This is a genomic window from Streptomyces sp. NPDC004667 (genome assembly GCF_040609475.1).
Classification (GTDB): Bacteria; Actinomycetota; Actinomycetes; order Streptomycetales; family Streptomycetaceae; genus Streptomyces.
On the sequence record NZ_JBEXKC010000002.1, the window covers coordinates 113,569 to 171,239 of the forward strand.

Annotated in this window: 47 protein-coding genes and 1 riboswitch (2 of these 48 only partly in view); of the genes, 27 read left to right on the forward strand and 20 right to left on the reverse strand. The window is 71.7% G+C overall.

Annotated elements, in window-relative coordinates; genetic code table 11:
* Positions 1-1,131: the 3' portion of an MFS transporter gene (locus ABZW32_RS01610; protein WP_356209744.1), read on the forward strand. The gene continues 384 nt to the left of window position 1, outside the view; only the last 1,131 of its 1,515 coding nucleotides appear in the window; the start codon falls outside the window, past its left edge; its stop codon occupies positions 1,129-1,131.
* 150 nt (positions 1,132-1,281) lie between these two features.
* On the forward strand, positions 1,282-1,764 hold the full coding sequence (locus ABZW32_RS01615) for a hypothetical protein (protein ID WP_356209746.1): 483 nt from the start codon (positions 1,282-1,284) through the stop codon (positions 1,762-1,764).
* Between the two features lie 141 nt (positions 1,765-1,905).
* On the opposite strand, the gene ABZW32_RS01620 is transcribed toward ABZW32_RS01615, so the two are convergent.
* Entirely contained in the window at positions 1,906-4,176 is a 2,271-nt protein-coding gene (locus tag ABZW32_RS01620) for a M4 family metallopeptidase (RefSeq protein WP_356209748.1), read from the reverse strand.
* Positions 4,177-4,558: 382 nt separating this feature from the next.
* Between ABZW32_RS01620 and ABZW32_RS01625 the strand changes: the two genes are divergently transcribed.
* Complete coding sequence (locus ABZW32_RS01625; protein ID WP_356209750.1) at positions 4,559-6,046, forward strand: sugar transferase; 1,488 nt, start codon at positions 4,559-4,561, stop codon at positions 6,044-6,046.
* A 15-nt stretch (positions 6,047-6,061) separates the two neighbouring features.
* Here ABZW32_RS01625 and ABZW32_RS01630 read toward each other — a convergent pair whose 3' ends face one another.
* Positions 6,062-7,012, reverse strand: a complete 951-nt coding sequence (locus ABZW32_RS01630; RefSeq protein ID WP_356209752.1) for a GDP-L-fucose synthase — start codon at positions 7,010-7,012, stop codon at positions 6,062-6,064.
* A gap of 427 nt (positions 7,013-7,439) precedes the next feature.
* Here ABZW32_RS01630 and gmd point away from each other — a divergent pair, with 427 nt between their 5' ends.
* From gmd to ABZW32_RS01645, 3 genes are all read left to right on the forward strand, one after another.
* The gene (gene gmd / locus ABZW32_RS01635; RefSeq protein WP_030235965.1) at positions 7,440-8,453 is read left to right on the forward strand and encodes a GDP-mannose 4,6-dehydratase; all 1,014 of its coding nucleotides are present in this window, start codon (positions 7,440-7,442) and stop codon (positions 8,451-8,453) included.
* A gap of 246 nt (positions 8,454-8,699) precedes the next feature.
* Positions 8,700-11,474 carry a LamG-like jellyroll fold domain-containing protein gene (locus tag ABZW32_RS01640; RefSeq protein ID WP_356209754.1) on the forward strand — a complete coding sequence of 925 codons (2,775 nt, stop codon included), beginning with the start codon at positions 8,700-8,702 and terminating at the stop codon, positions 11,472-11,474.
* Between the two features lie 78 nt (positions 11,475-11,552).
* Positions 11,553-12,242: a hypothetical protein gene (locus ABZW32_RS01645; RefSeq protein ID WP_356209757.1), complete on the forward strand. Its 690-nt coding sequence runs from the start codon at positions 11,553-11,555 to the stop codon at positions 12,240-12,242.
* A 76-nt stretch (positions 12,243-12,318) separates the two neighbouring features.
* Here ABZW32_RS01645 and ABZW32_RS01650 read toward each other — a convergent pair whose 3' ends face one another.
* The gene (locus ABZW32_RS01650; RefSeq protein WP_356209760.1) at positions 12,319-13,443 is read right to left on the reverse strand and encodes a glycosyltransferase; all 1,125 of its coding nucleotides are present in this window, start codon (positions 13,441-13,443) and stop codon (positions 12,319-12,321) included.
* Positions 13,440-13,979, reverse strand: coding sequence for a WcaF family extracellular polysaccharide biosynthesis acetyltransferase (locus ABZW32_RS01655; RefSeq protein WP_356209762.1), 540 nt, complete (start codon positions 13,977-13,979; stop codon positions 13,440-13,442). The genes ABZW32_RS01650 and ABZW32_RS01655 overlap by 4 nt, the downstream gene beginning before the upstream one ends.
* A 95-nt stretch (positions 13,980-14,074) precedes the next feature.
* On the opposite strand from ABZW32_RS01655, the gene ABZW32_RS01660 reads away from it, so the two are divergent.
* Positions 14,075-15,589 (forward strand): hypothetical protein, encoded by a 1,515-nt coding sequence (locus ABZW32_RS01660; RefSeq protein WP_356209765.1) that lies wholly within the window; start codon positions 14,075-14,077, stop codon positions 15,587-15,589.
* 45 nt (positions 15,590-15,634) lie between these two features.
* On the opposite strand, the gene ABZW32_RS01665 is transcribed toward ABZW32_RS01660, so the two are convergent.
* Entirely contained in the window at positions 15,635-16,615 is a 981-nt protein-coding gene (locus ABZW32_RS01665) for an Lrp/AsnC family transcriptional regulator (RefSeq protein ID WP_356209766.1), read from the reverse strand.
* Positions 16,616-16,915: 300 nt separating this feature from the next.
* On the opposite strand from ABZW32_RS01665, the gene ABZW32_RS01670 reads away from it, so the two are divergent.
* A complete protein-coding gene (locus tag ABZW32_RS01670; RefSeq protein WP_356209768.1) occupies positions 16,916-18,376 on the forward strand; it encodes an MFS transporter in 1,461 nt (486 codons plus the stop codon).
* Positions 18,373-19,572 carry an amidohydrolase gene (locus ABZW32_RS01675; RefSeq protein ID WP_356209771.1) on the forward strand — a complete coding sequence of 400 codons (1,200 nt, stop codon included), beginning with the start codon at positions 18,373-18,375 and terminating at the stop codon, positions 19,570-19,572. Before ABZW32_RS01670 ends, ABZW32_RS01675 begins: the two co-directional genes overlap by 4 nt.
* A 37-nt stretch (positions 19,573-19,609) precedes the next feature.
* On the opposite strand, the gene ABZW32_RS01680 is transcribed toward ABZW32_RS01675, so the two are convergent.
* From ABZW32_RS01680 to ABZW32_RS01690, 3 genes are read right to left on the reverse strand one after another with little or no spacing between them, the layout of a single operon-like run.
* Complete coding sequence (locus ABZW32_RS01680; protein WP_356209772.1) at positions 19,610-20,824, reverse strand: hypothetical protein; 1,215 nt, start codon at positions 20,822-20,824, stop codon at positions 19,610-19,612.
* A complete protein-coding gene (locus tag ABZW32_RS01685; protein ID WP_356209775.1) occupies positions 20,821-22,539 on the reverse strand; it encodes a lipopolysaccharide biosynthesis protein in 1,719 nt (572 codons plus the stop codon). The genes ABZW32_RS01680 and ABZW32_RS01685 overlap by 4 nt, the downstream gene beginning before the upstream one ends.
* The gene (locus ABZW32_RS01690) at positions 22,536-23,741 is read right to left on the reverse strand and encodes a glycosyltransferase family 4 protein (RefSeq protein ID WP_051841261.1); all 1,206 of its coding nucleotides are present in this window, start codon (positions 23,739-23,741) and stop codon (positions 22,536-22,538) included. The genes ABZW32_RS01685 and ABZW32_RS01690 overlap by 4 nt, the downstream gene beginning before the upstream one ends.
* Positions 23,742-23,898: 157 nt before the next feature.
* Here ABZW32_RS01690 and ABZW32_RS01695 point away from each other — a divergent pair, with 157 nt between their 5' ends.
* The gene (locus ABZW32_RS01695; protein WP_356209777.1) at positions 23,899-24,396 is read left to right on the forward strand and encodes an adenylyltransferase/cytidyltransferase family protein; all 498 of its coding nucleotides are present in this window, start codon (positions 23,899-23,901) and stop codon (positions 24,394-24,396) included.
* Here the strand turns inward: ABZW32_RS01695 and ABZW32_RS01700 are convergent.
* The gene (locus tag ABZW32_RS01700) at positions 24,377-25,099 is read right to left on the reverse strand and encodes a CDP-alcohol phosphatidyltransferase family protein (RefSeq protein ID WP_356209780.1); all 723 of its coding nucleotides are present in this window, start codon (positions 25,097-25,099) and stop codon (positions 24,377-24,379) included. The two genes, ABZW32_RS01695 and ABZW32_RS01700, sit on opposite strands and share 20 nt — an antisense overlap.
* A gap of 148 nt (positions 25,100-25,247) precedes the next feature.
* Positions 25,248-27,539: a glycogen debranching protein GlgX gene (gene glgX / locus ABZW32_RS01705; RefSeq protein WP_356209783.1), complete on the reverse strand. Its 2,292-nt coding sequence runs from the start codon at positions 27,537-27,539 to the stop codon at positions 25,248-25,250.
* Between the two features lie 196 nt (positions 27,540-27,735).
* Between glgX and ABZW32_RS01710 the strand changes: the two genes are divergently transcribed.
* The 8 genes from ABZW32_RS01710 (at position 27,736) to ABZW32_RS01745 (ending at position 37,528) form a co-directional block, all read left to right on the forward strand.
* Positions 27,736-28,932 carry an Ig-like domain-containing protein gene (locus ABZW32_RS01710; protein WP_356209786.1) on the forward strand — a complete coding sequence of 399 codons (1,197 nt, stop codon included), beginning with the start codon at positions 27,736-27,738 and terminating at the stop codon, positions 28,930-28,932.
* A gap of 151 nt (positions 28,933-29,083) precedes the next feature.
* On the forward strand, positions 29,084-31,348 hold the full coding sequence (locus tag ABZW32_RS01715) for a choice-of-anchor A family protein (protein WP_356209788.1): 2,265 nt from the start codon (positions 29,084-29,086) through the stop codon (positions 31,346-31,348).
* Between the two features lie 143 nt (positions 31,349-31,491).
* The gene (locus tag ABZW32_RS01720) at positions 31,492-32,190 is read left to right on the forward strand and encodes a L,D-transpeptidase family protein (protein WP_356209791.1); all 699 of its coding nucleotides are present in this window, start codon (positions 31,492-31,494) and stop codon (positions 32,188-32,190) included.
* A 133-nt stretch (positions 32,191-32,323) separates the two neighbouring features.
* Positions 32,324-33,553 carry an Ig-like domain-containing protein gene (locus ABZW32_RS01725; protein ID WP_356209968.1) on the forward strand — a complete coding sequence of 410 codons (1,230 nt, stop codon included), beginning with the start codon at positions 32,324-32,326 and terminating at the stop codon, positions 33,551-33,553.
* Between the two features lie 87 nt (positions 33,554-33,640).
* Positions 33,641-34,408, forward strand: a complete 768-nt coding sequence (locus tag ABZW32_RS01730; protein WP_356209793.1) for an enoyl-CoA hydratase-related protein — start codon at positions 33,641-33,643, stop codon at positions 34,406-34,408.
* A 255-nt stretch (positions 34,409-34,663) separates the two neighbouring features.
* Entirely contained in the window at positions 34,664-35,167 is a 504-nt protein-coding gene (locus ABZW32_RS01735; RefSeq protein ID WP_356209796.1) for an ATP-binding protein, read from the forward strand.
* A 397-nt stretch (positions 35,168-35,564) separates the two neighbouring features.
* On the forward strand, positions 35,565-36,344 hold the full coding sequence (locus ABZW32_RS01740; RefSeq protein WP_356209798.1) for a polysaccharide deacetylase family protein: 780 nt from the start codon (positions 35,565-35,567) through the stop codon (positions 36,342-36,344).
* Positions 36,341-37,528 (forward strand): YncE family protein, encoded by a 1,188-nt coding sequence (locus ABZW32_RS01745; RefSeq protein WP_356209801.1) that lies wholly within the window; start codon positions 36,341-36,343, stop codon positions 37,526-37,528. The genes ABZW32_RS01740 and ABZW32_RS01745 overlap by 4 nt, the downstream gene beginning before the upstream one ends.
* An 83-nt stretch (positions 37,529-37,611) precedes the next feature.
* Here ABZW32_RS01745 and ABZW32_RS01750 read toward each other — a convergent pair whose 3' ends face one another.
* Together ABZW32_RS01750 and ABZW32_RS01755 are read right to left on the reverse strand one after the other, a co-directional pair.
* Positions 37,612-38,850, reverse strand: coding sequence for a cytochrome P450 (locus ABZW32_RS01750; RefSeq protein ID WP_356209803.1), 1,239 nt, complete (start codon positions 38,848-38,850; stop codon positions 37,612-37,614).
* Positions 38,831-39,631 carry a tRNA-dependent cyclodipeptide synthase gene (locus tag ABZW32_RS01755; protein ID WP_356209806.1) on the reverse strand — a complete coding sequence of 267 codons (801 nt, stop codon included), beginning with the start codon at positions 39,629-39,631 and terminating at the stop codon, positions 38,831-38,833. The genes ABZW32_RS01750 and ABZW32_RS01755 overlap by 20 nt, the downstream gene beginning before the upstream one ends.
* A gap of 254 nt (positions 39,632-39,885) precedes the next feature.
* Between ABZW32_RS01755 and ABZW32_RS01760 the strand changes: the two genes are divergently transcribed.
* Positions 39,886-40,098, forward strand: a complete 213-nt coding sequence (locus ABZW32_RS01760; RefSeq protein ID WP_356209970.1) for an EF-hand domain-containing protein — start codon at positions 39,886-39,888, stop codon at positions 40,096-40,098.
* An 84-nt stretch (positions 40,099-40,182) separates the two neighbouring features.
* On the opposite strand, the gene ABZW32_RS01765 is transcribed toward ABZW32_RS01760, so the two are convergent.
* Complete coding sequence (locus tag ABZW32_RS01765) at positions 40,183-40,734, reverse strand: PadR family transcriptional regulator (protein ID WP_356209809.1); 552 nt, start codon at positions 40,732-40,734, stop codon at positions 40,183-40,185.
* A 108-nt stretch (positions 40,735-40,842) separates the two neighbouring features.
* Between ABZW32_RS01765 and ABZW32_RS01770 the strand changes: the two genes are divergently transcribed.
* Positions 40,843-41,565 (forward strand): flavodoxin family protein, encoded by a 723-nt coding sequence (locus ABZW32_RS01770; RefSeq protein ID WP_356209812.1) that lies wholly within the window; start codon positions 40,843-40,845, stop codon positions 41,563-41,565.
* 31 nt (positions 41,566-41,596) lie between these two features.
* Here ABZW32_RS01770 and ABZW32_RS01775 read toward each other — a convergent pair whose 3' ends face one another.
* From ABZW32_RS01775 to gcvT, 7 genes are all read right to left on the reverse strand, one after another.
* Positions 41,597-42,118: a hypothetical protein gene (locus ABZW32_RS01775; RefSeq protein ID WP_356209814.1), complete on the reverse strand. Its 522-nt coding sequence runs from the start codon at positions 42,116-42,118 to the stop codon at positions 41,597-41,599.
* Positions 42,119-42,193: 75 nt separating this feature from the next.
* Positions 42,194-42,601: an SsgA family sporulation/cell division regulator gene (locus tag ABZW32_RS01780; protein WP_356209816.1), complete on the reverse strand. Its 408-nt coding sequence runs from the start codon at positions 42,599-42,601 to the stop codon at positions 42,194-42,196.
* Between the two features lie 344 nt (positions 42,602-42,945).
* The gene (locus ABZW32_RS01785; RefSeq protein WP_356209818.1) at positions 42,946-44,328 is read right to left on the reverse strand and encodes an L-serine ammonia-lyase; all 1,383 of its coding nucleotides are present in this window, start codon (positions 44,326-44,328) and stop codon (positions 42,946-42,948) included.
* 156 nt (positions 44,329-44,484) lie between these two features.
* Positions 44,485-46,140, reverse strand: coding sequence for an APC family permease (locus ABZW32_RS01790; RefSeq protein WP_356209821.1), 1,656 nt, complete (start codon positions 46,138-46,140; stop codon positions 44,485-44,487).
* A gap of 152 nt (positions 46,141-46,292) precedes the next feature.
* Positions 46,293-47,549, reverse strand: coding sequence for a serine hydroxymethyltransferase (glyA, locus tag ABZW32_RS01795; RefSeq protein WP_356209823.1), 1,257 nt, complete (start codon positions 47,547-47,549; stop codon positions 46,293-46,295).
* A 17-nt stretch (positions 47,550-47,566) separates the two neighbouring features.
* On the reverse strand, positions 47,567-47,950 hold the full coding sequence (gene gcvH, locus ABZW32_RS01800; protein ID WP_030236063.1) for a glycine cleavage system protein GcvH: 384 nt from the start codon (positions 47,948-47,950) through the stop codon (positions 47,567-47,569).
* Between the two features lie 112 nt (positions 47,951-48,062).
* Positions 48,063-49,178 carry a glycine cleavage system aminomethyltransferase GcvT gene (gene gcvT, locus ABZW32_RS01805; RefSeq protein WP_356209825.1) on the reverse strand — a complete coding sequence of 372 codons (1,116 nt, stop codon included), beginning with the start codon at positions 49,176-49,178 and terminating at the stop codon, positions 48,063-48,065.
* A gap of 183 nt (positions 49,179-49,361) precedes the next feature.
* Positions 49,362-49,465, reverse strand: a riboswitch (glycine riboswitch).
* Positions 49,466-49,679: 214 nt separating this feature from the next.
* On the opposite strand from gcvT, the gene ABZW32_RS01810 reads away from it, so the two are divergent.
* The 7 genes from ABZW32_RS01810 to ABZW32_RS01840 form a co-directional block, all read left to right on the forward strand.
* Complete coding sequence (locus ABZW32_RS01810; RefSeq protein ID WP_356209972.1) at positions 49,680-50,294, forward strand: AAA family ATPase; 615 nt, start codon at positions 49,680-49,682, stop codon at positions 50,292-50,294.
* A gap of 151 nt (positions 50,295-50,445) precedes the next feature.
* Complete coding sequence (locus ABZW32_RS01815; protein WP_356209827.1) at positions 50,446-51,180, forward strand: enhanced serine sensitivity protein SseB; 735 nt, start codon at positions 50,446-50,448, stop codon at positions 51,178-51,180.
* Between the two features lie 56 nt (positions 51,181-51,236).
* Positions 51,237-51,977 (forward strand): enhanced serine sensitivity protein SseB C-terminal domain-containing protein, encoded by a 741-nt coding sequence (locus tag ABZW32_RS01820; protein ID WP_356209829.1) that lies wholly within the window; start codon positions 51,237-51,239, stop codon positions 51,975-51,977.
* 694 nt (positions 51,978-52,671) lie between these two features.
* Positions 52,672-53,664, forward strand: coding sequence for an ABC transporter permease (locus tag ABZW32_RS01825; protein WP_266842425.1), 993 nt, complete (start codon positions 52,672-52,674; stop codon positions 53,662-53,664).
* Positions 53,665-53,705: 41 nt separating this feature from the next.
* Positions 53,706-55,466: an ABC transporter substrate-binding protein gene (locus ABZW32_RS01830; protein WP_356209832.1), complete on the forward strand. Its 1,761-nt coding sequence runs from the start codon at positions 53,706-53,708 to the stop codon at positions 55,464-55,466.
* Positions 55,467-55,639: 173 nt separating this feature from the next.
* A complete protein-coding gene (locus tag ABZW32_RS01835) occupies positions 55,640-56,641 on the forward strand; it encodes an ABC transporter permease (RefSeq protein ID WP_030236081.1) in 1,002 nt (333 codons plus the stop codon).
* Positions 56,638-57,671 carry the 5' portion of an ABC transporter ATP-binding protein gene (locus ABZW32_RS01840; RefSeq protein ID WP_030236084.1) on the forward strand. It continues 61 nt past the right edge of the window, so 1,034 of the gene's 1,095 nt are visible here — the first part of the coding sequence; it begins with the start codon at positions 56,638-56,640; the stop codon falls past the right edge of the window. The genes ABZW32_RS01835 and ABZW32_RS01840 overlap by 4 nt, the downstream gene beginning before the upstream one ends.

Sequence of the window (57,671 nt, forward strand, 5' to 3'; positions counted from 1 at the left end):
ATCGCCTTCGGCGTCTGGGGAGCGGTCAACGGCGCGGCCGCCGCGGCCGGACCGATCGTCGGCGGGCTGCTGACCGAGCACTTCGGCTGGCGCTGGATCTTCTTCATCAACCTGCCCTTCTGCGCCCTGGCCGTCTACGTGACCCTCAAGGCGGTGGCCGAGTCCCGCAACCCGCGGGCCACGGGCCTGGACCTGCCGGGCATGGCCGCCTTCACCGCGGGCGCCGGGGCCCTGACCTACGCGCTGATCCGGGTCGGCGAGAACGGCTGGACCTCCGCCGCCACCCTCGGCCTGCTGGCGCTGGCCGCCCTCGCCTTCACCGCGTTCGTCCTCGTCGAACTGCGCAGCACCAAGCCGATGCTGGACCTCTCGCTCTTCCGCAGCCCGAACTTCGTCGCCGTCATGGCGGGCGGCCTGCTGCTGTCCGGCGCGGCCTTCTCGTACCTGATGTACGTCTCCCTGTGGCTCCAGTCCGCCGAGGGCATGGGGCCGGTCCAGGCGGGTCTGGTGCTCGTGCCGATGAGCCTGGCCGCCTTCGTGGTCTCGGCGCTGGCCGGGCGGCTGCTGCACGCGGCCCCGCCGCGGCTGACCATCGCCGGCGGACTGCTGCTGATCGGCGCGGGGGCGCTGCTCCAGGCCTGGATGACGGAGGCCGGCGACGGCTGGACGGTGCTGGTGCCGGGGCTGGTGCTGACCGGCGTCGGCGTCGGCATGGCCACCCCGCAGCTCGCGGCCGTCGCGATGGCCTCGGTGGCACCGGCCCGCGCGGGCATGGCGGGCGGCGCCCTGAACACCTCCCGGCAGCTCGGCAACGCCCTCGGGATCGCGGTGCTGGGCGCGGTGTTCCACGCCGGGCTGGTCTCCGGGCTCGACGGCCGGCCGCGCGGTACGGCCGACGTACTGGCCTCCGGCGGGGCCGGGCGGCTGCTCGCCGAGGCCCCGGACGCGGCGCGGTGGGTGGAGGCCGCCTTCGCGAGCGGGCTGCGGGAGACGTTCCTGGCCTCGGGGGTGATGGGTCTGGCGGGCGCGCTGGCGGTGGCGCTGCTGATCCGCCGCCCGGCCGCGGACGCCCGGGTCCCGGCCCAGGCCTCCGCCGCGGCGGACGCCGCCCCGGAGCGGGCCTCGGCCTGAGGGAGGCGGATGGCTCAGGGGCGTTCCGTGAGGGTGAACCTTCGAACGCACTGAGCACGCCGCGCCGGTTCCGGCCTCGGGTCCGCTCCTACGCTGCCCGCGGTGCCCACCCGACCCGGGCACCGCCGGAACCCGAGAAACGGAACGATCATGCGTCTTCGCACCACCGGGGCGGGGCTGCTCGCGGCCCTCGCCCTCGTCCTGCCCACCGCCGGCCAGTCCCTGGCCGTCGGCCACGACCCCCACCACGACAGCCTCGGCACCTTCTTCTACCGCTTCACCGACGGGGACGGCGAATCCCGCACCGGCCAGATCCACCCCGGGGACAACGACACCTGCTACCAGCTCACCCACGCCCAGCGCCACCCGGCGTACGCCGTGAAGAACGAGACGGACTCCCTGGCGCTGGTCTACCGCAACGGCAACTGCGGCGGCGAGGCCGAGGAGACGTTGTTCCCGGGCGACCGGGCCAACAACCTCAACGCCCGGTCGGTCTACTTCAAGCCGGTCGACGGGCACCACGGCCGCCACGACGGCGACGACTGGGGCGACGAGGACCGCAGCGCCGGCCCGCGCACCGTGCGGGACCGCGCGGGCGACCTCTTCGGCCGGGTCATCGGCCCGCGGGGCTGATCCGGCCCGGCGAGACACGGCCCGGCATCCCCACGGGGGGTGCCGGGCCGCATGGAACAGGGCCGCCCGGGGAGGTCTCTCTCCCGGGCGGCCCCGTGATCTAGCGGTTCAGCTCTGGTTCACCGGTGCCCCTCGTGGGGGTCAGAAGGTGAGCTTCCAGCTGTCGATCTTGCCGGTGTCGGCGGAGGCGAGGTCCGCGACACGGAGCTTCCAGACACCCTGGGCGACCTCGGAGGAGGCGTTCACGGTGAAGCTCTGGAGGATGTTGTCCGCGCTGCCGCCGGTGCGGTTGCGCAGGTTGTAGACGGTGCCGTCGGGGGCGACCAGGTCGACCCGCAGGTCACCGACGTAGGTGTGCTTGATGTCCACGTCCACCTTGAGGGTGCTCGGGGCGTTGCCCGTGCGGGTCACGGTGATCGGGGACTCGACCGTCGCGTTGTCGTTGATCGCGTAGTCGTTGGTGTTCTCGAAGACGTTCTGCTGGGAGGTGCCGACCGTCCAGGTGAAGGACGCCGTACCGGTCTTGGCCGCGGAGTCGGTCACGGTGACGGTCACGTTGGACGTGGCCGCGGTGGTGGCCGTGCCCGAGATCAGGCCGGTGGAGGAGTTGATCGACAGGCCGGCCGGCAGGCCGGTCGCCGAGTAGCTCAGCGCACCCGGGTTGGTGCTGGTGGCCTGGACCTGCAGGCTCACGGCGGTGTTGATCTGGGTGGTCTGGTTGGCGATCGGGGTGACCGAGACGCCCGAGACGATGCGCGCACCGACGTTGATGCCGGCCCAGGCGTTGGCCACGTTGTTGTACGTGGTCGAGCCCTGGCCGTACAGGTCGGCGGCGGCCTGGAGGGTCGCCGTACGGGCGGCCGCGTAGTTGGTGTTGGACTTGAAGTAGCCCACCGTCAGCGCGCGGAACCAGATCTTCGCGGCGGCGTCGCGGCCGATCGCGGTGACCGGGAGGCCGTCCGAGGTCGGCGAGTCGTAGCTGACCCCGTTGATGACCTTGGCGCCGGAGCCCTCGGACATCAGGTAGTAGACGTGGTTGGCCGGGCCCGACGAGTAGTGGACGTCGATGGAGCCGATGCCCGAGTACCACGCGTCCTTGGAGCCGCCGTCCTTGCTCGGCTTGTCCATGTAGCGCAGCGGGGTGCCGTCGCCGTTGATGTCGATCTTCTCGCCGACGAGGTAGTCACCGGCGTCGTTGGGGTTGTTCGCGGCGAACTCGACGTTCGCCGCCATGATGTCGGAGGTCGCCTCGTTCAGGCCGCCGGGCTCACCGCTGTAGGTCATGTTGCCGGTGACCGAGGTGAGGCCGTGGGTCATCTCGTGCGCGGCCACGTCGATGGAGGTCAGCGGGTGGTTGTTGCCCGTGCCGTCGCCGTAGGTCATGCAGAAGCAGCCGTCGTCCCAGAACGCGTTGACGTACGCGTTGCCGTAGTGGACCCGGCTGTACGGGGCCACGCCGTCGTTGCGCAGGCCGTTGCGGCCGTGGACGTTCTTGTAGTAGTCCCACGTCAGCTGCGCACCGTACGCGGCGTCGGCGCCGGCGGTCTGACGGTTGGAGGGAAGACCGTTGCCCCAGGTGTCGGACGTGCTCGTGAAGAGCGTGCCGGTGCCGGAGCTGCCCCCGTTGAGGTCGTACGTCTTGTGGCCGCCGCGGCCCGCGTCGGTCAGCGTGTAGTTGCTGCCCGACTGCGAGGTGCCCAGGGTGACCTGGCCGCTGTACTCGGTGTTGCCGATGCCCTTTTCGATGGCCTGCCACTCGGTGATCTTCGCGCCGGTCTTGGCGTTGGTGATCACGTGCAGCTTGCTCGGGGTGACGCCGTCGCTCTGGAAGCCGCCGACGACGGTCTCGTAGGCGAGGACCGGGGCGCCTTCGGCGGCCCAGATCACCTTGCGGGCACCCTGCTCGGCCTTGGCGTCCTTGCCGCCGGCGGCCGACAGCGCGGCGAAGGCGGTGCCCTCGGCGGCCGACGGGGTCACGGTGGCGGAGGTGTCCGCGACCTTGATCTCGTGGTTGGTGGCCTTGGTGACGCTCTTGGTGACACCACCCTTGGCGTGGACCGTCAGGTCGCCGCCGAGGACGGGCAGGCCGTTGTAGGTCCGCTCGTAGGTGGTGTGCGTGGTGCCGTCCGCGTCCTTGACCACATCGCGGACGACGAGCTTCTCGCCGCTGCCGAGACCGAGGGCCTTGGCGGCCTGCACGGTGGTCGAGTTGGCGTCTGCCAGGAGCGTCGCACGCTCCGAAGCGCTGAGTACGAGATTGGTCGCGCCCGGGTTGGGCTGGGCGACCTTGGCGGCCTGCGACGCGGTGGCGTCGGCGGTGGCGGTACCGGCCTGTATACCTACGGCGAGCAGGGCTGCCGCGGCTATGAACGCTCCGGCCGCAGTGGCACGCCTCTGGGGGGTGGAACTCAACGCAGACTCCTTCTGCAAGGGGGGTTCCGGATGGCTGGGTGGGCCTCCGGGCAGATCAGGGCTGATGCGATGAACGGATCGAAGAGTGCCATCAGTTGGCTGTGATGTCAGGGCCGCGTCAAAAGGTTGGCCGGAAACAGTCCGTTGTCCGAAGAGACGTATCCGGTATCCGAACCATTCACCTTCGTGTGGGAAGAAGGGCTCCGGGATCCGGAATAGTTGATACCGGTATTTAACGCTTGGGCAACGAGAGGCCTCGTTCACCCGAACGGCATTAAACGTACGGGTGTTTGTCGTACTGTTTCCCGGTGCGACAGACGCCCGTTGCCAGGGGAAGCCACGGGCAGGCGCCACCGACATAGACCACGTGCCAGGGGGGCCCATGAGGCATGTCCGTTTTCCTGCGCAAAGAGTGGCCGCAGCGGCCGCGGGTGTGGAGGGGACGACAACCGCCCCTGCACGGCGCCTCGGTGACAAGGCCCGCTGGTACCTGCCGGCCGCGGTGACCGCCGACTTCGTCGGGGCCGCGATGCCCGTCGGCCTGGTCTTCGACGCCGCCCAGCAGGCCAGGCCGGTCACCTGCGCGCTCGCCGCCGCCCTCGCGTGGACCGGCGTGCAGGGCCTGAGACGACGTTACTCCTCCCGGGCGCTCGGAGAATCCCGCGGAGTGCTGCCCGTCGTCCACGACTGGCTGATTCTGATCGGCATCCTGGCCGTCGCCCGGGTGATGACGGGGGAGAGCACCCCCCGACTGGCCGCCCTCGGGGCGCTGTTGCCCGCCCTCCTCGTCACCGTCGCCTGCCACAAGCTCACCTACCGGCACCTGACGGCCGCCCGCCGCGAGGCCCAGGCCGTCAGTCGGGTCCTGGTCGTCGGCGAGCCCGAGGCCGCCGAGCACGTCATCGCGCACCTCGCCGCCCGCACCGACCACCCGTACGTCGTCGTCGGCGTGGTCGCCGTCGGCGACGGCTCCCTGGCCAGCGGCGTCCCGGTCGCGGCCCGGTTGGACCGCGGGATGCCCGAGGCCCCGAACGGCGACGGGGCCCCGGTGCTGGGCGCGGTCCGCAGCCACCACGCCGACCTGGTGCTGGTGGCGCCGGGCGCGCGGATCGCGGGGGAGCGGCTGCGCCGGGTGGCCTGGGCACTGCACGACGAGGGCCTCGAACTCGCCGTGTTCCCCGGGCTGGTGGAGATATCCGTGAAGCGGCTGGAAACCCGGTCGGCCGGCGGACTCGCCGTGCTGCGGGTCGCACCGCCCGTGCGCCGCGGGGTGCAGACCCTGCTCAAGTCGGTGCTGGACCGTCTCGGCGCCGGCGTCGGACTGCTCCTGCTGTCGCCGCTGTTCCTGACCGTCGTGCTGGCCATCCGGCTCGGCTCGCGCGGCCCGGCCTTCTACAGCCAGCGCCGGATCGGCCGCGACGGCGAGCCCTTCGTCATGTGGAAGTTCCGCACGATGGTGGTGGACGCCGACCGGCTGAAGGCCGAGCTGGCGGGGGCCAACGAGAACGACGGCCTGATGTTCAAGATGCGCCGCGACCCCCGGGTGACCCGGGTGGGCCGCCTGCTGCGCCGCACCTCGCTGGACGAACTGCCCCAGCTGGTCAACGTGCTGACGGGCAGCATGTCCCTGGTCGGACCGCGCCCGCCGCTGCCGGAGGAGGTGGCGGAGTACGACGAGGTCGAGCTGCGCCGGCTCACCGTACGGCCCGGGATGACCGGCCTGTGGCAGATCAGCGGGCGGTCGGACCTCTCCTGGGACGAAACGATTCAGCTTGATCTCCAGTACGTCGACAACTGGTCGTTCACCAGCGATGTCGACGTGATGGGCCGTACGCTCCGCGCCGTCGTCGACGGTCGCGGAGCGTACTGAGGGGCCGTGGTGGAGTCAGCCCTGCCGGCTCTGGTCGAGCCACCAGCGGTAGGTGGCGGCGATGCCGTCCCGCAGCGGGACGCCCGGCTTCCAGCCCAGCGCGGTCAGGCGGGAGACGTCGAGCAGCTTGCGCGGGGTCCCGTCCGGCTTGGACGTGTCCCAGGCGAGCCGGCCCTCGAAGCCGGTCACCTCGGCGACCGTCTCGGCCAGCGCCCTGATGGTCAGGTCGTCGCCGCAGCCGACGTTGACGGGCTCGTCCCCGTCGTAGCGCTCCAGCAGCACCGCGCACGCGGCCGCCAGGTCGTCGACGTGGAGGAACTCCCGGCGCGGGGTGCCGCTGCCCCACAGCGTGACCTCGTCGCGGCCCTCGGTGGCGGCCTCGTGGAAGCGGCGGATGAGGGCGGGCAGGACGTGCGAGGACTCCAGGTCGAAGTTGTCCCCCGGACCGTAGAGGTTCGTGGGCATGGCCGAGATGTACGAGGCCCCGTACTGCTTGCGGTAGGACTGGACCTGCACGATGCCGGCGATCTTCGCGAGGGCGTACGCCTCGTTGGTGGGCTCCAACGGGCCCGTCAGCAGGGCGTCCTCGTGGATCGGCTGCGGGGCGAGCTTCGGGTAGATGCAGGAGGATCCGAGGAAGAGCAGGCGGTTCACCCCGGCGGCGTGCGAGCCGGCGATGACGCTGAGCTGGATCCGGAGGTTGTCCTCCAGGAACTGCACCGGGTACGTGCTGTTGGCCATGATCCCGCCGACCTTGGCGGCGGCCAGCACGACCGCGTCCGGACGCACGTCGCGCAGGTGGGCCTCCGTGGCGGCGGCGTCGCGCAGGTCGAGGTCGGCCCGGCCGCGGGTGAGCACCTCGTGGCCGTCGGCGGTGAGCCGGCGGGCCACCGCGGACCCCACGAGGCCACGGTGTCCGGCGACGAAGACGCGGGCGTGCGGGGGCAGGAGCGGCGAACTTGTCATACCGCCGATGATGCCAGTCCGCTGCCGCGGTGTTCCCCGCAACCCACACCCCGGCCCCGTCCCGGGGTGCGGGCCCGGTCCGGCTCCGGTCCCGGGCTCCGGGACCGGTCCGCTCGCGGATCCGCCGGGCCGTCAACTCCGACGGCTGCCGGGCGCGCTGCCCGGTCCGCGGACCCGGCGGGCCGACAACGCCGGTGCGCGTCACCGTCGTTGTGCCGTCCGGTTCGCCGACGCGGCTCCGTGCGTCGCCGTGCCGGCGGGACCGCCCGGGTCTCGGCCCCGGCCGCCGCCGGGCCCGGCTCCGGCGGCCCGGAGGCGGAGGGGCTCCGAACGAAGCAGTACGGTGCGTTCCCGCACCTCACACCCGGCCGGCCGGGCCGGACACAGCCTGAACACGAACGACAGCAACGACAACCTGGGGGACCCCATGGGCAAGACCGCACTGATCACCGGCGTCACCGGACAGGACGGCTCGTACCTCGCCGAACTCCTGCTCTCCAAGGGCTACACGGTGCACGGGCTCGTGCGGCGGTCCTCCAGCTTCAACACCGAGCGGATCGACCACGTCTACCAGGACCCGCAGACCGCGAACCGGTCCTTCGTCCTGCACCACGCCGACCTCTCCGACGGCGTGGCCCTGGTGAACCTGCTCCGTGACATACGCCCCGACGAGGTCTACAACCTCGGCGCCCAGTCCCACGTCCGGGTCTCCTTCGACGCCCCCCTCTACACGGGCGACGTGACCGGCCTCGGCGCGCTGCGGCTGCTGGAGGCCATCCGGGCCAGTGGTGTGGACACCCGGATCTACCAGGCCTCGTCCTCCGAGATGTACGGTGCGACCCCGCCCCCGCAGAACGAGGGCACCCCCTTCCACCCGCGCAGCCCGTACGGCGCCGCGAAGGTGTTCGCGTACTGGACCACGGTCAACTACCGCGAGGCGTACGACATGTTCGCGGTCAACGGGATCCTCTTCAACCACGAGTCCCCGCGCCGCGGCGAGACCTTCGTGACCCGCAAGATCACCCGGGCGGTCGCCCGCATCAAGGCCGGACTCCAGGACCACCTCTACCTCGGCAACCTCGACGCCGTCCGCGACTGGGGCTACGCCCCCGAGTACGTCGACGCGATGTGGCGGATGCTCCAGCAGGACGAGCCGACCGACTACGTGGTGGCCACCGGAGTCGCGGCGACCGTCCGCGAGTTCGTCGAGTCCTCCTTCACGCACGCGGGCCTCGACTGGAACGAGCACGTGCGCTACGACCCCAAGTACGAGCGCCCGAGCGAGGTCGACGCGCTCATCGGCGACGCCTCCAAGGCGCAGGAGCTCCTTGGCTGGAAGCCGTCGGTCCTGGTGCCGGAACTGGCGCGGATCATGGTGGACGCCGACATCCGTCAGGTCGAGGACCAACTGGCGGGCGCGAGCGTGCGTATCGACCGCTGAGGCCCTGCGCTTCGCCTACGATTTGCCGTGTCCCGGTCATCACCGCGACCTTCCGCGGTCTTGGCCGGGACAAACCTGCCGTATGTCCGAAGTGCGTTCTCCGCGTTGCACCCTGTTGGTTCCAATTTGGTATGCAAGGGGTCAACTGAGGTGACCAGGGCGGCGCGTGAGCCCTAGTCTGCGCCAGTACATATGGCTGTTCGGATAGTTCCAGCCATCAATCCGGGCGATTGCCCTGGGGGGCTCATGCGTAGATCCAGAGGGCTGACTGCTGCCCTCGCCCTGTCACTGGCCGGCGCCGGTACCGGAATAGGCCTGGTGTTGATGCCCGAGGCGTCCGCCATCACGCCGCCCGTGGCGTTCACCGCCGACGAACTGCCCACGTGGCAGCCGAACGGCGTCGTCTTCGCCATGGAGCAGGCGAACGGCACCGTCTTCGCAGGCGGCACCTTCTCGGCGGTCCGCCCGCCCGACGCCGCGGCCGGCGCGGAGCAGGAAGCCGTGAACTTCGTGGCGCTCGACGCCGCCACCGGCAACCCCACATCCTGCAAGCTGGCCTTCACCGTCGGCGACGGCACCGCGACGGTGCGGGCGCTGGCCGTCTCGAAGGACAAGAGGACCCTGTACGCGGGCGGCTACTTCGGCGCCGTCAACGGAACTCCGGTCTCCAGCCTCGCGGCGATCGACATCGAGACCTGCGCCCCCAAGGCCTCGTTCCACCCGAGCGTCCCCGCCACCGTCCGGGCGCTCGCCGTCACCGACGACACCCTCTACATCGGCGGCGACTTCGGTACCGTCGAGGGGCAGACCCGCGAGCGGTTCGCCGCGGTCGAGGCCGGCTCGGGCGCGCTCAAGCCCTTCACCGCCAACGCGGACGAGCCGGGCCGTGCGATCCAGGTCAGCAACGACGGCAAGAACGTCCTGCTCGGCGGCGACTTCTTCTCGGTCAACGGCTCCAACACGCACGCGCTGGCCGTGGTCGACGCCACCACCGGAGCGGTCGCCAAGACCTACTCCAACATCCCCTCCAACTCGGTGGTCAAGCACATCGCGGCCGACGCGACGGGCTACTACACCGGCAACGAGGGCTCGGGCGGCGGCGTCTTCGACGGCCGCATCGGCCTCGACACCAACTTCAACGAGAAGTGGCGCGACCGCTGCCTGGGCGCCACCCAGTACGTGCTGCCGTACGACGGGGTGCTCTACAGCTCCTCGCACGCGCACGACTGCTCGCTGGAGGGCCAGTTCCCCGACGGCAAGCGCAACTTCCTGCTGGCCCAGCAGACCGACTACAAGGGTGCCGCCCCCGCGCCCGTGGACGGTTTCGTGCAGAGCCCGCCCAAGCTCGGATGGCACCCCACCGCGAACGACGGCATCGGCGAGGGCATCGGCCCGCGCGTCATGTCGATCGCGGAGAAGGGCGACGTCAAGTACATGTGGGTCGGCGGTGAGTTCACCCTCATCAACGGCCGCGCGCAGCAGGGCCTGACCCGCTTCGCCTCCACCGGTGACGTCGGTGCCCCGACCACTCCGATCGCCAGCGCCGGCAGCGTCAAGCCCGGTGAGGTCCAGGTCCGCTGGCGCACCAGCTACGACCAGGACGACAGCAAGCTGACGTACCGGATCTACCGCAACGGCTCGGGCACCCCGATCGCCACGGTCTCGGCCGACTCCCTGGAGTGGGAGCGCCCGCAGGCCTCCTGGACCGACACCACCGTCAAGGCGGGCCAGGCCTACAGCTACCGGGTGACCGCCACCGACGGCGCGGGCAACACCAGCGCCCTGTCGGCGAACGTCTCCGTGACCGTCCCGGCCTCGGTCCAGGCCTACCCGGACAAGGTCCGCGCGGACGGCGCCAACCTCTACTGGCGCTACGACGACACCGTCAGCCCGTACGTGGCCGACTCCTCGGTGTCCGGCAACACCAGCGGCATCCAGGTCGGCGCCCCCGCCCTGGGCCAGAGCCCCGGCGCCCTCACCGGCACCAGCACGGCGATGGGCTTCAACGGCACCAGCCAGCAGGTGTACAGCGACCACCGCCAGACGGTCGGCGCCGCGTACTCCATCGAGACCTGGTTCAAGACCGGCACCACGCGCGGCGGCAAGCTGATCGGCTTCGGCAACAACACGGTCAACAGCAGCGGCTCGTACGACAAGCAGATCTACATGACCAACACCGGTCGTCTGATCTTCGGCGTCTACAACGGCTCCACCCGCACCATCTCCACAGGGCTGTTCGAGACGTACAACGACAACAAGTGGCACCACGTCGTCGGTACGCAGGGCCCCGGCGGCATGACGCTGTACGTCGACGGCCAGAACAAGGGCACGAACAGCGCCACGAACTCCACCTCGTACGCCGGTTTCTGGCACGTGGGCGGCGACAACCTCAGCAGCTGGCCGACCCGTCCGACCAGCAACTTCTTCGCCGGCTCCATCGACGAGACGGCCGTCTACCCGTCGGCGCTGACCCAGGCGCAGGTCAAGTCCCACTTCGACCTGGCCAAGGCCGCCGTCGACACGGTCTCCAAGGTCGTCGCGACCGAGGACACCTACATCAACCAGGGCGCCCCGAGCACCGCCTACGGCACCTCCACCCAGCTCGCGGTGCGCGGTACCTCGGCGTACGAGTCGTACCTGCGCTTCACCCTCCCGGCGGCTCCGTCCGGGCAGGTCCTCAAGAGCGCCTCCCTCCAGTTCAAGACCTCCACGCAGGCCGGGGCCGGCACCGCCGACACCGTCTCCGTGGTCCCGGTCACCGGTACCTGGAGCGGCACGGGCACGACGTTCAACACCAAGCCCACCCTCGGCACCACCCCGCTCGGTTCCATCTCGGGCGTGCCGGACGGTTCGGCCGTGCAGAACGTCGAGCTGGACACCACCGCCGTCTCCGCCGTGCTGGGCAGCAGCTACAGCCTCGGCCTGACGAGCACGGGCACCGACGCGATGTGGCTGTGGTCCGCGGAGTCGACGGCCGCGGACGCCGCTCCGCAGCTGATCCTCACCTTCGGCCCGAAGTAACCGCCTGACGGCGTACGGGGCCCGGCCGGCACACGGCGGGCCCCGTACGCCTTTCCGACCCCGTAGGGGAGCCACCTGATGTACCGACGCTCCGCCGCGGCCGCCGTCCTCCTGGCCGCCGCCCTGACGCTGACCGCCTGCAGTTCCGACGGCGACGGCAAGGCCTCCGCCGACGCGGCGGGCAAGCCGAAGCCGCCGGCCTCCAGCCCGGTCCCGGACCCGGCGGACGCCACCGCGGCGCCCACCACGGCCGCGTCGCCCGACGCGAAGCCCACGGGACCGGTCCTGCCGGACGCGAAGCTGACCCCGAAGACGGGCACCTTCAAGGAGAACGAGAAGCAGTACCTCAGCGGACGCGTCCCGGAGAAGATGGACCCGGCGGCCGTCCTGCAGACCGGTCAGGAGACCTGCCAGCGGGTGGAGCGCACCGCGAAGCGGGACAAGGACGCGGCGGCCGCGGCCATCATCTCCGGGGACGTCACCGGGGCGAAGGACGCCATCAACATCCTGTGCCCGGAGCAGAAGCCGGTGCTGGCGGTGGCGGAGAAGGGCTTCGGGGACTCCCCCCGGACCACCCCGGCCCCCGGTACCTACCGGGCGCTGACCCAGAGCACCACCTGCACCTGGGAGGCGAAGGGCAAGGACGGCGCGGTCCTGGCCTCGGGCCCCGAAACCCCGCCCAAGGCCGGTGACCGGATCACGGCCACCGTCCCGTCCGGCACCTCCGAGTTCCGCTCGACGGGCTGCTACGCCTGGGTGCCCGCGTAACACCGCCCCCCGCGGGCCCGTACGCGAGAACGCCGCCGCCGCACCGTGGTCCGGTGCGGCGGCGGCGTTCTCGCGCTCAGCGGGTGATGCCCCCGTAGATCCCGAGGAGGGTGTCGAGGACCGAGTCCATCGAGAAGGAGGCCGCGGCCAGTTCGCGGGCCGCCTTCGAGGCCGCCGCGTTCGCGGCCGGCTCCAGCAGGTCGAGGACCGCCCCGGCGACGCCCTCCGGTCCCGGTTCCACCGCCCGGCCCGCGCCCGCCGCCGCGATCTCGCGGGCCAGGCCGTTGGAGTGGGTCACCACCGGGGGCACCCCGACCGCGAGGGCCTCCAGCACCGACATCGGGAACGGCTCGTCCACCGACGGCAGTACGTAGACGTGGGCCCGGCGCAGCTCCGCGAGCACCTCGGCGCCGGACAGGGCCCCGGGCACCGTGAACCGGTCCGACAGCCCCAGGGCGGTGATCCGGGCGCGGACCGCCGCCAGCTCCCCCTCGTCCGGGCCCGCCACCACGAAGTGGGCGTCCGGGTGGGAGGCGAGCACCGTCGGCGCCGCGTCCACGAAGTCGACGGGCCGTTTGCGGGCCTGGAGCCGGGCGGAGTACAGCACGCGCGGCGGACCCGACAGGGCCGGCCGCTCCTCCTGCGCCGGTGTGCCGTTGACCAGGCGGACGGTGCGCAGCGACGGCGCCCCCACCACCGCCTCCAGCCCCGCCCGCTCGTGCGGGGTCAGGTACAGCACGGCGTCGGCTCCGCGCAGCAGGCGGCGTACCGCCACCGCGTCGAGCACCTTGGCCAGCAGTTTCGCGCTCGGGTCCACCATCCCGTGGGTCTGCAGCACCAGCGGCTTGCCGGCCCGCAGCGCGGCGAGCGCCACGGGCAGGGTCACCAGGTCCCGGGCGAGGTGGACGTGGACCAGGTCGGCCTCCCGCACCAGCCGGCCCGCCGACGCCAGCAGGGCCGGCGAGGTCATCCCGCTGAAGCCGAGCGGCAGGATCCGCCGGGCCGGGAACAGCGTGGCGGGCACCCCCTCCACGGAGTCCGGCCACGGGTCGAAGCCCTCGCCCAGCGCGAGCAGCCGGGCCTCGTGGCCGTGCGCCCGCAGCCCCTTGGCCAGGTTCAGCGCCACCCGCACCGGCCCGCCGAAGGCGTGCGAGGGGGAGTGCAGGGTGACGGCGTGCAGGACCTTGCGCGCGGCGCTCACTTGGGCTCCTCCACCGGGCGGCGACGCCCGTCCTGGGTCTGCAGGGTCAGCTCCGGCAGGTCCTTGTGGACCACGGCCCCGGCGCCCGCCACCGCGCACCGCCCGACGGTCACGCCCGCCAGCACGGTCGCCCGTACGGCCACCCAGGCGCCGTCCTCGACCACGATCGGGGCGTTGCGGTAACGGAAGTCGGCGGCGCGGTGGTCGTGGGAGCCGGTGCACAGCATCGACTCCTGTGAGAGGCACACGTTCGCGCCTATGGTCACCGGCTCCAGGTTCAACAGCCAGGTGCCCTCGCCGATCCAGGTGTGGTCCCCGACGGTCAGCTTCCACGGCCACAGCACGCGCACCCGGTGGCGGATCAGCACCCCCTCCCCGATCCGCGCCCCGAACGCCCGCAGCAGCGCGACCCGCAGCCGGGCCGGGCAGAACCACGCCATGAACAGCGTGTTCATCACCGCGAACCACAGGGCCTGGGTCAGCAGACCGCGCCCCTTGTCGTAGCCGGCCAGCGTGAAGGCAGGAAGATCACGCAACAGTCGCCCCTCGTCGTCCACCCCGACGCGCCTCCCCGGGCGCGGAACGCTCAGACTAGACTGCGCGCGGATCACGCACAGGGGTGGGGGCAACAGTGGTGACGGACGTTCGCAAGCCCTCGGCCGCCCCCGAACGGCCCCCCGTTCTCGACGAGTCGGCGTGGGGCCGGGTGACCACCCCGCGCACCCTGCTCTCCCGTGCGCTCTCGGTCCCCCTCGCCCTCGGGTTCACCGTCTTCCTGCCGTTCTTCGTCGCCGCCCAGTCCGGCGACGGCCAGCGCGACGCCGCCTTCTGGCTGCAACTGCTGCTGGCCATGTACGCGGGTGCGCGGCTCTCGGCCATGGTGCTGACCAGCCGCCGCAAGCTGCTCCAGGGCTCCTTCTGGCTCTTCGTCTACATGGCCATGGGCGTGGCCCCCCTCGCCCAGGCCGTCCTCGGCCGGGTCCCCACGCCCGTCGTCGGCCCCCGCTCCGACCTCACCATCGCCATCGGCCTGGTGCTGCTGGGCTGCACGGCCTTCGACGTCGGCGTACTGCTGGCCCGTCACCGGCCGGCGGCACGCCGCACGGGTGGCTCCCGCAAGGAGCCGAGACCGGTGATGGTCCACCGACGGCGCCTCCAACTCCTCACCCTGTTCGCCTTCCTGGGCAGCGCGGCCTTCATCGTGAAGCTGGGGGGACCGGCGGTCTTCTTCTCCAGCCGCCAGGAGATCATCGCGGGCATCCAGGAGGCGGGCGTCTCCAACGGCGACGGCCAGGCCGGCCAGGCGCTGCTGCGCGGCTTCGGCACCGTGCCGGCCCTGCTCGCCCTGCTCCTGTACACGCGCTGGCTGATCACCTCGCGGTACGCCCGCCGCAAGGTCTCGGTCATCGCCACGACGGCCGCCCTCGCCGCCTTGAACCTGGTCGTCAACAACCCCGTCTCGAACCCGCGCTACTGGTTCCTCACCGTCCTGTTCGCGCTGCTCTTCACGGTCTTCCCGGTGAGCGCCGCGATGTACCGGGTGGCCCTGTCGATGGCCGTGGTGATCGCGCTGCTCGTCTTCCCCTTCGCGGACCGCTTCCGCTACGACGAGAAGAACTACAAGCCCGTCGAGACGACCTCGTTCCTGGAGCCGATGGCGCTCAAGGACTACGACCAGATCGGCATGTTCGCCAACACCATCACCTTCTCCAACTCCGGCCCCGGCCACTTCTACGGACGCCAGCTCGCCGGGTCCGTCTTCTTCGCGGTGCCCCGCTCGGTGTGGCCGGGCAAGCCGCGCGACACGGGCGTGATGGTCGGCCAGTGGATGGGCACGGTCAACACCAACCTCTCCTCCCCGATCTGGGCGGAGCTGTGGCTCGACTTCGGGCCGCTGGGCATGGGCGCCGGGCTCCTCGCGATGGGCTACGCCGCCGCCCGCGTCGACCGCCGGTACGCCAAGCGCGCCACGCGCCGCTCACCGCCGGGCAGCCTGATCTCCACGGTGGTCCCGCTGGTCGCCGGGTACTCCTTCATCCTGCTGCGCGGCCCGCTCCTGCAGGCGTCCGGACGCGTGGCCATCGCCGGGATGTGCCTCGCGCTCGTGGCGACGTACCGCCACGACAAGGGCACGACCCTGCGCTGAGCGGGCGCCCCGCGGTCAGCGGCCCTGCGGCCAGGGGCCCTGCGCTCAGCGGCCCTGCGGCTCCACGATGCCCGCGCGCTTGTACGTCCGCATCAGCAGCGCGGTCTCGGCGGACGTGACCCCTTCCAGCCCGGCGAAGACCCGGGTGGTGAAGGCGTGCAGGCCGGCGATGTCGCGGTGGCTGGAGTAGCCGAGGAGGGCGGCGCCGCCCGTGGTGACCACGAGGTGGCGCACGGCGGGCTCCCGGGCCAGCTGCCGGATCGTACGGTCCAGCCGGCTGTGGGCGATCCCGAGCCGGAACCGGGCCTCCACCGGGTAGCCGAGCACCGCCGGATCCGCGTGCAGCCGCAGGTGCAGGACGTGCGAGGTCATCAGGCGGGCGAGGCGGCGGCGCGCCGTGCTCTCCCCGACCCGCAGCTCGCGGGCCAGCCGGGTCGTCGACATCCGGGCGTCCCGGTGCAGCAGCGCCACCAGGGCGCGGTCGAGGTCGTCCACGGGGATCGGCGACGGAAGCGGGGCACCGGCCGCCACGAGGCGGCGCACCTCCGTCGGCTCGTCGTCGTACGGGGCCCAGTCCGCGGCGGTGAGCAGCAGCCGCAGCACCACGGCGGAGTGGATGTCCACCACCCCGTCGAGGCGCCCGACCACCGTGTCCACCAGGGCCAGCAGCGCCTCGTGCCCCGGGGCGTTCAGCTCGGCGAAGACCTCCAGCGCGCCGGTGGCCACCTCCACCGAGCGGGTCTCGGGACGCCGTGCCAGTGCGAGGGCGGTCTCGTGGACCCGGCCCGGGGCGCAGCGCACGGCGAGTTCGGCGGTGATCCCCTCCCCCTGGTACTCGGGGATCAGGGCGGCGGTGAAGCGGACGTGGCCCGCGGCGGTCATCCGGTCCAGGCGCCGGGCGACCGTCCGCTCGTGCACCCCGACGGAGGCGGCGACCTCGGCGAAACCGGCGCGCGGGTCACGGTGCAGGGCGCGCAGCACCCCGTGGTCGACACCGTCGAGCAGCGGCGGGGCTTCGGGGCTCATCAGCGCCTCCGGGCGGGGATCGGCGGGGACCGGTGCGCGACCGTACGCCATCGCGGACGGGCCGGCCGGGAGGCTGTCCGAGACGGGCCGGCAACGCCCCCCGAGTGCCGGAATCCGCCGCGTGACGGGGGTGGAATGCCGCGTCCACCCGATTGTGCGGGCCCCTCTTGCCGGGGGCGCGACCCGCACCGGACATTGTGTTGCGGATGCCGCCCCGCCCCCCGGCCGACGACGGGGGCCGGCGGATCCCCCTTCCTTCCCGCCCCGGCCGCACAGCCGATCCCCGAACAGGTGGTACGTATGACGCCCACGGATGTCCGTGACACCAGACCCGCCGTGCGCGCGACGCCCGCCACCGCGGTGATCGCCTCGGTCGCCCTCGTGGAACTCACCAGCGGCATCACCCAGGGCTTCCTGTCCCCGCTGCTGCGGGGCCTGACGGACACCCTGCGCGTCACCGCCGCCGACCTGAACTGGATCAGCATCGCCAACCTGCTGGCCAGCGTCGTCTTCACCCCGGTGCTCTCGCGGGCGGGCGACCTGTACGGCCACCGCAGGGTGCTGCGCTGGAACCTGGCCATCGTGCTGCTCGGCTCGGTGCTCGTCGGATTCAGCCGCTCCTTCTCCACCCTGCTCGCGGGGCAGATCCTCCAGGGCGCCTTCGCGGGCTTCTTCCCGCTCCTCGTGGGCATCCTGCGCAACCGCTCCCGGGACGCCGGCGGCGGCGACGGGGAGAGCCGCCGCGGCATCAGCCTCATGGTGGCCGCCCTCGTCGCGGGCATGGCCTTCGGCCTGGTCGCGAGCGGTTTCGTCGCCAGGTCCGTGGACAGCCCGACGGCAGCCCTGTGGGTGCCCGCCGTCGCCGTCGGCCTCGCCCTGGCCGTCACCTGGCCGCTGCTGCCCGAGTCCGCCCACCGCCCCGGCGGCCGGATCGACTGGGCGGGAGGCGTCCTGCTCTGCCTCGGCCTGGTCGCCGTCATGCTGGGCCTGGGCCTCGGCGGCACCCCCGGCTGGGAGTGGACCTCGGCCCGCACCCTGGGCTGCCTCGTCGGCGGGGCGCTGACCTGCGCCGTGTGGGCCGTGGTGGAACTGCGCGTTCCAGAGCCGATGATCGACGTACGGATGTTCCGCCACCGCAACGTGGTGGTCGTCTCCCTGGTCACCCTCACCTTCACCTTCGGCATGATCGGCCTGCAGGTCGCCAACCCGGTGTTCATGGGGACCAGCCCCGCCGAGAACGGCTACGGCCTGGGCCTGGACCCCTTCGCCATCGCCCTCGCCATGCTGCCCAACCTGCTCGCCCTCGCCCTCGGAGCGCTCCTCGCGCCCGCCGTCGCCGCCGCCGTCTCCGACCGGCTCACCCTGGTCGCCGGTTCGCTGCTGATGGCCGCCGGCTACCTCCTCTCCCTCACCTGCCACACGGACCAGCTCCTGTTCCTCGCGGGCACCGCGGTCGCGGGCCTGGGAACCGGCTTCCTCCAGCACTCGACGCGCACCCTCGCGGTGGAATCCGTACCGCACGACCGCACCTCCGTCGGCTCCGGCATCAACGAGCTGCTCATCAACGTCGGCGGCTCCATCGGCGCCGCCGCCGTGCTCGCCGTCTTCGCCGCCCGCACCCCGGCCGGCCGGACCCTGCCCGAACTCGGCGCCTACACCACCTCCTGGACGCTGTGCACGGTGATCTCCGTGGCTGGCGCGGCCCTCGCCCTGCTCTACCGCACACCGCGCGCCGCCGGCGCGGGGAAGGATGCCCGATGACCGCACCGTCCGCACCGTCCGCCCCGACCGCGCTGCGCGAACGCACCCGGGCCGTCCTGACCGCCCGGCAGGACGAGGTGCTCGGCCTGAGCCACGCCCTGCACGCCGACCCGGAGCTCGCCTACGAGGAGCACCGCGCGGCCCGCCGGATCGGCGACCTCCTGGAAGGCGCCGGACTCGCCGTGACCCGGGGGGCGTACGGACTGCCCACGGCCCTGTCGGCCACCGCCGGCAGCGGGGACCTCGTCATCGGGATCTGCGCCGAGTACGACGCCCTGCCCGGCATCGGCCACGCCTGCGGGCACAACGTCAACGGGGCCGCCGCGGTCTCCGCCGCCCTGGCCCTGGCCCCGCTGGCCGACGAGCTCGGCATCACCGTCAAGCTCCTCGGCACCCCGGCCGAGGAGTCCGGCGGGGGCAAGGTGGACATGCTGCGCGCGGGCGCCTTCGACGACGTGGCCGCGGCGATGATGGTGCACGCCGCGCCCTCGGACTCGGTCGGCATGAGCTCGCTCGCCATCAGCAGCTGGAAGGTCGCCTACACCGGCCGGTCCGCCCACGCCGCCGCCATGCCCGAACGCGGGATCAACGCCGCCGACGCCATGATGATCGCGCAGGTCGCCATCGCCGCCCACCGGCAGCAGATGCGGCCCGGCTCGGTCGTCTCGGGGGTGGTCACCGGGGGCGGGGAGGCCGCCAACGTCATCCCCGCGCACACGAGCGCCGACTATGACTGCCGGGCTGTCACCAGCGGGGAACTCGCCGAGCTCCAGGCCCGGGTGCGGGCCTGCTTCGAGGCCGGGGCGCTGGCCACCGGCGCGGAGCTCGCCCTGGAGACCGTCGGCAACGACTACGCCGACCTGCGCCAGGACTTTGCGATGGCCCGCAGATATCTGGGGGCCGCCCGCGACCTCGGGCGGCGGGTCCAGGACTGTGACCCGACCCTGCGCGGCGGCTCCACCGACATGGGCAACGTCTCGCACCTCGTGCCCACCATCCACCCGATGATCGGCTACGACTGCGGCGACGCGATCATGCACAACCCGGAGTTCACCCGCTACGGCGTCGGCGACGGCGCGGACCGTGCCGTCCTGGACGGCGGCCTGGCCATGGCCTGGACCGCGCTCGACCTGGCCCTCGACCCGTCGCACCGGTCGGGTTTGCTCGCCCGCCTCGCCGACCGCACCACCGCCTGACCCGACGCCCGGCGCCGGGCTCCGCGCCGGGCGGGGTTCAGGCGGCGGTGGCGACCTCGGGGGCGGGGGCCTCCAGCCGGGCCACCCGCAGCCAGCCCGCGCCGGCCTTGGCCGCCGAACCCACGGCCAGGCCCCAGGCGGCTCCCGCCACGCCCCACGCGGCGTACCCGCCCAGCAGCAGGGCCACCGACAGCAGGGAGAAGACGATCTGCAGGGAGAGGGTGGCCCTGGGGTTCAGCACCCGCAGCGTCAGCAGGGCGCACGTCCCCAGTCCCATCACCGCGTACTGCGCCCCCGTCGCCGGGAGCAGCGCGGAGGCCGCCGCCCAGGTGTCGCCGAGCAGGTGGGCGCCCAGCCGGTCGGGCAGCGCGTACAGGACGGCCGCCCAGCCGGCGCCGAGCGCGGCGAGGGCGGCGCCCATCAGGGCGGTCAGCCGGACCACGCCCCGCTTGCCGGAGGCCCGGCCGACCACCGGCGGCCCGAAGGCGTTCGCCGAGTTGAACAGCACGTTCAGCGGGCCGAAGAGGGTGGTCGCACCGCGCAGCGCGCCGACGGCCAGCGGGGTCGCGAACGCCCCGAGCCCGAGCACCGCGAGCTGGCTGGAGCCGTTGCCGACGGCGAACTCGACCACGAACCGCTGCCCCAGGTGCCCGCGCCGCAGGTACGGGCGCAGCTCGGCCCGCGCCCCCCGCACGTGGGGCCGCAGCAGCCACAGGCCCAGCCCCAGTGCGGGCAGCGCCGAGAGCCCCCACACCAGCACCAGCCGGCCGGCCGACGCCCCGGCAGGCTGCGCCGCCAGCGCCGCGACCACGCACAGCAGCCGCAGCGAGTCCGCGGCCAGCGCCCGCTGGGGCACCCGCAGCGCGGAGAAGCAGTAGCGCAGTCCGTCCTGGACGAGGACCAGCGGCAGGACCAGGCCCAGGGCGAGGAAGGCCCGCCCGGCGGCCCCGGTCAGGGCCAGCCCCACCACCGCCAGCAGCAGCCCGGCCACCGCCGACGCGGCCGCGGTGAACAGCACGGAGGAACGGCACACCGCCGCGAGCCCCTCGCCCTTCTCCAGGACCACGGTCTGGCCGACGTAGGCCATGTTCAGGCCGAGGAGCACGCTGAAGGTCACGTACACCATCGAGAAGTCCGCGAAGCCGGAGGCCGAGGACAGCCGGGCCGCCAGCACCAGCACCAGGATGTTGGTGGCGCTGGAGGCGGCCTGGTCGAGGACGGAGGCGACGGCGCCGAAGCCCCGCCGGCTCACCGCCGGCCCGTGCGGACCGTGCGCAGGGCGACGGTGTCGCCGCCGTCGCCCGTGATCTGCGGTCCGGGGTCGGCGGGCTGCCGCGTCAGCGGCTGCGGGTCCGGGGCGGGTCCGGTGGAGTTGCCGGCCTTCTTCGACGTGCCCCGCCCGCCGCGCTTCTCGGTGACCAGGGGCGTGTGCAGGACGGCGCCGAGCACGGTGCCGCCGGCGCCGCCGATGAGCTCGCGGATCCGGGACAGGTCGCTGCGGTGCACCGCGCGCGGGTCGCAGACGACCAGGACGCCGTCGACGCGGTCGACGAGGGCGAGGGCGTCGGCGTAGGAGAGCACCGGCGGAGCGAGCACCACGACGGTGGAGTTGGGGGAGTCGGCCTCGGAGATCAGCCGGGTGGCGCGCGGAGAGGTCAGCGCGCGGGCGACGTTGCGCACCCGATCGCCGGGGATCAGGTCGAAGGAGCCCGACTCGGCCGCGTCCACGACGAGCTGCCGGCCGTCGGGCCAGTCCGCGTCCCCGCCCGTGCCGGCGCCGCCCGGCTGGCTCCAGCGGGGCCGCCCGGACGCGTCGGTGGGCAGCTGGCTGGCCAGTACGGGGGTGCGCAGGTCGGCCTCGATGAGCAGGACGTCCTTGCCGGTCTCCGCGAAGGAGGCGGCGAGGTTCACGGCCACGGCGGCGGCGGTCTCGCTGCTGCCGCGCGGGGCGACCACCAGCAGGCGGCGCCGGTCGGCGAAGCGGGAGTCGTAGGCGAGGCGGAACGCCACCGAACGGTACTCCTCGGCGAGCCGGGGATCGGCCTCGCCGGCCGCGAGCAGCGGCCCGCCGCCGGTCTTGTCCCGGGGCAGCGAGCCCAGGACGGGTGCGCGCAGCGCCCTGGCCACATCGCCCTCGGAGCGCGGCGCCGGGTCGAAGACGAGCCGCACCCAGGCGGCGAGCAGACCGAGCGCCAGACCCACGGCGGCGCCGAGCGCGAGCGACATGGGGATGCCCGGACCGTCGGGCGCGGTGGGCACCGTCGCCGGGCTGGTGACCCGGCCCGGGGTCATGTCCAGGGCCGCGAGCTTGGCGATGTTGCTGTTGAGGGTGTTGACCTTGCTCTGCAGGTCGGTCTTGGAGGACAGCGCCGAATCGCGGGCCGTCCCGGCGGGCAGGTTGTTGGCCTGCCGGGCCGTCTCGTCGAGCTGCTTGGCGACCGGGTCGCGTTGGTCCTCGTAGCCCTTGACCATCTTGTCGCGCGTGGCGTCGAGGGCCTCCTGCCGCTTGAGCAGGTAGGCGGCGGTCATCGCGTTCGCCCGCTTGGCGGCCTCCTTGGGGGAGGCCGAGGTGTAGGTGAAGCGGAGCACCATCGTCTGCGGCGGGTTGGTCACCTGGAGGCCGCCGCGCAGCGCGGCGAAGTCCTTGTCGGCGATGCCCAGTTTCTTCGCCGCCTGCTCGGCCGTGGAGCTGGAGAGCGCGACCTGGCGCTCCGAGCCGATGTTGATGGCCTTGTCGGGGGCCAGGCTCGGGTTGAACGGGTCGTCGGTGGGGGCGCGCAGCACGACGTCGGCGGTCGCGACGTAGGTGTCGGCGGTGGAGATGCCGAGGTAGACGCCGCCCAGCAGGCCGATGCCCACGCCCGCGCCGATGAGCCGGCGGTAGCGCAGGAGCTGCTTGAACTGGTCCCGCAGGAGGTCCGGCTCGTCATCGGCCGGGGCCGCTGCCGGGCGGTTCGTCTCGGTCACGGCTGGAGACCCCCAAGTGCTTCGTCGATCAGTGCGTCGATGCGGGCCAGGCCCGCCTCACGGCTCAGGTGGGCCGCCACGTGGACGGGCCCGGCGGCGCCCAGCGCGTCCGCGCCCTCGGGGTCCTCGGCCAGGGCCCGTACGGCCTTCAGCAGGGCCGCGGGATCCTCCGGGGGTACGAGCACCCCCGCGCCGGAACGTTCCACCTCCTGGGCGGTCCCGCCCTCGGCCGCGACGGACGCGACGACGGGCCGGCCGGCCTGGAAGTAGGAGGTCAGCTTGGACGGGACGCTCATGTCGAGCACGGCCGCGTGCTGGGTGACCGCGAGGACGTCCGCCGCCGCGAGGATATCGGGGAACTCCCCGTCGGCGGCAGGGGGGATGATGTCCAGGTTCGGCACGTCGGCGGAGAGGTCGGCGAGGGCCGCGCGCTGGCTGCCGTCGCCCATGAGGACGAAACGGACCTGCGGGTCGAGCCGGGCCGCGCCCACGAGGACGTCGAGGCCCTGCTTGAGGCCCATGTTCCCGGAGTGCAGCACCACGGTCTGGCCGGGCGCCCAGCCCAGGTGACGGCGGGTCTCCCCGCGGGGCTTGGTGGGCTGGGGCACGTGGGACCAGTTGGGGACCAGCCGGATCCGCTTCGGGTCCACTCCCATGCCGACGACCCGGTCCACGAAGGTCTCGTGGATGACGCCGACCAGGGTGGCGCGCCCCAGGGCGTACGCCTCCGCGCGCCCGGCGAAGGCGGCGGCCTTGTCGCCGCCGCTGATCCCGCTCTGCGCGGCCGCGGCCCCCATCAGGTCCTGGACGACCGGGACGTAGGGGACCTTCCACTTCGCCGCGAGCCGGGCGGCGAGGACCCCGCCGGCCAGGCTGGGCATCTGGGCCAGGATCGCGTCGGGCTTCGGCATCCGGGGCGGGGCCACCGCGCCGTGCAGAAGAATCGATCCTTCAAAAAGGGCGCGCCTGACGGCGGTCTGACGCGGCGGCACCGTGTGCGCACGCCGGTGCACGGTGACCCCCGCGCGCTGCTCCGTCCGCCGGAGCGCCCCCTTGTACTCCGGCTCGACGGACCAGGCCGGATAGTGCGGCATCCCCGCCAACACGTGCGTCTCGTGGCCGATTTCGGCCCAGTGCTCCGCGATCTGGGTGGCGTACGGGCCTATGCCCGCGTGCTCGGGGGCGTAGTTGGTGGAAACCAGCAACAGGCGCCGGTGACCGGATGTGGACACTGAACGTCCCCTTCTCCCCTGGATGATGCGCACGTCACCCTATTCGTTCACCCGCAGGGTGGGGAACGTGCGCGCTATTGTCTGCTAATCCGCCGCACCGGGGGGTGCGGCCGCTGGGGGGTAACTGATGACGGAGTACGACATGTCCGAGCGCGGTTCGGCGGCGCGCAGGCCGTACCGGGTGGGATACGCGCCCGGAGCCTACGACCTCTTCCACATCGGACACCTCAACATCCTGCGCCACGCCCGCAGCCGGTGCGACTACCTCGTCGCCGGCGTGGTCTCGGACGAGATGGCCGAACTGGCCAAGGGCCGCCGCCCGATGATCCCGCTCGTCGAACGGCTGGAGATCGTCCGCAGCGTCAAGTACGTCGACGCCGCCTTCGTCGAGACGGTCCCCGACAAGGTCGAGACCTGGAAGCAGGTCCGCTTCGACGTGATCTTCAAGGGCGACGACTGGCGGGGCACCCCCAAGGGCGACCGGCTGGAGCGGGACTTCGCCGCCCACGGGGTCGACGTCGTCTACTTCCCCTACACCGTCCACACGTCCAGCACCCAGCTGCGCCGGGCCCTGGACGCGCTCGCGCAGCCCCAGGCCGAACCCCTCACCGCCGAACGGCGCTGAGCTCCCGGAACCACTTCGCCAGGAACGCCAGCAGGAAGAGCGCGGCGACGGCGCCCAGGCCCGCGTACGCCCATCGGAACAGCGACCCGCCGCCGAGCAGCAGGAACACCAGGCAGAACACCCCGTAGTCCACGGGCAGCAGGGCCACCGCGCGCAGGGTCGACGGCGCGGCGGCGGGGCTGCCGGGAGCCGGCTTCGGCTTGAGCTTCTCGGTCAGCAGACCGCCGAAGAAGGTGACGACCGCGGCGAACTGGAAGCCCAGCGGCACCAGCAGCCAGCCGTCGGAGCCGGTCCCGTACTCCTCGGGGAAGCGGAAGAAGGCGATCAGCACGCACGCGTGCAGGGCGGTCAGCTTGGCGGCGTCCACGACGTGGTCGAGCCACTCGCCCGCCGCGCTGCCGCCCCCGCGCAGCCGGGCCAACTGCCCGTCGGCGGAGTCGAAGGCGAAGCCGACGGCGAGCGCGGCCCACACGGCGACGCCGAGCCCCCAGGAGGGCGCGGCCAGCGCGACGGCCGCCACGGCGGCGAAGCTGAAGGCGGCGCTGACCAGCGTCACCTGGTTCGGCGTGAGCCCGAGCGCGTACGATCCGGCGGCCAGGTACCGCCCGGCGGGCCGATTGACGAACCGTGAGTAGAGCGACACCCCCTTGGCCGACTTCTGCGCCCCGCGCAGTTCCAGCAGCGCGGTCCCGACTCTCGCCATGCGTTCCCCTGATCCCCGGCGATGGCACACGTGCACGAGTGCACGGGTGTTCGTATGAGGGGCACATCATCGCAGGACGGCCGCGGACCGCGGCTCCGGACGGGCCGATCCGTCCGGAACCGGCGCGGCGGCCGGGCGCGCGGCGGCCCTACGACACCACCCGCAGCAGCAGCACCGACCGCGCCGGGACCGTCAGCCGCTCCCCGCCCCGGTGCCGGCCCGCCGGCGCCTCGGCCTGCGCCTCCCGGGAGGTGTCGAGGACGAGTTCGTACGTCCCCGCCCACGGCGGGCCCGGCAGGATCCACTCCACCGGCCGGTCCCCGGCGTGCAGCAGCGCCAGGAAGCTGTCGTCCGTCACCTGCAGACCCCGCTCGTCCCGGCCCGGGATGTCCCGCCCCGACAGGTACAGCCCCAGCGCGGCGGCCGGCGCGTACCAGTCCCGCTCCGTCATCTCCTTGCCCGCCGGGGTGAACCAGGCCAGGTCCCGCAGCCCGTCCGCGCCCTGCGCCCGCCCCGAGAAGAACGCCCGCCGCCGCAGCACGGGATGCGCCTGGCGCAGCGCGATCAGCCGCCGGGTCAGCGCGAACAGCTCCTTCCAGGCGGGGTCCTCCAGCAGCGACCAGTCCACCCAGCCCGTCTCGTTGTCCTGGCAGTACGCGTTGTTGTTGCCGCCCTGTGTGCGCCCGAACTCGTCGCCCGCCACCAGCATCGGCACCCCGGTCGACAGCAGCAGCGTGGTCAGCAGGTTGCGCAGCTGGCGCCGGCGCAGCGCCCCGATCCCCGGGTCCGCGCTCTCGCCCTCCGTCCCGCAGTTCCACGACCGGTTGTCGTTCGTCCCGTCGCGGCCCTCCTCGCCGTTCGCGTCGTTGTGCTTGCGCTCGTAGGTCACCAGGTCCCGCAGGGTGAACCCGTCGTGCGCCGTCACGAAGTTCACCGAGGCGTACGGCCGCCGCCCGCCCCACGCGTACAGGTCGCTGGAGCCGGACAGCCGGTAGCCGAGGTCCCGTACGTCGGGCAGCGCGCCCCGCCAGAAGTCGCGCACGGCATCGCGGTAGCGGTCGTTCCACTCCGTCCACAGCGGCGGGAACGCCCCCACCTGATAGCCGCCCGACCCCACGTCCCAGGGCTCCGCGATCAGCTTGACCCGTCGCAGCACCGGATCCTGGGCGATCACCGCGAGGAACGGCGACAGCATGTCCACGTCGTGCATCGAGCGGGCCAGCGCCGCCGCCAGGTCGAACCGGAAGCCGTCCACCCCCATCTCCGTCACCCAGTAGCGCAGGGAGTCGGTGATCAGGCGCAGCACGTGCGGCCGCCCGGCGTGCAGGGTGTTCCCGCAGCCCGTGTAGTCGGCGTAGCGGCGCTGGTCGGACTGGAGCCGGTAGTAGCCCCGGTTGTCGATCCCGCGCAGCGACAGCGTCGGTCCCAGCTCCCCGGCCTCCGCCGTGTGGTTGTAGACCACGTCGAGGATGACCTCGATCCCGGCCGCGTGCAGGGCCTTCACCATCCGCTTGAACTCGCCGACCTGCTGCCCGGCGGTCCCGCTGGCGGAGTACCCGGCGTGCGGGGCGAAGTAGCCGACCGAGTTGTAGCCCCAGTAGTTGCGCAGGCCCCGGCGCAGCAGGTGGTCCTCGTGCGCGAACTGGTGCACCGGCAGCAGCTCCACCGCCGTCACGCCGAGGTCCTTCAGGTGCTCGACCGCCGCCGGATGGGCCAGCCCCGCGTAGGTGCCGCGCAGCTCCTCGGGAACACCCGGATGGCCCATCGTGAAGCCGCGCACGTGCAGTTCGTAGATCACCGAATCGGCCCAGGGGGTCTTCGGCCGGACGTCGTCCGCCCAGTCGTCGTCATCGTGGACGACCACCCCCTTCGGGACGAACGGGGCCGAGTCCCTGTCGTCGCGCACGGTGTCGGCGATGTACTGCTGGGGCCAGTCCCGGACGTGCCCGTAGACCTCCGGCGGCAGGGCGAAGTCCCCGTCCACGGCGCGCGCGTACGGGTCCAGGAGCAGCTTCGCCGGGTTGTACCGGGCGCCCGTCCAGGGGTCCCAGCGGCCGTGCACCCGGAAGCCGTACCGCTGTCCGGGGCGGACCCCCGGTACGAAGCCGTGCCAGATCTCGTGCGTGAGTTCGGTGAGGGTGCAGCGGGTCTCGACCCCGTCCCCGTCGAAGAGGCACAGCTCCACGGCCTCCGCGCCCTGGGCCCAGAGTGCGAAATTGGTGCCCGCGACCCCGCCGGGGCCCGGGTGGAAGCGGGCTCCCAGGGGATGCGCGGACCCGGGCCACACGGGTGGCGCCGGGTGCGCGGCGGCCCGTAACACCTGCGCCTGGACCCGCTGGCGCACGGAGTCCATGGCGTCCATGGTGCCCCTGGCCTCGGGGCCGCTCACGGCATTGCTGGCGGCGGCATCCACCGCCTCTTGCTCGGCTGCGCTCGACACTGCCCGCCTCCACGGCTCCTGGTACCGGCGGGGGAGTGCGGCCCGGCGTCCCGGCCTGGCCCGCCCCCGTCTGGTCCTTCCCACTGTTCTGCCCGAACAGTTCTGCCCGGAACGTGCCCGGCCCTCACGTTTCCCCCGGAGGGGGCCGGTCGTTGGACGGTGCGTGACTCTTCTGACGAGGCGGGCAGGGGCGGGCTTGGCCGCCGTGGCGGCATGGGCGGGCCTGCTGGGCGGGCTGACCGGCTGCACCAAGGACGGCGGATCCCCGGTGGAGATCGCCCTGCCCGGCAAACCCCGCCTGCCGGACGAGGCCATCCGGATCACCCCCGCGGACAACGCCAAGGGGGTCCCCGCCGAGGGGCCGCTGCGGGTGAACGTGCCCGAGGGCCGGCTGGAGAGGGTCGTCGTCACCAAGGTGGAGGACGCCCAGGAGGAGCAGGTCCCCGGGTCCATCGCCCCCGACGGGCTCAGCTGGAGCCCCGCGCCGTCGGCCGGGCGGCTCTCGCTCGCCGCCAAGTACACCGTCGACGCCGTCGCCCGGGACGGGCACGACCGCCGCCAGGCCCGGCACACCACCTTCACCACCTACGTTCCCGAGGAGAGGTTCATCGGCTACTTCAAGCCCGAGAACCGCTCCACCGTCGGCACCGGGATGATCGTCTCCTTCAAATTCAGCCGCGCCATCAAGCAGCGGGCCGACGTGGAACGGGCCATCACCGTCACCTCGGACCCGGCCGTGCCGGTCGTCGGCCACTGGTTCGGCGACGAGCGCCTCGACTTCCGGCCCAAGGAGTACTGGAAGCCCGGTACCCAGGTCACCGTCAAGATGGACCTGCGCGACGTCGAGGGCGCGTCCGGCTCGTACGGGATCCAGGACAAGACCGTCCGCTTCACCGTCGGCCGCTCCCAGGTCTCCCTCGTCGACGCCGCCGCGCACACCATGGAGGTCCGCCGGGACGGGCAGCTGGTGTCGACGATCCCGATCAGCGCCGGGGCGCCCAAGAACACCACCTACAACGGGAAGATGGTGGTGATGGAGATGTTCGACGTCACCCGGATGAACGGGCAGACCGTCGGCTTCGGCGGCGAGTACGACATCCCCGACGTGCCCCACGCCATGCGGCTCACCAACTCCGGCACCTTCCTGCACGGCAACTACTGGGCCAGCCCGGACACCTTCGGCTCCAGCAACACCAGCCACGGCTGCGTGGGCCTGCGCGACGACAAGGGCGGCGGCTCGGACACCCCGGCGGGCTGGTTCTTCGACCGGACGCTGGTCGGGGACGTGGTGGAGGTCGTGAACTCGCAGGACCGCGTCGTGGCCGCCAGCAACGGACTGGGCGGCTGGAACATGTCCTGGGCCGACTGGGTCGCCGGATCCGCCGTCAGCTGACCCCGCAATCGAGTGATTGTCGGACCGTAATGCCACGGCGCGAGGGTGTCCTCCGTCCGCCGCGCCGACGCCCTGCCCTAGAACTGGGTGCGCCCGGAACCGGCGCCCCAGGGCCTGGCAGGGCGATCAGCGCGGATACGGACGGAGCGTCATGTCAGCAAGGAACTGGACCCTGGGACTCGCGATCGGGGCCGTACTGGCCGCCGGGTCCCCCACGGCCCTGGCGGCGGCTCCCGCCCCCGGCCCCCCGGCAGCCCGCGCCCTGCGGGCACCGCTGCCCGGCGGACTCGGCCCGTGCGTCCCGGGCGACTGCCCCCGCCCCTTCCCGCCGATCGGCAGCGACGGCAGCGTCAAGGGCCGCGACAACGCCGTCAACATCTTCGCCGGCGGGCAGTTCCGGGTCCGGGGGCGCGCCTCCGAGGCCGAGGGCCGGCTGGTCGTCCTCGGCGGCTTCGACCAGGACAAGGTGGCCGGCGGGGACTCCCGCTACAACGTCGGCATCGTCGGCGCCGGCTCGCTGGTCCCGCCCCCCGACGGCGCGGACTTCCTCACCACCGGCGCCGACGTGACCGTCGCCACCGGCGAGACCCTGATCGCCGACCGGGGCGTGGTCCGCTACGGGGGCACGCTCAGCGGCACCGTGACCGGCACCCGCACCCCCGACGCGAACGCCGTCGCCCCGTACGCGGGCCTGCGTGCCGGGCTCAGCGCCGCCAGCCAGTGCTATGCGAAGGTCGACGGCAGCCCGCGCCCGCCGACCGGCACCGTCGTCAACAACGGCTTCGAGACCCTCTTCACCGGCAACGACCGCGACCTGCTCCAGGTCTTCAACGTGAACGCGGACCTGGTCAACCCCAACGGCGGCGGCGCACAGGGCATCCGCTTCGCCCGGATCCCGCCGACGGCGACCATCCTCGTCAACGTCCTGGGCGCCGGCACCCGCACCCTCAACACCTACAGCGGCACGCTCGTCGACCAGGGCGGCGACCCGCTCAACGCCTACCGCGAGCGGCTGCTGTGGAACTTCCCGGACGCCTCGGCCGTCAACCTGAACGGCAGCGGCCAGTTCCAGGGCAGCTTCCTGATCGGCAACCAGGCCTCCGAGACCCTGGTCACCCTGCCAGGGATCAACGGCCGCTTCTTCAGCACGGGCTCCGTCACCCACGGCAGCGAGACCATCGGGGGCGGCGGCCAGGAGTTCCACGCCTACCCCTTCACCGGCGACCTCCCCGACTGCGGCCCCACCCCCGACCCGACGGGCACGGTGGCGGTGGCGAAGGTGGACGGCGAGGGCCGGCCCCTGGGCGGCGCCCGCTTCGAGGTGTGGCACGAGACGAACGGGGTGCCGGGTCTCCAGACGGACACCGCGTCCCCCGACACCAAGGTGGCCGACTGCACCACCCCGGCCACCGGCCGCTGCGAGCACACCGGCGCCGCGCTCGGTACGTACTACTGGCGCGAGACGGCCCCGCCGACGGGCCACGACCTGCCCCCGAACCCGGTCTTCGAGCTGACGCTGACCCGCGAGAACGCCGCGGCCGGGGTCGAGGTGCGGGCCGTGAACACCCGCACCGAGACGCAGGGCGCCAGGGTCGTGCTGCGCAAGACCGACCGGGACACCGGGGCCGGACTGCCCGGCGTCCGCTTCGCACTGTGGCACGAGACCAACGACCGTACCGGCCTCCAGACCACCGGCGACGACGCCGACGAGCGGCTGGACGGGCTCTGCGTGACCGACGCCCAGGGCACCTGCACGGTCGAGCTGCCGGTCGGCGAGAGGTACTACTGGCAGGAGACCGGCTTCCCGGCCGGCTACGAGAGGCCCGCCGACCCCGTCACCCCGTTCGAGCTGACACGGGGAGACCTCGTCCAGGGCGTCGTCGTCACCGTCGCGAACCGCAAGGAGAACGTGGAGGACCCCGGTTCCCTGCACCTCGTGAAGAAGGACGCCAAGACGAAGCGGCCGCTGCGCGGCGCGGTGTTCGAGCTCTGGAAGGAGACCAACCGCACCGACGGCCTCCAGACCCGCGGCATCAACGCCGACCAGAAGGTCAAGGACGGCTGCGCGACCGACCGCAACGGCGTCTGCGACTTCGACGGGCTCTCCGAAGGCCTGTACTACCTGGTCGAGACGGACGTCCCCGAGGGTTACGTGCTGCCCCGCGACCGGGTGACCGGCCCGGTGCGCGTCACGGCGGCGGCCCCCGGCAACCACGTCGTGGTCACGCTCCGGAACAAGCGCGACGAACACGGCAAGGAGCACGGCAAGGACCCGGGCAAGGAGCACGGCAAGCACGAGGGCAAGGACCCGGGCAAGCACGAGGGCAAGGACCCGGGCAAGCACGAGGGCAAGGACCCGGGCAAGCACGACGGCAAGGAGCCCGGCAAGGAGCACGGCAAGCGCCCCGGCGCCTGAGCGCCCCGCGCACGGCCGTCCGGCCTCCCGCTGCGCCGGTGGAGTGGACCCCTCACCCCACCGGCGCAGCCGCGCGGGCGGCTCCCCGCCCGCGCGGGTTGGCTGGGGCGCGGAGGTCCGGCGGGCGGACCGGAGGAGGGCCGATGACCGCACGTCAGGCGACGGGATCCGCGGCCGTCCTGGCCGCCCTCCTCGCCGTCCTCGTCCTGCCGGGCCCGGCGCTCGCCGCCGCCCCCGACCCCGAGACGGCCTGCACCGCCGGGACCGGCCCCTACCAGCGGGAGCTGGAGGCCCACCTGCACCGGAAGGCCGACGGGGTGCAGTCGCCGGGCGACTGCGCCGCCGTCCGCGCCTTCCAGCGCGCGAACCGCCTCACCCCCGCCGACGGCTACGCCGGCCTCGCCACGTTCCGCACGATGACGGCCGTCGCCGCCCGCGCGAACCCCAACGCCGCGGGCCGCTGCCCCGCCGACGAGGACCGCGTGACCTGCGTGGACCTGGACCGCCAACTCCTCTGGGTCCAGGAGGGCCGCCGCGTGGTCTTCGCGCCCGTGCCCGTCCGCACCGGCGGCGACGACCAGGAGACCCGTACCGGCCGCCACGAGATCTACTGGCGGCACGAGGACCACGTCTCCACCCTCTACCCCGACTCCCCGATGCCGTACGCCCAGTTCTTCGACGGCGGCCAGGCCCTGCACGGGCGCGCCGGCGACCTGTACGCGCACGGCGGCTCGGCCGGCTGCGTCAACCTCTCGCTCGCGAACGCCGAACGTCTGTGGCACCTGCTGACGGAAGGGGACGTGGTCTACGTCTGGGGTACCAAGCCCGGGACCGAAGGCTGACACACCGCCGTACGTCCCACTTGGGACGGAACGGTGACATCACCGTGCCTTTTCGTGGTCCACCCATGTGATTTCCTGTCGACATGCGCGCGACTGCCCGCGCGCGGGGGACATGGGGAGAACACGAGTGAACCTGCAGCCGATACGCGGCCGCGCCCGCACCGGCCTGCCGGCCCTTCTGCTGGGAGCGGCCCTGCTGCTCACCAGCGCCTGCAGCGGCGGCGGCGGAAGCAACAGCGGGGGCAGCGGCGGGAGCGACGCCAAGGGGACGGTCGCCGGCGCCAAGACCGGCACCGAGGCGTCCAAGGCCGTGGTGAGCGTCAAGCCGGACGACGGGGCCAAGGAGGTCGCGACGAGCGGCATCCTGAAGATCTCCAGCACCGGTGGCAAGCTGACCACGGTGACGGTCGCCGACACCAAGGGCAACGCGGTGGAGGGCAAGCTGGCCGGTGACGGCGCGAGCTGGGAGCCCGCCCGCAACCTGGCCGCCGCCACCGAGTACAAGGTGCACGCGGTCGCCAAGGACGAGGCCGGCCGGGAGTCCGCCAAGGACACCACCTTCACCACCCTCACCCCCCAGAACACCTTCGTCGGCCACTACACGCCGGAGGACGGTTCGACCGTCGGCGTGGGCATGCCGGTCTCCATCAACTTCACGCGCGGCATCACCAACACGGAGGCCGTCGAGAAGGCCATCACCGTGACGGCGGAGCCGTCCGTGAAGGTCGAGGGCCACTGGTTCGGCAACGACCGGCTCGACTTCCGTCCCGAGAAGTACTGGGCCGCGGGCACCAAGGTCACCGTGAAGCTCGCCCTCGACGGCGTCGAGGGCCGCCCCGGGGTCTACGGCAAGCAGACCCGTACGGTCACCTTCACCGTCGGCCGCTCGCAGGTCACCACCGTCGACGCGAGCGCGCACACGATGCAGGTCGTCCGCGACGGCCAGGTCCTCAAGGACATCCCGATCACCGCGGGCGCCCCGGCGACGACCACCTACAACGGGCAGATGGTCATCAGCGAGAAGTACAAGGTGACCCGGATGAACGGCGCCACCGTCGGCTTCGGCGGCGAGTACGACATCTCCGACGTCCCGCACGCGATGCGGCTGTCGAACTCCGGCACTTTCGTCCACGGCAACTACTGGGCCCCCTCCAGCACCTTCGGCTCGGAGAACGTCAGCCACGGCTGCGTCGGCCTGGAGGACGAGCGCGGAGCCGGTGACGACAGCACCCCCGCGGCCTGGTTCTACAACGAGTCCCTGATCGGCGACGTGGTCGTCGTGAAGAACTCCAAGGACAAGCAGATCGCCCCGGACAACGGCCTCAACGGCTGGAACATGGACTGGGCGGAGTGGACCAAGTAGTACCCCTCCCCACGTAGTCGAGGTGGCCCGGTGCTGTGACCCACAGCACCGGGCCACCTGGCGTTAACCGGCGCTAACCTTCCCCGTATGACCATCTCTCTCGAAGTCTCCGAAGGCGTCGGCACCATCCTGCTGGACCGCCCGCCCATGAACGCCCTGGACATCGCCACCCAGGACCGGCTGCGCGAGCTCGCGGTGGAGGCCACCGACCGCGCCGACGTGCGCGCGGTGATCCTCTACGGCGGGGAGAAGGTGTTCGCGGCCGGCGCGGACATCAAGGAGATGCAGACGATGGACCACGCGGCGATGGTCGTCCGGTCCCGCGCCCTCCAGGACGCCTTCACGGCCGTGGCCCGGATCCCCAAGCCCGTCGTCGCCGCGATCACCGGCTACGCGCTGGGCGGCGGCTGCGAGCTCGCGCTCTGCGCCGACTACCGGATCGCCGCGGACAACGCCAAGCTCGGCCAGCCCGAGATCCTGCTGGGTCTGATCCCGGGCGCGGGCGGCACCCAGCGGCTGTCGCGGCTGGTCGGCCCGTCCAAGGCCAAGGACCTCATCTTCACCGGCCGCATGGTCAAGGCCGACGAGGCCCTCGCGCTCGGTCTGGTGGACCGGATCGTGCCCGCCGCCGAGGTGTACGAGCAGGCGCACGCGTGGGCCGCGAAGCTCGCCCAGGGCCCGGCGATCGCCCTGCGCGCCGCGAAGGAGTGCGTGGACGCGGGCCTGGAGGCCGACATCGACACCGGCCTGACCATCGAACGCAACTGGTTCGCGGGGCTGTTCGCCACCGAGGACCGCGAGCGCGGCATGCGCAGCTTCGTCGAAGAGGGCCCGGGCAAGGCCAAGTTCGTCTAGTCGGCGCCATCGGGGCGCGGTGGCGGAGAACCCCTGCGGGTGGATTAGCCAGGCCTTAAGGAAACCTTAAGCAGAGCTCCGGGTCCACTGACGGTGATCACGGCGCAGCGCACCGTCATCGCAGGTCAAGTCGAGTACACGGGCCTCCGATTGCCCGGCGCATATGCCGTGGCGACCCTCCGGGAGCGCTGATCCCGGAGGGTGTTTTCCCGTGGAACGGCCCGGACGGGCGCGTCGGCCGTCCATGATGGGTCCATGGCGGGCCTGGAGGGTGTGGAACAACCGCGGCAGCGCGTCGGCGCGCCGGCCGTGCGGCTCACGGCGGCGGTCGAGGAGGAACTGGGCCTCAAAGCGCTGGAGAGGTACGGGAATCCGGCCGAGGGTGAAGTGACGCTGCCGTCCATGCCGGAGTCGGCGAGCACGGCCCGCCGGCTCACGCAGAGCGTGGTGATCCGCTTCTGGGGCCTCTCGCCGCAGATCGCCGAGCACACCGTCCTGCTGGTCTCGGAACTCGTCGGCAACGCCGTGCGCCACACCGGGGCGCGGACCTTCGGCTTACGGATGCTGCGCCGGCGCGGCTGGATCCGCGTGGAGGTGCGCGACCCCTCGCGCGGGCTGCCCTGCCTGATGCCGGTCCACGAGCTGGACGTGACGGGCCGCGGTCTCTTCCTCGTCGACAAGCTGTCCGACCGCTGGGGCGCCGACCTGCTGCCGCGGGGCAAGATCACCTGGTTCGAGATGCGCGTCGCCGACCGCTAGGCGGCAGGGCGCGGGGACCCCTGAAACGCCAGAAACCCCCTGTCGCCGTGATGGGGCGCTGCGGGGGTTCCATGGGTGCGCCGAGGATCGATGGGGTGTGTGATCCTCGGCGGAAGACTTCGCTCGGGTCAAAGGGAAGCCGTGCTTCCGACTATGGCAGACGAGGGTCCAAACGCCAAAAGTCCCTACTCGGACATAAGTGTGCATATCCTATTGATTTTCATCTAAATCTTAGGTGAGGTGAGCCACCCGCCTCACATTCAATGAATAAATATCGACCACTCTGCGTAAATCGTTGATCAGGTAGCGGACAGTCGCACCCTCGACACGCGGGCCGCACGGGTCGCGAATTGGGTCAATCGTTATCTTCTCGCCCATTCACCCCTTAAATGGGCAGGTGTTCTCACTTCCAGGCCGCCGCGCGGCCCTGCGCGCGGGCACCGCCGTCCTGGCCGGCCTCGCCGCCGGCTGCGCCGCGGACCGGCCCGCCACGGGACCCGCCCCGTCCGCCGGCCCGGCCCGGGCCAAGCCCGCCCCGGCCGGTCCCGCTCCCGCGCCCCGCCGCTTCGCCGGCCAGCCCGTGGAGATCGGGCACGGTCCGCGCGACCGCCCGCAGGTCGCCCTGACCTTCCACGGCAACGGGGACCCCGCCATCGCCCGCGCCGTCCTCGCCGAGGCGGAGAAGGGGGGCGCGCGGGTCACCGTCCTGGCCATCGGCACCTGGCTCGACGCCCACCCCGACATGGCCCGCCGCATCCTGGACGGCGGTCACGAACTGGGCAACCACACCCAGCGCCACCTCGCCGTCAACGACCTGCCCGAGGCGGAGGCCTACGCCGAGATCACCGGCTGCGCCGAACGCCTCAAGCGCCTCACCGGCTCGATCGGCACCTGGTTCCGCCCCTCCCAGACCCAGTACGCCTCCCCGCTCGTCCAGAAGCTGGCGCAGCGGGCGGGGTACCCGCACGTCCTCTCGTACGACGTGGACTCACTCGACTTCACCTCACCCGGTGCCGCGGCCGTCATCCGCAACGTCACCGGGACGATCCACGGCGGATCGGTGGTGAGCCTGCACTTCGGCTACGCGGACACGGTCGACGCGATGCCGCCCCTCCTCGAAGAACTCGCGCGCCGCAAGCTGCGCGCGGTGACCACCACGGAGCTGCTGACCTCATGACGACGAACCGCCTTCCACGGAAGGCCACCGCGCTCCTCGCCGGACTGGTCCTCGCCGCCCTGGCGGGCTGCGGATCCGGCGGAAAGGGCGAGCCCGAGGCGCTCGGTTCCAAGGGGCCGGCCCAACCGGTCAAGGCCGTCCCGGCCGTCCCGCCCGGACTGCCCGGGATGCCTCCGGTGCTCGACCCCAACGACGTGTACGCGGCGGACCGGCCGAACCAGCTGTCCCCGGTGGTCAAGGACTTCCCGTCCCGCGTGTACGTCCCCAACACCAACTCCAACACGGTGTCCGTCATCGACCCGGCCACCTACAAGGTCATCGACACCATCCCGGTCGGCGTCCAGCCGCAGCACGTGGTGCCGTCCTGGGACATGAAGACCCTGTGGGTCAACAACAACCGCGGCCACACGCTCACCCCGATCAACCCGGCCACCGGCGAGGCCGGTGAGCCCGTGGAGGTGCACGACCCGTACAACCTGTACTTCACCCCGAACGGAAAGTACGCCGTCGTGATGGCGTCCATGGACCGCGAACTGGTCTTCCGCGATCCGCACACCATGAACCGCGTGAAAACCGTCCCGGTGACCTGTTACGGCGTCAATCACGCCGACTTCTCCTCGGACGGCCGCTACTTCATCGTGAGCTGCGAGTTCTCCGGAGAACTCCTCAAGGTCGACACCGAGAAGATGGAGGTCGTCGGCCAGCAGAAACTGCCCTTCGAGGGGGCGATGCCGCAGGACGTGAAGATCTCCCCCGACGGAAAGACCTTCTACGTCGCGGACATGATGGCGCACGGCATGTGGGTGCTCAGCGGCGACAAGTTCGACGTGCCCAAGCTGCTGCCCACCGGCAAGGGCTGCCACGGGCTGTACGTCAGCCGCGACTCCAAGGAGATGTACGTCTCCAACCGGGGCGAGGGCAGCATCTCCGTCTTCGACTTCAAGCAGAACAAGCTCACCAAGAAGTGGGAGCTGCCCGACGGCGGCAGCCCCGACATGGGCGGGGTCTCCGCGGACGGCAAGGTGCTCTGGCTCTCGGGCCGCTACAACTCCGAGGTCTACGCGATCGACACCGCCACCGGCAAGGAGCTGGCCAGGATCCCGGTCGGCGGCGGCCCGCACGGCCTCGCCGTCTACCCGCAGCCCGGCCGCTACTCCCTCGGCCACACCGGCATCTTCCGCTAGGCCCCCTCGACCCGGACCCGTACGCACGGAGGTGCCCCGGGAGCTCGCACGGCTCCCGGGGCACCGGCTCCATGAGGTTACGGTCACTGCCAGGCGACGGGCAGCCGCTCGGGCAGCCGCTTGATGAACCCGGTCCGCCAGACGAGGTTCTCCGCGGGGACGGCCAGGCGCAGTCCGGGCAGCCGCTCGACCAGCACCTCCAGGGCGATCTCCGCGTGCGCCCGGCCCAGCGCGGACGCCGGGCAGAAGTGCCGGCCGGCCCCGAAGGCGAGGTGGGCGTTGGCGCTCTCCCGCTCCAGGTCCAGCTCGTCCGGGCGCTCGAAGGCCTCCGGGTCGAAGTTGGCCCCCTCCAGCAGGACGAGCACCAGCTCGCCCTCCTTCACCAGCACGTCCCCGACCTGGACGTCCGCCATCGCGAGGCGGGGCAGGCCGTCGCCCACGGACAGGTTCCAGCGCAGCAGTTCGTCCACGGCCCTGCCCATGCGCTCCGGGTGCTCGCGCAGGTACCCGATGAGCTCCGGCCGCTGGAGCAGGGCGAGGACCGCCAGGACCAGGAACGCGGACGTGGAGACCGCGCCCGCGCCGAAGAGCGAGACGGCGACGGTCGCGAACATCTCGTCCGTCAGGTGGGCCGACTCCGGGTCGGCCTCCCGCAGTCCGGCGAACTTTCCGAGGAGCCCCGTACGCTCCTCGGCGGGCCGCGCCAGCTGCGTCTTGAACGCGTCGGCGAAGTAGCCGACGTCCTTGTACCAGTTGAGCGCGGAGTCGGCGAAGGGCTCGCGGGCGGTCATGAACGCGACGTCCAGCCCCGACATCAGCCGCCGCCAGTCCTCGAAGGGCACGCCCAGCACCTGGCAGTGCAGGGCCGCCGAGAAGGGGTCGGCGAACCCCGCCCGGAGGTCGGCCGGCCCGCCCTCGCGGACCAGGGCGTCGATCAGTTCCCCGGCCGTGGCGCGCAGGAAGTCCTGGAGGCCCTGCTGGCGCGGGTTGAGCGCCTTCATGACCGCGTTGCGCAGCCCGGCGCTGTTGATGTTGCCCATGTTGTTGACGACCTCGGGCGGGATCGTCAGCGCGTACTGGCGGGGCGCCCCGGCGTTGGCGGTGTCCTTGAGGCTGAAGCGCTCGTCCTCCAGCACCTGCTTGGCCAGCGCGTAGCTGCTCACGAGCCAGGCCGGATCCCCGGTGAGGGTCCGGACCCGGGCGACCGGAGCCTTCTCGCGCAGCCAGGAGCACTCCTCGGGGAGCACGTCACCGCGCCGGGAGAGGGGGAAGTCCAGGAGGGGCTCCCGCTCCTGCGTGCCCTCAGGCTGCTCGACGCTCATCGACGGTCCTCTCGGTCGGTGCGGTGCTCTGCGCGGGGGTGGTCTCCCGCGCGGTGGTGTCGTGCGGCGGTGCGGGGGGCGTGGACCCGTCGGCCTCGGGGCGCACGACGGCGTACGCCTGGTTGCGGGTCGCGCGCAGGCCCCCGCCCCGCGCGAAGAGGACGTCGGTCATCGGCATCTTGACGTGGTAGGCCGCCACCGAGGACGGCACGTCGAGAATGCTCGGGGTGTCCACGAAGAAGGGCAGCTCCGCCGCCATGTAATCGAAACAGACCTGCAACTGGGCGTCGGTGATGGATTCACCTTCCGGCAACTTCGAGCCGACAAAATGAAGGGCCATCTCCTCGCAGCCCTTGCGGAATACGTCGTCGGTCTCCAAGAAATGCAGAACGCGTCGGTGCAGTAGTTGGTAAACGGGGTTCTCCTGGAACTCCGAAAGGGCCCTCACCCGGATCTCGGCATGCTGAGGTCCTGATTCCTCGACGCCTTTGAGAATCCTTCTCCGGACCGCCTTGATCTCCTTCGCCGAACGCTTCTCCGCATGCTCGCGGGTGTACCCGAAGGCGGCGAACATCCGGTCTACGTGGAGGTCTGCGTAGACGAAGTCGACCTGCGCGAAGCGGGTCGTGGCCCATCTGGCGAGGCTTGATATGCGTTCGGAGCTGAAGTAGCTGTTGCCGGGGCTCACTCCGATCAGCACATGGTCGCCGTCTTCCCAGATGTGGCGGCAGGTGCGGGTGAAGGGCAGAACTTCGAATGATGCGTCAGCTGTGATCGTCACCTGTTTGATCGCCCTTGTTGCTGCTTGTCCCTGGGAGCCCTGCGCTCCTGGTGTGGCGGCAATGTCGGTACGTTATGCCGCGATCCCGGAGCGTGACAAGTGTTCGGCGGAATTGTTGGCCGGAATTATCGCTTCCGCGTTACGGAAGGGTAATTGAATTTCTTTCTGCCGGTCGAACGGGACCCGCGGCGGCGCTCCCTCCGGGGTGCCGCTACCCTGAGCCGGTCAACAAGCACCAAGAAGGGGTGGACCCAGTGGCGGACATCGAGAGCGCACGGGCGACGTTCAACAAGTTCGACGTGAACGGTGACGGATTCGTCACGGCCGACGAGTACAGCGCGGCCATGAAGGCGATGGGCGACGCGTTCGTCACCGCCTCGGTCGCGGACGCCGTGATCGCCTCCAAGGACACCAACGGCGACGGCCTGATGAGCTTCGACGAGTTCTGGGCCGCCCTGAACAAGTAGGCCCCGCGCCGCCCCCGTCCCCCTGCCGGGGCGGGGGCGCGGGCGCGGCTCCCGGCCCCGCGCCGCCCGGGCCCTCCGTGCCCGTCAGGCCCCGGACGTGCCCTCCATGGCCTCGACCTCCGCGAGGGCCTCCCGCAGCCAGCTCAGCCAGAAGCCCTCCAGGGCGATGCCGCCGTGCAGCACGAGCCGCCGCAGCCGGTCCTCCACCGCGTCCCGGCCCGGCGGGAAGTCCTTGGCCTCGATCGCCTCGTACTTCGCCAGCTGCTCCCGGTGCAGCTCCAGATGGCGCCGCAGCTCCGGACCGAGCCCCTGTAGCCCCACCACCCCCGCCGCGCGCAGCCGCAACAGCAGCGCGTCACGCATCGGCTTGGGGTCCTGGCTCTCGTCCACCCAGCGGGCCAGCTCCGCGCTGCCGTCGGGCAGCACCTCGTACTCCTTCTTCTGCCCCCGCACCGGGACCTCGCTGGGCAGCTCCCGGATCAGCCCGGCCTCCTCCAGCCGCCCGAGCTCCCGGTAGATCTGCTGGTGGGTCGCCGACCAGAAGTACCCGATCGACTTGTCGAACCGCCGGGTCAGCTCCAGCCCCGACGAGGGCTTCTCCAGCAGGGCGGTGAGAATGGCGTGCGGCAGCGACATGGGGGGAGTTTACGGTCGGGGCCCGATCCGGTGCGGGCGTCACCCGGCGCGGCCCGGACGGACGCGGCCCGCTGGCGGCCCCCGCGGACCCGGGGAAGGCTGGAGCGCATGGCTGCCGACACCCAGGGCTTCGACTACTCGGACCTCTCCGCCGTCTACGTCAACTGCACCCTCAAGCGCTCGCCCGAGACCAGCAACACCGAGGGCCTGATCGCCAAGAGCCGCGCCGTCATGGAGGCGGCCGGCGCCCGGACCTCACTGGTGCGGGCCGTCGACCACGACATCGCGACCGGGGTCTGGCCGGACATGACCGAGCACGGCTGGGAGAGCGACCAGTGGCCGGTCCTCTACAGCCAGATCATGGACGCCGACATCCTCGTGCTCTGCGGGCCGATCTGGCTCGGCGACAACAGCTCCGTCATGAAGCAGGTCATCGAGCGGCTCTACGCCTGCTCCTCCCTGCTCAACGACCGCGGCCAGTACGCCTACTACGGGCGGGTCGGCGGAGCGCTGATCACCGGCAACGAGGACGGCGTCAAACACTGCGCCATGAACGTCCTCTACAGCCTCCAGCACCTGGGCTACGCCATTCCACCCCAGGCGGACGCGGGCTGGATCGGCGAGGCCGGCCCCGGACCCTCCTACCTGGACCCCGGATCCGGCGGACCCGACAACGACTTCACCAACCGCAACACGGCCTTCATGTCCTGGAACCTCATGCACCTCGCCGCGCTCCTCAAGCGCGCGGGCGGCATCCCCGCGCACGGCAACCAGCGCTCCCTGTGGGACGCGGGCTGCCGCTTCGACTTCCCGAACCCGGAACACCGCTAGCGGTGCGGCGTCCCGGGCGCGGCCGCCGGGTTCAGCAGGTGTTCGGGTGCGCGACGTCCACCACGTACCGCTCGGGCGAGTGCAGGACCGAGGTGGTGAAGGCGGGCTTGGTGTCGAAGGCGGCGCCGAAGGTCACGTACCCCTCGTAGTCGCCGGTCAGGGCGAGGCCCTTGAGCTTGCCGAGGTCGATCTTCTGGAGCCTGGGGCCCCGGTAGACGTTCTGCCCCGCGTCGTCGTGACCGGCGGCGGGGTGCAGGCGGATCTCCAGGAAGTACTTCCCGGCCAGCGGGACGGGCTTGCCGGACCCGTCGTAGACCAGCCGGGAGACGGGTGTGACGGTGACCGGGGGCACGGAGCCCTGGAGGTCGATGACGATCCGGTCGTACGTGCAGTGACCGCCCCAGCGGGCGTTGACGACGAGCGGAGTCGGGGTGCGTACGGACGGAGCGGCGGACGCGGCGGCCGAGGCCGGCGCGGCGAGCGCGAGCCCGGCGGTGAGCAGGACACCCGTGGCCAGGGCCACGGTCCGGCGCGGGCGGTTCAGGTGGCGCATGACGTCCCCCCGATTCTCGTGAGACGGGGACTGGCTGTCACAGTCTGGGACACCCGTGGGGCGCCCGCGGTTCCCTCAGTGCGCGAGCAGGGCGCTCAGCTCCGCGTCCAGGTCGTAGTGGCGCCGTTCCTGCCCCCGCGGGACCAGCTCGGTGAGCCGCCGGCACAGCTCGCGCACGTCCTTGGCGCGGGCGGAGACCACACAGCTCTGCGCGCCGTTGCTGAGGGCGAGGAACACCCGCGGCTCGGTGCCCCGCCGCAGCGGCCACACCTGTATGTCGCCCTCGCCGGTGGCGCAGGTCTGCCCGTCGAGCAGCAGCTCGCGCGAGAACACCCAGCGGGCGAGGTGGGTCCCGGCGCCGCGGAAGTCGACGGCCAGCTCGTACGGCCGGTCCGTGCGGTAGACGAAGGCGCCGACCAGGGGGACGGACAGCGGCGCGGCTTCCAGCCGGAGCGGCAGGACGCGGTGTTCGGTGGTGGCCATGCTGGCTCTGCCTCTCTTCGCGCGGGTGGCGTGGACGAACCCCCTCCGGGCACGCTAGCCGACGCTCGCGGCGCTCCCCGGGGCCGAAGGTCCCGAGCCGGGCGGGCCGCAGGGCCCGTTTCCGGGACCCCCGAAGGCCGTCGCCGAGGCCGGAGCGCACGGGGCGCACCGCTCAACGGCCTCCGCGTCCCGTGTGGTTGACGCCATTTCTGCCGTGTTCATGACTGCCTCCTCGCCGGTGGGGCCGATCGTAGCCGGGACGCGCACGAGCCCGCCCTCCGGGGGAGAGCGGGCTCGACGGACCTGCGGCGGCGGACCGCGCCACCGTTGCTACGCGCGTGGGGTCAGCACTCGATGACGTTGACCGCGAGGCCGCCGCGCGCGGTCTCCTTGTACTTGATCTTCATGTCGGCGCCGGTCTCCTTCATGGTCTTGATGACCTTGTCGAGGGAGACCTTGTGGCTGCCGTCGCCGCGCATCGCCATCTTGGCGGCGGTGACGGCCTTCACGGCGGCCATGCCGTTGCGCTCGATGCAGGGGATCTGGACGAGGCCGCCGACCGGGTCGCAGGTCAGGCCGAGGTTGTGCTCCATGCCGATCTCCGCCGCGTTCTCCACCTGCTCCGGGGTGCCGCCCAGGACCTCGGCGAGGGCGCCGGCCGCCATGGAGCAGGCCGAGCCGACCTCGCCCTGGCAGCCGACCTCGGCGCCGGAGATGGAGGCGTTCTCCTTGAAGAGCATGCCGATCGCGCCCGCGGCGAGGAGGAAGCGGACCACGCCGTCCTCGTCGGCGCCCGGCACGAAGTTCATGTAGTAGTGCAGGACCGCCGGCAGGACGCCCGCGGCGCCGTTCGTGGGCGCGGTGACGACCCGGCCGCCGGCCGCGTTCTCCTCGTTGACCGCCATCGCGTAGATCGTCGTCCACTCGCTGCGGTGCATCATCGGGTCGCCCTCGGTGCGCAGCTGGCGCGCCGTGGAGGCGGCGCGGCGCTTGACGCGCAGCCCGCCGGGCAGGATGCCCTCGCGGGACATGCCGCGCGAGACGCAGGCCTGCATGACGCGCCAGATCTCCAGGAGGCCCTCGCGGATCTCCTCCTCGGTGCGCCAGGCCTTCTCGTTCTCCAGCATCAGGGAGGAGATCGACAGGCCCGTCTCGTTGGCGAGCCGCAGCATCTCGTCACCCGAGCGGAAGGGGTACTTCAGCTCGGTGTCGTCGAGCTTGATCCGGTCCTCGCCGACCGCGTCCTCGTCCACGACGAAGCCGCCGCCGACCGAGTAGTACGTCTTCTCCAGCAGGGGCGCGCCGGACTCGTCGTAGGCGAAGAGGGTCATGCCGTTCGCGTGGTACGGCAGCGAGCGGCGGCGGTGCAGGATCAGCTGGTTCGGCTCGTCGAAGGCGATCTCGTGTCCGTCGCCTATCTCCGCGCCCAGCAGCCGCAGCCGGCCGCTCTGGCGGATGCGCTCCACCTCGGCGTCGGCGCTCTCGACGTCCACGGTGCGGGGGGAGTGCCCTTCCAGGCCGAGCAGAACCGCCTTGGGGGTGCCGTGGCCGTGGCCGGTCGCGCCGAGGGAGCCGAAGAGCTCCGCGCGCACGGACGCGGTCTGGGCGAGGACGCCGTCCTTCTTCAGCCGCGTCGCGAACATGCGCGCCGCGCGCATCGGGCCGACCGTGTGGGAGGAGGACGGGCCGATACCGATGGAGAAGAGGTCGAAGACGGAGATGGCCACTGGCGGACTCCCTTGTCTGCTCGTGGGTGGGGAGGGGGGCAGGAGAGGATCCGGGGGTGGATCCGGGGGGTGGATCAGAGGGGTGGATCCGCGGATTTTGTCCGGCAGTCGAGCGTATCGCGTGGAGATGAACGGTTCGGCTCCCGGACGGGTCCGTCAGACGTGAGACAGCTCGCGCTCCGGTGTCGTGGAGCCCCCGGCGGGGCCTTCGGTACGGTCCGGCAGCGGGTCCGGGCCGATCAGGCCCGCCCGGTGGGCCCTGACGCCCGCCCGGACGGCCCAGAAGTACGTGACGAGCGCCATGGCGGCCACCAGGGCGATGTCGACGCCTCCGGGCAGGACGCCGCGGCCGCCGAAGTCGGTGGAGCCGAGGAGGGACAGGAGGGACAGGGCGCCCAGGAAGAAGACGATCCACCAGGCCGGGGCGAACTGGCGCAGGAGGTCCCGTTCGCCCTTGCGGGACAGGACCAGGGCGGCGATCGGGGCGGCCAGCAGGGTCAGGGCGGTGACGATGCCGGTGTTGGGCCACTGCGACCAGTAGAGGGCGCAGGCGGCGAAGACGAAGGTCAGCGGGCACAGGACCGTCGCGGCGGGGAGCCGGAAGGGGCGGGGCAGGCCGGGCCTGGTGCGGCGCAGGACGCCGACCGCGACCGGCCCGATCAGGTACGAGATCACCATCGCGGCCGAGATGACCGGGGCCAGGGTCTTCCAGCTGTGGCCGACGGTCACCAGGAGGAGGACGGAGAAGCCCAGGTTCATCCACATCGCCGGGCGGGCGGTGCCGTAGACCGGGTGGGTCTCCTTGAGCCGCTTGGGGAAGAAGCCCGTCTCGGAGAGGTTCTGCACCATGTACGCGGCGGAGGCCACGTTGGCGATGTTGGAGCCGGCGGGGGAGATGAAGGCGCCGAACTGGAGCATCACCACGACCCAGTGGATCATCAGCAGCTTGGCGAGCTCGGCGAAGGGACTGTTGAAGTTCACGCCCGACCAGCCGCCGGCCTGCGCCAGGTGCTCCGGCGGTACGGATCCCAGGAAGGCCGTCTGCAGGGCGAGGTAGATCACCAGGCCCAGGGAGAGCGAGCCGACCAGGGCGATCGGGATGGCCCGGCCGGGGTTCCTGGCGGCCCCGCCGAGGTTGACCACGGCCTGGAAGCCGTTGAAGGCGAAGACGACGCCCGAGGTGGTGACGGCGGTCAGGACGGCCGTCCAGCCGTTCGGGGCGAAGCCGCCGTGGGCGCTGAAGTTCTCGGTGTGGAAGCCCGAGGCGACCAGGGCGACGACGGCGAGGACCGGGATGGCGAACTTGACCAGGGTCAGCCCGGCGTTGATCTTCGCGAGGAGCTGGACCGACCAGTAGCAGGACAGCCACAGCAGCACGGTCAGCGCGAGCGCCACCGCCATGCCGAAGGCGGTCAGCTCGTGGGACCCGGCGTCCACCAGGTCACCGGCCCAGCCGAAGCTCCAAGAGGACATGTACTGCGTCGCGGCGATCGACTCGATGGGGATCAGCGAGGCGACCGCGATCCACACCGCCCAGCCGGTGATGAAGCCGAGCACCGGGCCGTGCGAGAGGGCGCCGTAGCGGGCCATGCCGCCCGGGATCGGGTAGGCCGCGCCCACCTCGGCGTAGGTCATGGCGATCATGCCGATGAAGACCGCGCCGATGACCCAGGCGACGAGCGCCGCCGGGCCCGCGACCTGGGCGGCCGTACCGGCGCCGAAGAGCCAGCCGGAGCCGAAGATCGAGCCGATGCCGATCATGATCAGCGCGAAGAGGCTGAGCCCCTTTCGGTTCGCCGCGCTCATGTCCATGGAGGGTGTCCGTCCTGAGGGAGATGCCTTTATTGCGACCCTATTTGCCGATTTTTTAATGTTTCAGAGGCGATAGGTGGCATCCACCAGGGACTTAGGTCATGAAAGGGGCCCGACCCCGTGGAAACGCGGCCGGGCCCCACCGCGGCTGCTTAGAGCGACGGGTACAGCGGGAACTTCGCGGCGAGCGCGGAGACGCGCGCCTTGAGGTCGTCGGCGTCGTACGACGGCTTCAGGGCCTGCGCGATGATCTCGGCGACCTCGGTGAAGGCCTCGGCGTCGAAACCGCGGGTGGCCAGCGCCGGCGTGCCGATCCGCAGACCCGAGGTGACCATCGGGGGCCGCGGGTCGTTCGGGATCGCGTTGCGGTTGACCGTGATGCCGACCTCGTGGAGGCGGTCCTCGGCCTGCTGACCGTCCAGCTCGGAGTTGCGCAGGTCGACCAGGACCAGGTGCACGTCGGTGCCGCCGGTGAGGACGTCCACGCCCACGGCCTTGACGTCGTCCTGCACCAGGCGGGCGGCGAGGATCTTCGCGCCCTCCAGGGTGCGCTCCTGGCGCTCCTTGAACTCGGGCGAGGCCGCGACCTTGAAGGAGACCGCCTTGGCCGCGATCACGTGCTCCAGCGGACCGCCCTGCTGGCCCGGGAAGACCGCGGAGTTGATCTTCTTGGCCAGCTCCTGCGTCGACAGGATGACACCGCCGCGCGGACCGCCGAGGGTCTTGTGCGTGGTGGTGGTGACGACGTGGGCGTGCGGCACCGGGTTCGGGTGCAGACCCGCGGCGACCAGACCGGCGAAGTGCGCCATGTCGACCATCAGGTACGCGCCGACCTCGTCCGCGATGCGGCGGAAGGCGGCGAAGTCCAGCTGGCGCGGGTACGCGGACCAGCCGGCGACGATCAGCTGCGGCTTGGACTCCTTGGCGAGGCGCTCGACCTCGGCCATGTCGACCTCGCCGGTCTCGTCGACGTGGTACGGGACCACGTTGTAGAGCTTGCCGGAGAAGTTGATCTTCATGCCGTGGGTCAGGTGACCGCCGTGGGCCAGGTTCAGGCCCATGATCGTGTCGCCCGGCTTGAGCAGCGCGAACATCGCGGCGGCGTTGGCCTGCGCACCGGAGTGCGGCTGGACGTTCGCGGCCTCGGCGCCGAACAGCGCCTTGATGCGGTCGATCGCGATCTGCTCGACCACGTCGACGTGCTCGCAGCCGCCGTAGTAGCGGCGGCCGGGGTAGCCCTCGGCGTACTTGTTGGTCAGGACCGAGCCCTGGGCCTCCATGACGGCGACCGGAGCGAAGTTCTCCGACGCGATCATTTCCAGGGTCGACTGCTGGCGCACGAGCTCCGCGTCGACGGCCGCGGCGACGTCCGGGTCGAGCTCGTGGAGCGGGGTGTTCAGAACGGACATCAGGATCCCCTGGGGTGTCAGTTGTCGGAGTGGGTGAGCGCGGCGTACTCGTCGGCGGAGAGCACGTCCTTCGGCTCCTCCGAGAGGCGCACCTTGAACAGCCAGCCACCCTCGAACGGAGCGGTGTTGACGAGCGCCGGGTCGTCCACGACGTCCTGGTTGGCCTCGACGACCTCACCGGAGACGGGGGAGTACAGGTCGCTGACCGACTTGGTCGACTCCAGCTCGCCACAGGTCTCGCCCTCGGTGACGGTGTCGCCGACCGCGGGGAGCTGGGCGTAGACGACGTCACCGAGCGCGTTGGCCGCGAACTCCGTGATGCCGACCGTCGCGACGCCGTCCACGGCGTCCGACAGCCACTCGTGCTCCTTGGTGTAACGCAGCTGCTGGGGGTTGCTCATGACCTGATTCTCCTGGATGCGGGGGAGTGGATGTGAACAGTGGTCTCGCGGACCGAGACGGGCGCCGGGGCGCCGGGACACGGCCGTACGGCCGGCCGTGCGGCTGCGGCGACTACTTCTGCCGCTTGTAGAACGGCAGGGCCACGACCTCGTACGCCTCATGCGTACCGCGAATGTCCACGCCGACGCCGGAGGTCCCGGGCGCGGCGTGCTCCGCGTCGACGTACGCCATCGCGATCGGCTTGCCCAGCGTCGGGGACGGGGCGCCGGAGGTGACCTCGCCGATGACCTCGCCGCCGGCGACGACCGGGAATCCGGCGCGCGGGACGCGGCGGCCCTCGGCGATCAGGCCGACCAGCTTGCGCGGCGGCTTGGTGGCGGCGGCCTCGGCGGCGGCCTCCAGGGCGGCGCGGCCGACGAAGTCACCCTCCTTCTCGAACTTCACGACCCGGCCCAGCCCGGCGTCGAAGGGGGTGAGGGAGGTGGTCAGCTCGTGCCCGTACAGCGGCATGCCCGCCTCCAGGCGCAGCGTGTCGCGGCAGGACAGGCCCGCCGGGACCAGACCCGCGTCCTTGCCGGCCTCGGTCAGCGCCTGCCACAGCTCCACGGCGTGCTCGGGGGAGACGAACAGCTCGAAGCCGTCCTCGCCCGTGTAGCCCGTACGCGCGATCAGCGCCGGCACGCCCGCGACGGTGCCCGGCAGGCCCGCGTAGTACTTCAGGCCGTCCAGGTCGGCGTCGGTCAGCGACTTCAGGATGCCGGGGGACTCCGGACCCTGGACGGCGATCAGCGCGTAGGCGTCGCGGTCGTCGCGGACCTCGGCGTCGAAGCCGGCGGCGCGCTCGGTGAGGGCGTCCAGGACGACCTGGGCGTTGGAGGCGTTGGCGACGACCATGAACTCGGTCTCGCCCAGGCGGTAGACGATCAGGTCGTCCAGGATCCCGCCGTCCTCCTGACAGATGTGCGTGTAGCGGGCGCGGCCGACGCCGACGGTGGAGATGTTGCCCACCAGCGCGTAGTCCAGGACCTTGACGGCCTCGGGGCCGGTCAGCGTGATCTCGCCCATGTGGGACAGGTCGAACAGGCCGGCCTTGGTCCGTACGGCGTTGTGCTCGTCGCGCTCACTCGCGTAGCGCAGCGGCATGTCCCAGCCCGCGAAGTCGGTCATGGTCGCACCGAGCGAGCGGTGCAGCGCGTCGAGCGCGGTCAGGCGGGGGGCAGTGCTCATGGGTGTGGCTCCCGGGTCCCAGGGCATGACATGACGAGGACGATCCTCCCCATCTGTCATCGGAACCTGAGAGGTTCGCCGAGAGTTCCCGCGACACGGCGGGACGCCCTGGCTTGCACCTTGGGTGGAGCGCGCGGCGGCCGTCGGGGGACGGACACGTCGTCGCTCGCTTTTCAGATCTGCCTCATCCACGCGGTACGGGGCCTGAGAGATTCAAGGGAGGTACTTGCTCCTTCGGCGCCCGGGCACGGCCTCACGGCGTGCCGGGACTCTCCCGCGCGGATTCAAGCGGCCGGTATGCAGTTGGTGTCCAGATGGCGCACATCATTGCACGGGACGCTCGGGAGCGGGCAGTGGGGCCCTGGAAGAACGGACGGGACCGGAACCGAGGCCACCGGATTACCGTCTCTTTACACTCAGTGGGCACGGGGTCCAGGCGACCCGATTCGGGGGGAGACGATCACTGTGCGGAGATTCGGAGTGCTGGCGGCGACGGGAACGGTGGACGGGGTCCCGGCCCAGCGCAGTACGCGGCCGCGGCCGGCCGGCCGGATCCGCGACCTGCGCGGCACGGCGGTGGCCGGGCCGCGGCGGCTCGGATTCCCCGCCGGGGACATCGTGGTGGTCTCCGGCCTGCCCGGCGGCGGCAAGAGCACCCTGATCAAGCGGGCGGCCGAGGACGGCGGCATCGACTCCCAGGACGTCCGCGAGCGCTGGGAGCGCCGGATGCCCGGGGCACTGCCGTACGCCGCGTACCGGCCGCTGGTGCGGGCCGCGCACTACTGGGGCCTGTGGCGGCGGCTGCGCACCGGGGACTCCGTCGTGGTCCACGACTGCGGCACCCAGGTGTGGGTGCGGGGGATGCTCGCCGCCGCCGCCCGGCGGCGCGGCAGGTCGCTGCACCTGCTCCTGCTGGACACCACGGCCGAGGAGGCCCGCTCCGGGCAGCGGGCGCGGGGGCGCCGGGTCTCGGCGTACGCCTTCGCGCGCCACCGGGGTGCGGTGGGGCGGCTGCTGCGGGACGCCGAGGCCGGTCGCCTGCCGGCGGGATGCGACTCCGCGGTCATCCTGGACCGCCGCTCGGCGGCGGCGGTGACCCGGATCTGCTTCTTCTAGGGCTGCTTCGCCTCCGGGGCGCAGATGCCGTGCTCTCAGGGGCCCTGTGCGGGCTGCGGGTCGAGGGGGGTGGGGACGCGCGAAGGGCGCTCGGGGTGGGGCGGTAGCCTCGGGGCGACATCGGGGCGCGACCGTACGGAGGCAGGGGTACATGCAGGGCAGCGGCTGGCCGGCGAACGAGTTGGAACAGGTCCTCGGGGCGGCGCTCGGCCGCCCGGACGCCGGACCGCAGATCCTGGAGGTCCTCGGCCGCAGCCGGCTCTGGGTGCCCCTGCCCCACGGCGGCAGTCCCGACCACGCCGCCCTCGACCTCCCGACGATGCTGATCGGCGGGGAGGCGTACGTCCCCGTCTACAGCTCGGAGGCCCAGTTCCGGCACGGCGCCGGCCCCACCATGGACTTCGCCGTCGCCCCCGCCGTCGAGTTCGCCCGCGGCCTGCCCCCGCAGCTCGGCATCGCGGTGAACCCGGAGGGCGCCGTCGGGGTGCCGCTGCCCCCCGCCGTCGTCGCCGAGCTGTGCCGCGCCGGCCGGACCCCGCTCGACGGCCCCGCCAGCGGTGGCCGCGTCCGGCTCTACGAGCCCGACTGGCAGGAGGACCCCGTCGACTTCCTGGCCGCCGCCGCCGAGGAGTTCCGGGCCACCGGCGTGGTCACCGCCGCGCACCGCTGCCTCGCCAGCGTCGAGGCCGGCCCCCCGCAGCTCTACATCGGGGTCCAGCTGGTGGGATGGGATCCCGGGACGCGCGCGGCCCCGCTGGAGGCCCTCGGCCGCGCCCTGGCCCGCGTACCCGCGCCCTGGCCCGTGCAGTTGATCCTCCTGGAGGCGGCCGAGGACCCGGTCACGGACTGGATTCGTGAGCGCGTACGCCCCTTCTACCTTCCCTAGCGCCGCTTAAGCTGGTTGGTACGGGTGGACGACGGGCGGACGAAGAGGGGTACCGGGTGAGTGCGTCAGGCACGGCCGCGGCCGGGCAGGTCGAGCACATGCTGCGCCAGGTGACTCCCGGGCGCTATGAGAGTTATGAGTCATTCCTGCACGCCCTCACCGAGGGCAGGCTGTGGATGCTGCTGTGGCAGGGGCAACCGGGCTCGCCCGACGCCCAGTACGGCGGCATGGAGGTCGAGGGCCTCGGGTACGCGCCCTGCGTGACCTCGCCCCAGGAGCTGGCCGCCAGCGGCTGGAACCGCGGTTACGAGGTCGTCACCGGCCGGGACATCGCCCGCGCCCTCTACCCCGACCGCTGGGGGCTGTGGGTCAACCCGCACGCCCCGGGCGGCGGCCTCGGCGTGCCCTGGGCCGACCTGCGCCGCGTCGCCACCGGCCTGGACCGGATGCCCGCGGGCCCGTTGCGGCTCTCCGAGCCCGCCCTGGAGCTCCCGCAGTTCTACGGGCTGCTGACCCAGCACGCGCACCGTACCCCGGCCGTCAGGTCACTGCGCCGCGCGTGGGTCCAGCCCGCGCTCGGGACGGCCTACCTCGCGGTGGGGCTCGACCTGTACGACGCCTCCGCGCCCGCGCTGGAATCCGTACGCGAGATGATGCGCCAGTCGGTCGGGGCCGTCCCCGAGGGCGTGCCGGTGTGCACGGTCGCGCTGGCGGACGAGCACGACCCGGTGGCGATGTGGCTGCGGGCGCAGACCAGGCCGTTCTACGACCGCGAGGGCCAGGCCGCGACGTACTGACCCACGCGGAAAACCACTTGACCGGCTCCCGCGGGCCGGATCGGGGCCCCGTGCCGACCCTTCTACAGGGAGTCGCGCGGGTGTGCCCGGAGCCTGAGACGGGCACCTTCGACGGACCTTCGGCCGTCGGGAACCACGGTTCCCGGCGGCTTTCGCCTTGTCCGGATATCACCGCTGTTGGACGTCCAATTGACGCACTCATCCTATGGGTTGGCCGTCATGTCCGTTTGCGCACCGAACGGACGGTCTTGCTCCGCTGAGCCGTGAGCGGAGTCCGGATAACGGGAACCGGGGCGTCAGATCACGGTTGCGCATCCATTCATCTGCGGGTCTGGCGGCTGGTCGAGCGCCCGATGAAGACTCCCCACCCAAGAGCCGGTCAGTCCTCCAGGGCGCGGCTCGGCACGTGGACTTGGCTTGTTGTTTCACACAGCACCTCCTGCACTTCCCGTACTTCACGCACCTCCTGCACCTCGGCTGCACCGCACCTCGCTCCGCACGGCAATTCGCACAGCAGTTCGTAATACCTGCAGTTCGCAGCACCTTGCAGTCCGCAGTTCGCAGTCCGCACCTCCCACCGCACTTCGCACGCGTTCCACGTGTCCCGAGCACTCCGAGCGCCACTCCGCACCAACGCCGCCACAGCGGCGGGCATGGGCCGGCCACCCGTCGGCCGAGAGGGGTCCCCACCACGATGACGGCACCACTGCACGACACGAGCGCGGAAACGCCCGCACCCGTGTCCGTAGCCGACGTCCCTGCCAAGGCCATCGAAGGCCGCTCGCCCGGCCGCATCGCCTGGATGCGGCTCAAGCGCGACAAGGTCGCGCTGACCGGCGGCGTGGTCGTGATCCTCCTGATCCTGGTGGCGGTCTTCGCGCCGCTGATCGTGGGCCTGCTGGGCCACGATCCCAACGAGTTCCACGAGGACATGATCGACCCGGACCTGGGCACGCCGCTCGGCTCCTTCGGCGGCATCAGCTCCGACTTCCTGCTGGGCGTCGAACCGACCAACGGCCGCGACGTGTTCAGCCGGATCGTCTACGGCGCCCGCATCTCCCTGGTCGTCGCCTTCCTGGCGGCCTTCGTCTCGGTCGTCCTGGGCAGCCTGCTCGGCGCCCTGGCCGGCTTCCTCGGCGGCTGGGTCGACGCCGTCATCAGCCGCGTGATGGACCTGCTGCTGGCCTTCCCGCAGCTGCTGTTCACCATCGCCCTGGTCTCCGTGGTCCCCAACTCCCTCTGGGGGTTCGAGGGTTCGGGCGTCCGGATGGGCGTGCTGATCGTCGTCATCGGCTTCTTCGGCTGGCCGTACATCGGCCGCATCGTCCGCGGCCAGACGATCTCCCTGCGTGAACGCGAGTACGTCGAGGCCGCACGCAGCCTCGGCGCGGGCCGCGGCTACATCCTGATCAAGGAGCTGCTGCCCAACCTGATCGCGCCGATCCTCGTCTACTCGACGCTGATCATTCCGACCAACATCCTGACGGAAGCGGCCCTCAGCTTCCTGGGCGCCGGCGTCAAGCCGCCCACGGCCTCCTGGGGAAAGATGCTCTCCGACGCCGTCCCCATCTACCAGGACGACCCCATGTACATGGTGGTCCCGGGTATCACGATCTTCATCACCGTCCTGGCGTTCAACCTCTTCGGGGACGGGCTGCGTGACGCACTCGACCCCAAGGGCAGCTGAACCGCTTCTTCGATTCACCCACCTCTGGAGGTTGGACAACCGTGATCCGCAGAAAGCAGGCACTCGCGATCACCGCCGTGATCGCCGCCCTGTCGCTGACCGCCGCGTGCGGTGGCAACGACAAGAAGGCCGACAGCAGCGACGACAAGGGGGACAAGGGCTACAGCGGCGCCACCGCCGCCGTGGTCAACGCCTCCGACGCCAAGGGCGGCGAGCTGAAGCTCTGGTCCCCGCAGGACGTCGACTTCCTCGACCCGGCGCGCGCCTACTACGGCTTCGTGTGGAACCTGCAGCGCCTCTACATCCGCCAGCTGTACGCCTACGACAGCAAGCCCGGCGCGGCCGGCACCAAGCTGGTCCCGGACCTCGCCGCGGGCGAGCCCGTCCTGAGCAACGACGGCAAGACGTACACCGTCAAGATCAAGGACGGCGTGAAGTTCGACGACGGCTCGCCGATCACCGCGAAGGACTTCAAGTACGGCATCGAGCGCGTCTTCGCGCAGGACGTGCTGTCCGGCGGTCCGACGTACCTGATCGACCTGCTCGACCAGGGCCAGAAGTACCCGGGTCCCTACAAGGACACCGACCCGAACAAGATGGGCCTGAAGTCCGTCGAGACGCCGGACGACCACACGATCGTCTTCAACCTGGCGAGCGCCAACTCCGACTTCAAGTACCTGCTGGCCATGCCGTCCTCCTCGCCGGTCCCGGCGGGCAAGGACGAGGGCGCCTCCTACACCAACAAGCCGGTCTCCACCGGTCCCTACAAGGTGGAGTCCTTCGCCTCGGGCAAGGGCGCGACCTTCGTCCGCAACGAGAACTGGGACCCGGCCACCGACACGATCCGCAAGGGTCTGCCGGACAAGGTCACCTTCACGGTCACCACCAACCCGGACGACATGGACCAGCGCCTGCTCTCCGGCGACATCGACCTCGCCGTCGACGGCACCGGTGTCCAGCAGGCCGCGAAGAACAAGATCCTCAAGGACTCGAACCTCAAGAAGAACGCGGACAACCCCTACACGGGCTACATCCGCTACTTCGCCTTCCCGCAGACGGTCGCGCCGTTCGACAACATCGAGTGCCGCAAGGCCGTCATCTACGCGGCCGACCCGAAGTCGCTGCAGAACGCCCGCGGCGGCCCGACCAGCGGTGACCTCGGCGCGAACATGCTGCCGCCCGGCATCCCCGGCTCGGACAAGAAGTACGACCCGTTCAACCTGACGTCCGGCAAGCCGCAGACGGACAAGGCCAAGGCCGCGCTCAAGGCCTGTGGCAAGCCCGACGGCTTCGAGACCACCATCGCGGTCCGCAACAACCGCGCCCCCGAGGTCAAGAGCGCCGAGTCCCTCCAGGCCGCGCTCGCGAAGATCGGCGTCAAGGCGACGATCGACCAGTACGACGGCAAGCTCTCCTCCTCCACGATCGGTTCGCCCGAGAACGTGAAGAAGAAGAACTACGGCATCATCGTCATGGGCTGGGGCGCCGACTACAACTCCGGCTCGGGCTTCCTGCAGCCGCTGGTCGACGGATCGTTCATCCTGCCGAACGGCAACAACAACTACACCGAGGTCAACGACCCCGAGATCAACGGCCTGTTCAAGACCGCCGCTGCCGCCGCCACCCCCGAGGCCGCCGCCCCGTTCTACGGCCAGATCAACCAGAAGGTCATGGAGAAGGCGCTCTACCTGCCGATCAACTTCGACAAGGCGCTGATCTACCACAACCCGCGTCTGACCAACGTCTACTTCAACGACTCGATGGGCCGCATCGACCTCGCGGTCCTGGGCGTCGGCAAGTAGTCGGGCGAGCAGTACCGGCCCGTGAGGGCCCGTAAGGCAGCAGCAACCAAGCAAGTACGCAAGTAAGTGCCTTCACCGCACGTGCGCTAGTCCGAAGGGCAGGTGAAGGCCGCAGGCGGCGGCTGCCGTCCCCACGAGGGACGGCGGCCGCCCGCCCCGGGCGGCCGACTGCAGTGCTCGTCTACCTCATACGGCGGCTTTTCAACGTCGCCGCCACGCTGCTGGTGGTCTCCGCGGTCACCTTCGGCATCTTCTTCGCGGTCCCCAAGCTGACCGGCAGCGACCCCGCGCTCATGTACGCCGGCCGCGAGACCAGCGAGACCGCCCTGCAGGGCATCCGGGTCAAGATGGGCTTCGACAAGCCGATCTCCGAGCAGTACTGGGTGTTCCTCAAGGGGATCTTCGTCGGCCGCGACTACGACGCGGGCACCGAGGTCACGCACTGCGCCGCGCCGTGCTTCGGCTACTCCTTCAAGAGCGAGGCACCCGTCTGGCAGACCATGCTCGACCGCATGCCGGTCACCCTCTCGCTCGCCCTCGGCGCGGCGGTCATCTGGGTGCTGGCCGGTGTGGCCACCGGAGTGGTCTCGGCGCTCAAACGCCGGACCGCCATCGACCGCACCGTCATGGTCGGCGCCCTCGCCGGCGTCTCCCTGCCCATCTTCTTCACCGGCATGGTGGCCCCGGCGGTCTTCGTCTACAGCCTCGGCTGGCTCGACGTCTCCAATTACAAACCCCTGACCGAGGATCCGCTGGCCTGGCTCAACAGCATGATCCTGCCCTGGGTCACCCTGGCCTTCCTCTTCGCCGCCACCTACGCCCGCATCACCCGGGCGACCATGCTGGAAGTCCTCGGCGAGGACTACATCCGCACGGCGCGCGCCAAGGGCCTCAAGGAGGGCGTGGTCATCCGCAAGCACGCCCTGCGCTCCACCCTCACCCCGATCGTCACGATGTTCGGCCTCGACCTCGGCGGACTCCTCGGCGGCGCGGTGCTCACCGAGACGACCTTCAACTTCCAGGGTCTGGGGACGGCGGCCGTCGCCGCCATCGGCCAGGGCGACCTCCCCGTGATCATGGGAGTCACCCTGCTCGCCGCGCTGTTCGTGGTGATGGCCAACCTGATCGTGGACCTGCTGTACGCCGTCATCGACCCGCGCGTGAGGCTGACGTGACCAAGACCGTTTCCGACGAGCCCGCCTTCGTCCCGGAGCAGGGCGGACCGCGCGACGCGGCCCCCTTCCTCTCCGTACGCGACCTGCGCGTGCACTTCCCGACCGACGACGGCCTGGTGAAGTCCGTCGACGGACTCTCCTTCGACCTGGAGCGCGGCAAGACCCTCGGCATCGTGGGCGAGTCCGGCTCCGGGAAGTCGGTGACCTCGCTGGCCATCATGGGCCTGCACCGCACCGGCAACGCGCGCAGCCGCCCCCACATCTCTGGCGAGGTCGTGCTCGACGGCGAGGACCTGGTCGCCGCCGACGCCGACCGGGTGCGCCGCCTGCGCGGCCGCAAGATGGCCATGGTCTTCCAGGACCCGCTGTCCGCGATGCACCCGTACTACTCGGTCGGCAAGCAGATCGTCGAGGCCTACCGGACCCACCACGACGTCGACAAGAAGACGGCCCGCACCCGCGCCGTCGAGATGCTCGACCGCGTCGGCATCCCGGAGCCCCACCGGCGCGTGGACGCCTACCCGCACGAGTTCTCCGGCGGCATGCGCCAGCGCGCCATGATCGCGATGGCGCTGGTCAACAACCCCGAGCTGCTCATCGCGGACGAGCCGACCACCGCCCTGGACGTCACCGTCCAGGCGCAGATCCTCGACCTGATCCGCGACCTCCAGAAGGAGTTCGGCTCCGCGGTCATCATGATCACGCACGACCTCGGCGTGGTCGCCGAGATGGCCGACGACATCCTCGTGATGTACGGCGGCCGGTGCGTCGAGCGCGGCACCGCCGAGAAGGTCTTCTACGGCCCCCGGCACCCCTACACCTGGGGCCTGCTCGGCTCCATGCCGCGCATCGACCGCGACCAGACCGAGCGCCTGATCCCGGTCAAGGGCTCGCCGCCCAGCCTCATCAACATCCCGAGCGGCTGCGCCTTCAACCCCCGGTGCCCCTACGCCGACGTGCCCAAGGGCGGCATCACCCGTACCCAGCGCCCCGAGCTGACCGAGGACGACAGCCGGCACTGGTCCGCCTG

Coding starts and splice junctions, on each gene's coding strand:
- ABZW32_RS01615 (WP_356209746.1), top strand. CDS start 1,282: ATGCGTCTTCGCACCACCGGGGCGGGGCTGCTCGCGGCCCTCGCCCTC.
- ABZW32_RS01625 (WP_356209750.1), top strand. CDS start 4,559: ATGAGGCATGTCCGTTTTCCTGCGCAAAGAGTGGCCGCAGCGGCCGCG.
- ABZW32_RS01630 (WP_356209752.1), bottom strand. CDS start 7,012: ATGACAAGTTCGCCGCTCCTGCCCCCGCACGCCCGCGTCTTCGTCGCC.
- gmd (WP_030235965.1), top strand. CDS start 7,440: ATGGGCAAGACCGCACTGATCACCGGCGTCACCGGACAGGACGGCTCG.
- ABZW32_RS01640 (WP_356209754.1), top strand. CDS start 8,700: ATGCGTAGATCCAGAGGGCTGACTGCTGCCCTCGCCCTGTCACTGGCC.
- ABZW32_RS01645 (WP_356209757.1), top strand. CDS start 11,553: ATGTACCGACGCTCCGCCGCGGCCGCCGTCCTCCTGGCCGCCGCCCTG.
- ABZW32_RS01665 (WP_356209766.1), bottom strand. CDS start 16,615: ATGAGCCCCGAAGCCCCGCCGCTGCTCGACGGTGTCGACCACGGGGTG.
- ABZW32_RS01670 (WP_356209768.1), top strand. CDS start 16,916: ATGACGCCCACGGATGTCCGTGACACCAGACCCGCCGTGCGCGCGACG.
- ABZW32_RS01675 (WP_356209771.1), top strand. CDS start 18,373: ATGACCGCACCGTCCGCACCGTCCGCCCCGACCGCGCTGCGCGAACGC.
- ABZW32_RS01695 (WP_356209777.1), top strand. CDS start 23,899: ATGACGGAGTACGACATGTCCGAGCGCGGTTCGGCGGCGCGCAGGCCG.
- ABZW32_RS01700 (WP_356209780.1), bottom strand. CDS start 25,099: ATGGCGAGAGTCGGGACCGCGCTGCTGGAACTGCGCGGGGCGCAGAAG.
- ABZW32_RS01715 (WP_356209788.1), top strand. CDS start 29,084: ATGTCAGCAAGGAACTGGACCCTGGGACTCGCGATCGGGGCCGTACTG.
- ABZW32_RS01720 (WP_356209791.1), top strand. CDS start 31,492: ATGACCGCACGTCAGGCGACGGGATCCGCGGCCGTCCTGGCCGCCCTC.
- ABZW32_RS01730 (WP_356209793.1), top strand. CDS start 33,641: ATGACCATCTCTCTCGAAGTCTCCGAAGGCGTCGGCACCATCCTGCTG.
- ABZW32_RS01735 (WP_356209796.1), top strand. CDS start 34,664: ATGGCGGGCCTGGAGGGTGTGGAACAACCGCGGCAGCGCGTCGGCGCG.
- ABZW32_RS01745 (WP_356209801.1), top strand. CDS start 36,341: ATGACGACGAACCGCCTTCCACGGAAGGCCACCGCGCTCCTCGCCGGA.
- ABZW32_RS01750 (WP_356209803.1), bottom strand. CDS start 38,850: ATGAGCGTCGAGCAGCCTGAGGGCACGCAGGAGCGGGAGCCCCTCCTG.
- ABZW32_RS01765 (WP_356209809.1), bottom strand. CDS start 40,734: ATGTCGCTGCCGCACGCCATTCTCACCGCCCTGCTGGAGAAGCCCTCG.
- ABZW32_RS01770 (WP_356209812.1), top strand. CDS start 40,843: ATGGCTGCCGACACCCAGGGCTTCGACTACTCGGACCTCTCCGCCGTC.
- ABZW32_RS01775 (WP_356209814.1), bottom strand. CDS start 42,118: ATGCGCCACCTGAACCGCCCGCGCCGGACCGTGGCCCTGGCCACGGGT.
- ABZW32_RS01780 (WP_356209816.1), bottom strand. CDS start 42,601: ATGGCCACCACCGAACACCGCGTCCTGCCGCTCCGGCTGGAAGCCGCG.
- ABZW32_RS01790 (WP_356209821.1), bottom strand. CDS start 46,140: ATGGACATGAGCGCGGCGAACCGAAAGGGGCTCAGCCTCTTCGCGCTG.
- glyA (WP_356209823.1), bottom strand. CDS start 47,549: ATGTCCGTTCTGAACACCCCGCTCCACGAGCTCGACCCGGACGTCGCC.
- gcvH (WP_030236063.1), bottom strand. CDS start 47,950: ATGAGCAACCCCCAGCAGCTGCGTTACACCAAGGAGCACGAGTGGCTG.
- gcvT (WP_356209825.1), bottom strand. CDS start 49,178: ATGAGCACTGCCCCCCGCCTGACCGCGCTCGACGCGCTGCACCGCTCG.
- ABZW32_RS01815 (WP_356209827.1), top strand. CDS start 50,446: ATGCAGGGCAGCGGCTGGCCGGCGAACGAGTTGGAACAGGTCCTCGGG.
- ABZW32_RS01825 (WP_266842425.1), top strand. CDS start 52,672: ATGACGGCACCACTGCACGACACGAGCGCGGAAACGCCCGCACCCGTG.